54 protein-coding genes (1 of these 54 cut by a window edge) are annotated in these 57,133 nt (G+C 52.9%); 34 read left to right on the plus strand and 20 right to left on the minus strand.

Annotated features, from left to right (window positions below; translation table 11 throughout):
- Window positions 1-128 precede the first annotated feature (128 nt).
- On the minus strand, window positions 129-1,487 hold the full coding sequence (locus tag JUF11_RS00005; RefSeq protein ID WP_204117751.1) for a glycoside hydrolase family 1 protein: 1,359 nt from the start codon (window positions 1,485-1,487) through the stop codon (window positions 129-131).
- 108 nt (window positions 1,488-1,595) lie between these two features.
- Here JUF11_RS00005 and JUF11_RS00010 point away from each other — a divergent pair, with 108 nt between their 5' ends.
- From JUF11_RS00010 to JUF11_RS00020, 3 genes are all read left to right on the plus strand, one after another.
- Window positions 1,596-2,321, plus strand: coding sequence for a GntR family transcriptional regulator (locus tag JUF11_RS00010; RefSeq protein WP_204117752.1), 726 nt, complete (start codon window positions 1,596-1,598; stop codon window positions 2,319-2,321).
- Window positions 2,322-2,495: 174 nt separating this feature from the next.
- Window positions 2,496-3,800 carry a PTS sugar transporter subunit IIC gene (locus JUF11_RS00015; RefSeq protein ID WP_204117753.1) on the plus strand — a complete coding sequence of 435 codons (1,305 nt, stop codon included), beginning with the start codon at window positions 2,496-2,498 and terminating at the stop codon, window positions 3,798-3,800.
- Window positions 3,797-5,191 carry an FAD-dependent oxidoreductase gene (locus JUF11_RS00020; protein WP_236000343.1) on the plus strand — a complete coding sequence of 465 codons (1,395 nt, stop codon included), beginning with the start codon at window positions 3,797-3,799 and terminating at the stop codon, window positions 5,189-5,191. Before JUF11_RS00015 ends, JUF11_RS00020 begins: the two co-directional genes overlap by 4 nt.
- A 70-nt stretch (window positions 5,192-5,261) precedes the next feature.
- On the opposite strand, the gene JUF11_RS00025 is transcribed toward JUF11_RS00020, so the two are convergent.
- The 6 genes from JUF11_RS00025 to JUF11_RS00050 all read right to left on the minus strand — a co-directional run bounded on the left by JUF11_RS00025 (window position 5,262) and on the right by JUF11_RS00050 (window position 9,454).
- Window positions 5,262-5,441, minus strand: coding sequence for a hypothetical protein (locus JUF11_RS00025; RefSeq protein ID WP_204117754.1), 180 nt, complete (start codon window positions 5,439-5,441; stop codon window positions 5,262-5,264).
- A 55-nt stretch (window positions 5,442-5,496) separates the two neighbouring features.
- The gene (locus JUF11_RS00030; RefSeq protein WP_204117755.1) at window positions 5,497-5,649 is read right to left on the minus strand and encodes a hypothetical protein; all 153 of its coding nucleotides are present in this window, start codon (window positions 5,647-5,649) and stop codon (window positions 5,497-5,499) included.
- 302 nt (window positions 5,650-5,951) lie between these two features.
- Complete coding sequence (locus JUF11_RS00035) at window positions 5,952-7,403, minus strand: glycoside hydrolase family 1 protein (protein ID WP_204117756.1); 1,452 nt, start codon at window positions 7,401-7,403, stop codon at window positions 5,952-5,954.
- 15 nt (window positions 7,404-7,418) lie between these two features.
- Window positions 7,419-7,772, minus strand: coding sequence for a PTS sugar transporter subunit IIA (locus JUF11_RS00040; RefSeq protein ID WP_204117757.1), 354 nt, complete (start codon window positions 7,770-7,772; stop codon window positions 7,419-7,421).
- 33 nt (window positions 7,773-7,805) lie between these two features.
- Window positions 7,806-9,119, minus strand: a complete 1,314-nt coding sequence (locus JUF11_RS00045; RefSeq protein WP_204117758.1) for a PTS sugar transporter subunit IIC — start codon at window positions 9,117-9,119, stop codon at window positions 7,806-7,808.
- A 14-nt stretch (window positions 9,120-9,133) separates the two neighbouring features.
- On the minus strand, window positions 9,134-9,454 hold the full coding sequence (locus JUF11_RS00050) for a PTS sugar transporter subunit IIB (RefSeq protein WP_204117759.1): 321 nt from the start codon (window positions 9,452-9,454) through the stop codon (window positions 9,134-9,136).
- Window positions 9,455-9,647: 193 nt separating this feature from the next.
- On the opposite strand from JUF11_RS00050, the gene JUF11_RS00055 reads away from it, so the two are divergent.
- A complete protein-coding gene (locus JUF11_RS00055) occupies window positions 9,648-11,552 on the plus strand; it encodes a BglG family transcription antiterminator (protein WP_204117760.1) in 1,905 nt (634 codons plus the stop codon).
- Window positions 11,553-11,854: 302 nt separating this feature from the next.
- Here the strand turns inward: JUF11_RS00055 and JUF11_RS00060 are convergent, their stop codons facing one another.
- Complete coding sequence (locus JUF11_RS00060; RefSeq protein WP_204117761.1) at window positions 11,855-13,342, minus strand: glycoside hydrolase family 1 protein; 1,488 nt, start codon at window positions 13,340-13,342, stop codon at window positions 11,855-11,857.
- A 309-nt stretch (window positions 13,343-13,651) separates the two neighbouring features.
- Here JUF11_RS00060 and JUF11_RS00065 point away from each other — a divergent pair, with 309 nt between their 5' ends.
- The gene (locus JUF11_RS00065; RefSeq protein WP_204117762.1) at window positions 13,652-15,073 is read left to right on the plus strand and encodes a hypothetical protein; all 1,422 of its coding nucleotides are present in this window, start codon (window positions 13,652-13,654) and stop codon (window positions 15,071-15,073) included.
- 232 nt (window positions 15,074-15,305) lie between these two features.
- Entirely contained in the window at window positions 15,306-16,184 is an 879-nt protein-coding gene (gene pepI / locus JUF11_RS00070) for a proline iminopeptidase (protein ID WP_204117763.1), read from the plus strand.
- 37 nt (window positions 16,185-16,221) lie between these two features.
- Here pepI and JUF11_RS00075 read toward each other — a convergent pair whose 3' ends face one another.
- Window positions 16,222-16,839 carry a histidine phosphatase family protein gene (locus JUF11_RS00075; protein WP_204117764.1) on the minus strand — a complete coding sequence of 206 codons (618 nt, stop codon included), beginning with the start codon at window positions 16,837-16,839 and terminating at the stop codon, window positions 16,222-16,224.
- 77 nt (window positions 16,840-16,916) lie between these two features.
- Here JUF11_RS00075 and JUF11_RS00080 point away from each other — a divergent pair, with 77 nt between their 5' ends.
- The 7 genes from JUF11_RS00080 (at window position 16,917) to JUF11_RS00110 (ending at window position 23,406) form a co-directional block, all read left to right on the plus strand.
- Window positions 16,917-17,618 carry a DNA alkylation repair protein gene (locus JUF11_RS00080; protein WP_204117765.1) on the plus strand — a complete coding sequence of 234 codons (702 nt, stop codon included), beginning with the start codon at window positions 16,917-16,919 and terminating at the stop codon, window positions 17,616-17,618.
- 4 nt (window positions 17,619-17,622) lie between these two features.
- Window positions 17,623-18,009: a hypothetical protein gene (locus JUF11_RS00085; protein WP_204117766.1), complete on the plus strand. Its 387-nt coding sequence runs from the start codon at window positions 17,623-17,625 to the stop codon at window positions 18,007-18,009.
- 10 nt (window positions 18,010-18,019) lie between these two features.
- Entirely contained in the window at window positions 18,020-18,223 is a 204-nt protein-coding gene (locus JUF11_RS00090) for a hypothetical protein (RefSeq protein ID WP_204117767.1), read from the plus strand.
- 13 nt (window positions 18,224-18,236) lie between these two features.
- On the plus strand, window positions 18,237-19,385 hold the full coding sequence (locus JUF11_RS00095) for an ROK family transcriptional regulator (protein WP_204117768.1): 1,149 nt from the start codon (window positions 18,237-18,239) through the stop codon (window positions 19,383-19,385).
- A 103-nt stretch (window positions 19,386-19,488) separates the two neighbouring features.
- Window positions 19,489-20,832: a xylose isomerase gene (gene xylA / locus JUF11_RS00100; protein ID WP_204117769.1), complete on the plus strand. Its 1,344-nt coding sequence runs from the start codon at window positions 19,489-19,491 to the stop codon at window positions 20,830-20,832.
- A gap of 12 nt (window positions 20,833-20,844) precedes the next feature.
- Window positions 20,845-22,341, plus strand: coding sequence for a xylulokinase (gene xylB, locus JUF11_RS00105; RefSeq protein ID WP_204117770.1), 1,497 nt, complete (start codon window positions 20,845-20,847; stop codon window positions 22,339-22,341).
- 63 nt (window positions 22,342-22,404) lie between these two features.
- Entirely contained in the window at window positions 22,405-23,406 is a 1,002-nt protein-coding gene (locus tag JUF11_RS00110) for an aldose epimerase family protein (RefSeq protein ID WP_204117771.1), read from the plus strand.
- A 53-nt stretch (window positions 23,407-23,459) separates the two neighbouring features.
- On the opposite strand, the gene JUF11_RS00115 is transcribed toward JUF11_RS00110, so the two are convergent.
- Together JUF11_RS00115 and JUF11_RS00120 are read right to left on the minus strand one after the other, a co-directional pair.
- Complete coding sequence (locus JUF11_RS00115) at window positions 23,460-24,260, minus strand: putative ABC transporter permease (protein ID WP_204117772.1); 801 nt, start codon at window positions 24,258-24,260, stop codon at window positions 23,460-23,462.
- Window positions 24,261-24,309: 49 nt separating this feature from the next.
- Entirely contained in the window at window positions 24,310-24,987 is a 678-nt protein-coding gene (locus JUF11_RS00120) for a type 1 glutamine amidotransferase domain-containing protein (RefSeq protein WP_204117773.1), read from the minus strand.
- Between the two features lie 293 nt (window positions 24,988-25,280).
- Here JUF11_RS00120 and JUF11_RS00125 point away from each other — a divergent pair, with 293 nt between their 5' ends.
- Both JUF11_RS00125 and JUF11_RS00130 read left to right on the plus strand, forming a co-directional pair.
- Window positions 25,281-26,210, plus strand: a complete 930-nt coding sequence (locus JUF11_RS00125; protein WP_204117774.1) for an L-lactate dehydrogenase — start codon at window positions 25,281-25,283, stop codon at window positions 26,208-26,210.
- Between the two features lie 42 nt (window positions 26,211-26,252).
- Window positions 26,253-26,831: a uracil-DNA glycosylase family protein gene (locus JUF11_RS00130; RefSeq protein ID WP_204117775.1), complete on the plus strand. Its 579-nt coding sequence runs from the start codon at window positions 26,253-26,255 to the stop codon at window positions 26,829-26,831.
- A gap of 61 nt (window positions 26,832-26,892) precedes the next feature.
- Here the strand turns inward: JUF11_RS00130 and JUF11_RS00135 are convergent, their stop codons facing one another.
- Window positions 26,893-28,140, minus strand: coding sequence for an MFS transporter (locus JUF11_RS00135; protein ID WP_204117991.1), 1,248 nt, complete (start codon window positions 28,138-28,140; stop codon window positions 26,893-26,895).
- 196 nt (window positions 28,141-28,336) lie between these two features.
- Here JUF11_RS00135 and JUF11_RS00140 point away from each other — a divergent pair, with 196 nt between their 5' ends.
- The 3 genes from JUF11_RS00140 to JUF11_RS00150 all read left to right on the plus strand — a co-directional run bounded on the left by JUF11_RS00140 (window position 28,337) and on the right by JUF11_RS00150 (window position 29,707).
- Window positions 28,337-28,558: a P8 family protein gene (locus tag JUF11_RS00140; protein ID WP_125579367.1), complete on the plus strand. Its 222-nt coding sequence runs from the start codon at window positions 28,337-28,339 to the stop codon at window positions 28,556-28,558.
- 110 nt (window positions 28,559-28,668) lie between these two features.
- Window positions 28,669-29,286 carry a LysE/ArgO family amino acid transporter gene (locus JUF11_RS00145; RefSeq protein WP_204117776.1) on the plus strand — a complete coding sequence of 206 codons (618 nt, stop codon included), beginning with the start codon at window positions 28,669-28,671 and terminating at the stop codon, window positions 29,284-29,286.
- 10 nt (window positions 29,287-29,296) lie between these two features.
- Window positions 29,297-29,707, plus strand: coding sequence for a peptide deformylase (locus JUF11_RS00150; protein ID WP_204117777.1), 411 nt, complete (start codon window positions 29,297-29,299; stop codon window positions 29,705-29,707).
- 56 nt (window positions 29,708-29,763) lie between these two features.
- Here JUF11_RS00150 and JUF11_RS00155 read toward each other — a convergent pair whose 3' ends face one another.
- Window positions 29,764-30,447: a DUF554 domain-containing protein gene (locus JUF11_RS00155; RefSeq protein ID WP_204117778.1), complete on the minus strand. Its 684-nt coding sequence runs from the start codon at window positions 30,445-30,447 to the stop codon at window positions 29,764-29,766.
- A 191-nt stretch (window positions 30,448-30,638) separates the two neighbouring features.
- Between JUF11_RS00155 and pepF the strand changes: the two genes are divergently transcribed.
- The 6 genes from pepF to JUF11_RS00185 all read left to right on the plus strand — a co-directional run bounded on the left by pepF (window position 30,639) and on the right by JUF11_RS00185 (window position 38,425).
- On the plus strand, window positions 30,639-32,441 hold the full coding sequence (gene pepF, locus JUF11_RS00160; RefSeq protein WP_204117779.1) for an oligoendopeptidase F: 1,803 nt from the start codon (window positions 30,639-30,641) through the stop codon (window positions 32,439-32,441).
- A 238-nt stretch (window positions 32,442-32,679) separates the two neighbouring features.
- A complete protein-coding gene (locus JUF11_RS00165) occupies window positions 32,680-33,513 on the plus strand; it encodes a PRD domain-containing protein (protein WP_204117780.1) in 834 nt (277 codons plus the stop codon).
- Window positions 33,514-33,600: 87 nt separating this feature from the next.
- Window positions 33,601-35,490 carry a beta-glucoside-specific PTS transporter subunit IIABC gene (locus JUF11_RS00170; RefSeq protein WP_204117781.1) on the plus strand — a complete coding sequence of 630 codons (1,890 nt, stop codon included), beginning with the start codon at window positions 33,601-33,603 and terminating at the stop codon, window positions 35,488-35,490.
- Window positions 35,474-36,940, plus strand: coding sequence for a glycoside hydrolase family 1 protein (locus tag JUF11_RS00175; protein WP_204117782.1), 1,467 nt, complete (start codon window positions 35,474-35,476; stop codon window positions 36,938-36,940). Before JUF11_RS00170 ends, JUF11_RS00175 begins: the two co-directional genes overlap by 17 nt.
- A 128-nt stretch (window positions 36,941-37,068) precedes the next feature.
- A complete protein-coding gene (locus JUF11_RS00180; RefSeq protein ID WP_204117783.1) occupies window positions 37,069-37,521 on the plus strand; it encodes an RNA polymerase sigma factor in 453 nt (150 codons plus the stop codon).
- A 1-nt stretch (window position 37,522) separates the two neighbouring features.
- Window positions 37,523-38,425 carry a sigma factor regulator N-terminal domain-containing protein gene (locus JUF11_RS00185; protein ID WP_204117784.1) on the plus strand — a complete coding sequence of 301 codons (903 nt, stop codon included), beginning with the start codon at window positions 37,523-37,525 and terminating at the stop codon, window positions 38,423-38,425.
- A gap of 67 nt (window positions 38,426-38,492) precedes the next feature.
- On the opposite strand, the gene JUF11_RS00190 is transcribed toward JUF11_RS00185, so the two are convergent.
- On the minus strand, window positions 38,493-38,762 hold the full coding sequence (locus JUF11_RS00190) for a hypothetical protein (protein ID WP_204117785.1): 270 nt from the start codon (window positions 38,760-38,762) through the stop codon (window positions 38,493-38,495).
- 212 nt (window positions 38,763-38,974) lie between these two features.
- On the opposite strand from JUF11_RS00190, the gene JUF11_RS00195 reads away from it, so the two are divergent.
- From JUF11_RS00195 to JUF11_RS00220, 6 genes are all read left to right on the plus strand, one after another.
- Complete coding sequence (locus tag JUF11_RS00195; RefSeq protein WP_204117786.1) at window positions 38,975-39,847, plus strand: metal ABC transporter solute-binding protein, Zn/Mn family; 873 nt, start codon at window positions 38,975-38,977, stop codon at window positions 39,845-39,847.
- Between the two features lie 34 nt (window positions 39,848-39,881).
- Window positions 39,882-40,151 carry a 30S ribosomal protein S14 gene (gene rpsN / locus JUF11_RS00200; protein ID WP_204117787.1) on the plus strand — a complete coding sequence of 90 codons (270 nt, stop codon included), beginning with the start codon at window positions 39,882-39,884 and terminating at the stop codon, window positions 40,149-40,151.
- A 13-nt stretch (window positions 40,152-40,164) separates the two neighbouring features.
- Complete coding sequence (locus tag JUF11_RS00205; protein ID WP_204117788.1) at window positions 40,165-40,275, plus strand: putative metal homeostasis protein; 111 nt, start codon at window positions 40,165-40,167, stop codon at window positions 40,273-40,275.
- A gap of 212 nt (window positions 40,276-40,487) precedes the next feature.
- Entirely contained in the window at window positions 40,488-41,141 is a 654-nt protein-coding gene (locus JUF11_RS00210) for an MIP/aquaporin family protein (protein WP_204117789.1), read from the plus strand.
- Between the two features lie 458 nt (window positions 41,142-41,599).
- Window positions 41,600-43,057, plus strand: a complete 1,458-nt coding sequence (locus JUF11_RS00215) for a 6-phospho-beta-glucosidase (protein WP_204117790.1) — start codon at window positions 41,600-41,602, stop codon at window positions 43,055-43,057.
- Between the two features lie 84 nt (window positions 43,058-43,141).
- Window positions 43,142-43,630 carry a GNAT family N-acetyltransferase gene (locus JUF11_RS00220; RefSeq protein WP_204117791.1) on the plus strand — a complete coding sequence of 163 codons (489 nt, stop codon included), beginning with the start codon at window positions 43,142-43,144 and terminating at the stop codon, window positions 43,628-43,630.
- A gap of 66 nt (window positions 43,631-43,696) precedes the next feature.
- Here JUF11_RS00220 and JUF11_RS00225 read toward each other — a convergent pair whose 3' ends face one another.
- The 5 genes from JUF11_RS00225 to JUF11_RS00245 all read right to left on the minus strand — a co-directional run bounded on the left by JUF11_RS00225 (window position 43,697) and on the right by JUF11_RS00245 (window position 51,397).
- Window positions 43,697-44,812 (minus strand): alpha-L-fucosidase, encoded by a 1,116-nt coding sequence (locus JUF11_RS00225; RefSeq protein WP_204117792.1) that lies wholly within the window; start codon window positions 44,810-44,812, stop codon window positions 43,697-43,699.
- Between the two features lie 14 nt (window positions 44,813-44,826).
- The gene (locus JUF11_RS00230; RefSeq protein ID WP_204117793.1) at window positions 44,827-46,221 is read right to left on the minus strand and encodes an MFS transporter; all 1,395 of its coding nucleotides are present in this window, start codon (window positions 46,219-46,221) and stop codon (window positions 44,827-44,829) included.
- Window positions 46,218-48,581, minus strand: a complete 2,364-nt coding sequence (locus JUF11_RS00235; protein WP_204117794.1) for a glycoside hydrolase family 3 C-terminal domain-containing protein — start codon at window positions 48,579-48,581, stop codon at window positions 46,218-46,220. The genes JUF11_RS00230 and JUF11_RS00235 overlap by 4 nt, the downstream gene beginning before the upstream one ends.
- Before the next feature lie 124 nt (window positions 48,582-48,705).
- On the minus strand, window positions 48,706-50,115 hold the full coding sequence (locus JUF11_RS00240) for a C69 family dipeptidase (protein WP_204117795.1): 1,410 nt from the start codon (window positions 50,113-50,115) through the stop codon (window positions 48,706-48,708).
- A 331-nt stretch (window positions 50,116-50,446) separates the two neighbouring features.
- The gene (locus tag JUF11_RS00245; RefSeq protein ID WP_204117796.1) at window positions 50,447-51,397 is read right to left on the minus strand and encodes a DHH family phosphoesterase; all 951 of its coding nucleotides are present in this window, start codon (window positions 51,395-51,397) and stop codon (window positions 50,447-50,449) included.
- Between the two features lie 186 nt (window positions 51,398-51,583).
- On the opposite strand from JUF11_RS00245, the gene JUF11_RS00250 reads away from it, so the two are divergent.
- The gene (locus JUF11_RS00250; protein WP_204117797.1) at window positions 51,584-53,011 is read left to right on the plus strand and encodes a nicotinate phosphoribosyltransferase; all 1,428 of its coding nucleotides are present in this window, start codon (window positions 51,584-51,586) and stop codon (window positions 53,009-53,011) included.
- Window positions 53,012-53,093: 82 nt separating this feature from the next.
- Here the strand turns inward: JUF11_RS00250 and JUF11_RS00255 are convergent, their stop codons facing one another.
- Entirely contained in the window at window positions 53,094-53,582 is a 489-nt protein-coding gene (locus tag JUF11_RS00255; protein WP_204117798.1) for an NUDIX domain-containing protein, read from the minus strand.
- Window positions 53,583-54,246: 664 nt separating this feature from the next.
- Here JUF11_RS00255 and JUF11_RS00260 point away from each other — a divergent pair.
- The 3 genes from JUF11_RS00260 to JUF11_RS00270 all read left to right on the plus strand — a co-directional run.
- On the plus strand, window positions 54,247-55,065 hold the full coding sequence (locus JUF11_RS00260; protein ID WP_204117799.1) for a Cof-type HAD-IIB family hydrolase: 819 nt from the start codon (window positions 54,247-54,249) through the stop codon (window positions 55,063-55,065).
- 345 nt (window positions 55,066-55,410) lie between these two features.
- Window positions 55,411-56,145, plus strand: a complete 735-nt coding sequence (locus tag JUF11_RS00265; protein ID WP_204117800.1) for a GntR family transcriptional regulator — start codon at window positions 55,411-55,413, stop codon at window positions 56,143-56,145.
- Window positions 56,146-56,230: 85 nt separating this feature from the next.
- Window positions 56,231-57,133 carry the 5' portion of an SIS domain-containing protein gene (locus JUF11_RS00270; RefSeq protein WP_373305844.1) on the plus strand. Its footprint extends 243 nt past the window's final position, so 903 of the gene's 1,146 nt are visible here — the first part of the coding sequence; the start codon lies at window positions 56,231-56,233; the stop codon falls past the right edge of the window.

Here is a 57,133-nt window from a genome sequence, read left to right on the forward strand (position 1 = left end):
CGACAAACAACATTCTACGCTGTCTCCTAGTGGGCCAGTCTTTTTATTTGATGTTCCACTTCAATTGTAAATTCAAGCATTAAAAAAAGACCGCAAAGGGCGGCCTTATGTCTGAAGGCGGCAATCCTCTATAGAGTTTCACCGTTACTTTGAATTGTCTGGCGCAACCATGAGTAGCTCTTCTTAGGCACCCGCTTTAGATCGCGCAGGTCATCGTTAGAGCGGTTCACATAGACAAAACCATAGCGTTTTGTCATGTCGCCTTTAGAACTGAGAATATCAATGAGCCCCCAGACAAGGTAGCCCATCACGTCAACGCCGTCATATTCAACGGCATCCTTCAATGCTGAGAGGTGCTCCCGGTGATAAGTGATGCGGTAATCATCCTCGATTGGGTGATTGCCGTCCCAGTCTTCACGCACGCCAATCCCGTTTTCAATTGGGAAGATTGGTAAGCGACACCGGTTGTAGATATCGTTTAACGTCGTACGGAAACCCAGTGGATCAATTTGCCAGGCCCATTCTGTTTCCTGCAAATATGGATTTTGGGCCTTACCGTTCACGAGGTACCAATTTGGAGCGGAGTTGACCGGGATTTTTGTGCTATCAATGGTGGTGGTCGAGTAGTAGCTCAGGCTGATGAAGTCGCTGCGACATTGACTAATAACGGCCATTTCGGTTGAATCCAGAATGGCATCTAAATGCTCACGATGCATAAATGCGAGCACTTCACTGGAGTATTCGCCTTTCGTAAACAGAGAGAGGAGATTGAAGTTGGCAAACTCACCAAATTTTCGTGCGGCGGCGACGTCCTCAGGCAGCGGGCTGTGTGGATAGACAGTCTGATAGGCGAGCATTCCACCAATTTGAAGGCCAGGGTAGTTGGCATGAATCTCATTAGCAATGGCAGCATGCGCCAGCATCACATGTTGCTGAATTTGATAGAGCGCAGCCACGGTCTTAGGACCACGATACCCGCTGATATTGAATACTTCAGGCACACTGTAGTGATTCTGCTCATTAAAAGTCAGCCAGAGTGGGACCCGCGAAGCAAAACGGTTCAACATTTCCTTCCCAAACCGAATAAAGGCCTGAACGACCTCATCAGCGATAAAGCCATTATATTCTTCAGCCAGGTGCTCAGGCATATCAAAATGATAGAGACAAGCGAGTGGGGTAATGCCAGCTTGCAACAGGGCGTCGATTAAATCTGAGTAGAACTGAATACCTGCTTCGTTGAACTCACCATCGCCTTCCGGGCAGACCCGGCTCCAAGAAATCTGAAAGCGGTAACAATTTACGCCTGCGTTCGCCATCAGCGCAATATCTTCTTGATAGCGGTGATACTCATCGATAGCATCGGTCCAAGTTGTCTGACCGCGGACATCATAGACAGAAGGTCCTTTGCCATCAACGCGAGCCGCGCCTTCAGTCTGCATACTTGAAGTGGAATTACCCCAGAAAAAGTTGTCCCTAAGAATTGTCATTGTTTAGCTCCTACTCTGAATTGTTGGTTGCATATTTTGACTTTACATATCACAAAGGTATACTCGTATATGTATAACTTGTAAGTTCATGTGTTGAAGGAGGCCACTATGGCTAAATATATTGATATCGCGAATGATCTAAAACGAAAGATCAAGGATGGCACCTATGCCGCTGGAGAGCCGCTGCCTGGCCAGAAGAATTTGGCAGAAGATTATAAGACCAGCCGGATGACCATTCAAAAATCACTTTCGCTACTGAAGGCTGAGGGTTATCTCTATTCTCAGCAGGGGTCGGCAACGTTTGTGAAGAAAAATATCGACAGCCTCTCTAATCTAGACATTGGCGTTGATCAGTATGTTGGCATTTCTAAGCTGATGGAAGGTAAGCATAAGGTTACCAGTAAAGTCTCAAAGTTCGAGATTCGCTATCCAGTTGAGGCAGAGTGCGACAAACTTTCGCTGGGACCAACAGATGCCGTATACGATATCCTACGACTGCGTCTGGTTGATGAAGAGCCCTACTCGATTGAACACACCATCATGCCTATTAGTATTATCCCTGGACTAGATGAGAACATTTTGAACCATTCAGTCTATGAATATATCCAAGGAGAGCTGGGGCTGGAGATTGGCGGTGCTTATCGGCAATTTAGTGCTAAAAAGTCTTCCGAAGCTGACATTAAGTATCTCGGCAACGAAAGCACAGATCCGGTGTTGGTGATTACCAACGTGGTTTACCTCGAGAGTGGCACTCCGTTTGAGTATTCCATCGTGGATCAAAAATACGATAAGGGTCGTTTCGGCATGTTTATTCCCAGCCAGGCCAAGTACTAACCAAGTCTGCATCTAGTGATAGATGCAGACTTTTTTGCAATGTAGCTATCAACAAGCCCAGTATAACGGCAAATGTGCGTCATGTAAACATTAATTATAAATTTGGCTTTACAAGATTATGCGAAGCGCTTACAATGACCTTGGCTTTAAAAATAATTTATTCAGGAGGTTAACATGGATAAGCCGAATGCATTTGTTGATAAGCTGACGATGTTCGCGTCAAAGTTCGCCAATAATTTATACATGAGAACGCTGCGCGATGCTTTCGTCATGATCATGCCATTGTATACACTTGCCGGCTTTGGGGTGCTGCTAAATAACGTTGTCTTTCCACTTGTGGTTAAAGGTGACGCTTTAGCTAAGATACAAACGTGGGGAACACTGATTACCAACGGGACTTTGAATGCTGGGGGGCTGATTGTAGCACCTGTGATTGCGTTCATGCTCGGCCGTAACAAGAATTTCACCAATCCAATCATGTGCTCGATCGTGGCCATGGCTGCTTTCATCATGACCATGCCCTTGACGCTGGACCTGCTGCCAGTTGGTGGGAAAAAGCCCGTTTCAATCTCAGGGGTTTTGGCCTACAGCAACATCGGGGCAAACGGTATGTTTACAGGCTTGCTGATTGGGTTATTTGGGACTTTGCTATTCCTGAAGGTCTCCAGCATCAAGCGCCTGCATGTCAACCTTGGCGATAACGTACCACCTGCAGTGGGCCAGTCATTTGACTCATTAATCCCAGCAATGGTAACTCTGTCTGTGATTGGAATCATCGGGGCTGTGTTGATTGTCTTCTTGAACAGCAGCATCATGACCTTTATCACCACGATTATTCAGGAACCACTACGCCGAGTTAACACTAGCTTGCCGGGTATGCTATTCATCTATGGGATTGGGAGCTCGTTTTTCTTCTTTGGGATCCACCCATTCGTGAACAGTACGCTGCTTGACCCAGTGCTTCTGATTAACATGAACAAGAACATGCTCGCTTTCTCTCAAGGCAAGCCAGCGCCTTACATTCTGACGAACACTTTCCGTGATATTTTTGGCCAGATTGGTGGGACTGGGAGTACCATTGCGTTGTTGATTGCTGTCTTCATCTTTTCTCGGGTACGGGCAAAGCGTGACATCGCTAAGTTAGCGATTTTACCAAGTATTTTCCAGATTAATGAACCGACTATCTTTGGTTACCCAATTGTCTTTAACCTGCCGTTGTTTATCCCGTTCTTCATCATTCCGGTGTTGAACATCTTGATTGCTTATGGGATTACTGCCATCGGCTGGATGAGCCGCGTTGTTGTCATGGTGCCATGGACCACGCCACCAATTATGAACGCTTATCTCGCAACCGGTGGTGATTGGCGCGCGGCGGTTGTTCATACATTAATCATTGCACTTGATGTCTTGATCTACTTCCCATTCATGAAGATTGCCGATCATATCTTTACACAGAGCGCTAAGGAGGAAACAGTTTGACGCAAAGTACGAAGGACTATGACGTCATCGTCGTTGGCGGCGGGCCTTCGGGCACAATGGCTGCGGTCGCAGCCGGCCGTAACGGAGCCCGGGTGCTCCTAATTGATCAGGCCGGATTTCTCGGTGGATCTTTAACTTCGATGGGTGTAGGGCCGATGATGACCTTTTTCGCAGGCGAAAAACAGGTGATTAAAGGACTTGCGCAAGAACTGATTGACCGCCTCGTTGCGCAAGGTTTTTCGCCAGGTCATGTACCGGATGCAACAAACTACGTGTCTTACAACACACCATTCGACTCAGAAGGACTCAAACTAACGCTGGATGCCATGACGCAAGAGGCAGGGGTGGAAGTGCTTTTTCATACCATGTTGGTTGATGTGGCGGTTGACGATGGAGAGGTTCAGAGTCTGACCGTGGCGAACGAAGATGGCCTGACTACCCTTACGTCGCATATCTTTATCGACGCCACCGGCAATGCCGATTTAGCGCTGAAGGCGAGGGTTCCATTCCAGCTGGGACGCGAAGAGGATAACCTGACGCAGCCGATGACGCTTAACATGAAGCTGTATAACGTGGATACCGATGAGATTCGACGCGATGTTTTAGCTCATCAAGATCGCTTCCCGCGGGCGGAGAGGGACTTAGACGCCTTCAATAACGCGGCTCGCGTTGCGGTGAGTGGCTACGAAGAGGAGTTTCGGCGGGCTAGAGAAAACGGCGAGCTTTCAATTCCCCGGAAAGATTTGCTGTTCTTCGAGACCAATACGCCTGGCGAGTATATCGTGAACGCTACCAGAATCCTCAATCACGGTGTTTTCGATGCGAAGACTTTATCTGACGCTGAGATACAGGGCCGGATTCAATGTCATGAGTTGTTTGTCTGGCTTCGCAAGACAATTCCTGGTTTTGAAGACTGTCGGATTGAGTTTACTGGGCCGAATATTGGGGTTCGTCAGTCGCGACAGATTCGTGGCACATATTACTTAACTGCGGAGGACTTTGCGACGCATAAGCAGTTTGCCTCAACCATTGCCCATACTGGCTACCCTATGGATATTCATAGCCCGCAAGGTAGTGGCTATGGAACACCGAACGATTATCACGAGTCGAAGCCGTCAGAATTTGATCGCAGTAAATTGAATGATTATCATGACATTCCGTTCGAGGTCATGACCACGCCGGCATATAAGAACTTGGCGGTAACTGGGCGTTGTATTTCGGTTGATTTCAACGTGCAAGCCTCGGTTAGAACGACGCCAACGGTGATGGCATTGGGCCAAGCCTGTGGGACGGCGGCTGCACAGGTCGTTAATAACGATACAGATTTAACACAGCTTGATGTTCAAGCACTCAGACAGACGTTAAAAGAACAAGGTGCATATTTAGATTAGTACTTAGATAAACAGAGCCAGTGCTGGCGTGGAGGTCCACGTCACACTGGCTCTGTTTCTGCTTTGTGGTTTATTGTTCCGGGTGGTACCTAGTCGAAAATGCGTGGCCGTGGCTGGCATCAAAAGTAATATCGGTCCCTGGATGCACCAGATGATGCGTATCACGGTACTCGATCGACAGGTTGGTATGCGCCTTGAGATCTTTGAGCACCTGCCCGTACAGCGCCGGATTGTGCTGAATCTCTAACAAGTCATCACAAGGCGCTTGATAGCAAAGAAACAGCACTCAGCATGAAGGCTGGGTGCTAATCTAATTCATCCAATATTTTTTCCAGAGCAGCATTCATCTTATCCTGGGCTTCTTGATTCATCTTAATGGGTTTCGTCAGGCGCATCTTATCTGTGCCTTCGACAAACTTCTCATTAATTCGCTCCTGCTCAGTTTTCTTCTCCTGCATTTTGCATCACCGCTTTCAAGATCAGGTCTAATCATACTGCATTTGGGTATTTCGTGCATCTATCCTGTACCTGGGCAAAATCTTTGGTCGGCCACTATTTTTGTGGATGGTAGCTGGTCGAGAACGCATGTGCATAGAGTATTACAACTTTTTTGACGAAAATCAAAGTGACGAAAATCGATTTTATCAAATCAATCTTCGTCACTGAGGTTTGTCTATTTGTCCTTGCTTGAAAATTGGGTAACTGGAGAATTCTTTCGGACGTAAATTTTTGGCTGTACTTCAACGCGGGGGAAATGAAGCTAGATACTTATTCCATTTGATGCAATAACTTTTTGATACCAGTAAAAAGAATCTTTCGGATAGCGCTTGCCGCTACCAGTACCATCATCGTTAAGGTCGTTATAGATGAAGCCGTAACGTTTTTTCATTTCGCTGGTGCCAGATGAGACCATATCAATTGGGGACCATGCACAGTAGGCAAATACATCAACGCCTTTTTCTACCGCGTTTTTAAGCGCTTGAAGGTGCTGACGAAGATAGTCGATGCGGTAATCATCATGGACGGTATCATTCTCGTCGAGTTCTTCGATTTGCCCAAATCCATTTTCCGCGATCATCAACGGAGAATGATATCTATCCCAGTATTTTAGAAAAGAGTCATATAGGCCTAACGGGTTAATGGTCCAGCCCCATGGGTTTGCCTTGAGGTAAGGATTCAATTCTGAATCGCCAATTGCCATGGAATTCTTGTCCGCAGAAACAACGTTGGAGTTGTAGTAGCTGATTGCAAGAAAGTCTAGGCGGTTATCACGAATAAGCTGGAGGTCACCATCTTGAATGGTGAAGTCTATCTGATGATCTTTGAGATAGCGTAGAGCGTATTTCGGGTATTCTCCGCGAAGTTGCACATCGGCAAAGAAATACATTGTCATCTGGTTCTTTTCGGTTGCGAGTGTGACATCCTCAGGCTTGCATGTTTCGGGGTTAACCAAAAAGTCTGCCAACATGCAACCAAACTTAAATTCGGGATTGATTTTGCGCCCAATTGCTTTAATGCGGGCACACATCACAAATTTATGGTGAACCGTTTCGAACTTTTTTTGGTCAAGCTCAGTTACCTGATCTCGAACGATACCCAGAGCGCTAAGCCCTACGCGAGTGAGATTGATTTGATTAACCGGGATCCAGAATTTCACCCGATTCTGGTAGCGAGTCAGAACGGTGGTTGCATAATTCACGAACCAATCACAGACTTGCTCATCCAGGAATCCATTATATTTTAGCGCCAGGTCGACAGGCATATCATCGTGATACAGAGTGACAATCGGTGTAATACTCAGTGACTGCATCGTGTCAAAAAGCTTGTCGTAGAAGCTTAAGCCCGCTTCTGATGGCACAGTGTAATCGCCATTTGGGTAGATACGAGACCAACTAATCGATAGCCGAAAAGCTTTCAAGCCCATCTGCTTTAAGAGTTCCAGATCGGAGCGGTACTGATGGTAAAAATCGATACCCTTCTTTTTAGGGAAGATGTACTGATTTGGATGCTCAACTCGCTCCAAGATTTCCTCGCGGGTGAAGTCGCCTTTCACCTTTGCATGATTGTTTGGATTGTAATCTTGGATATCGGCGACAGTTAATCCACGATCAGCACTCCCTTCGGCTTGTTTGGCACTAATTGCTGCGCCCCAGAGAAAGTTACTCGAAAAGCCGTTTTGTAGTTCTTGCTGGGCGACGGTACTGATTTTCATGATTACTGATCCCTTCTAGTTCAGATGATTATGTTCGATTGCTTCGAAGCGGCTATTCAGACCGTTAAATAGCTGAATTAGTCGCTCGGTAAGATTGACCTCAGTCATGATGGTCATCAAGGTATCCTGAGCGTGAGTAAAGAGCAGGCATGGCTCATAGACTTCGCCTGCAGCCTCACCCTGGATAATGTCGGTTTGCGCCTGATGGGCCTGGGCAATATTTTCTCGTGCCTCTTTAATCAGCTTGGATGCTTTTTCGTAGTCGTTGACTTCAACCGCATCCAAGGCCTGATTAGCTTTGGTGCGTGCGTCGCCAGCATGTAAGATGATTTGCATTGCAACAGGAATTAACTTATTATCTTCGTCCATTTAAAAGTCTCCAGTATCTAAAATTAAACGTCTTTATGCGTTTTGTGCAGTTGGTTCAGCCGTACGGGTTACTGCCTGTTCTGCTGCGGCTTGTTCTTTTGCCAGTACTTGTTGATCATACTTCATCAAGAATGGGTACCAGATGAGCGTGTAGATGACAAACAGAACGGCGAACCAGAGAAAAGCACGCGTATCATTAGTCGTCAGCCAAGTGCAGATAGGAGCGGGGATACGGGAAATATTGTTGACACCGGCCGGAATATTGAGCCAGCCAAGTTTCATAATGAACCAAACCACTAAAGCACCAACGATAGAGTTCATCCACATTGGAATCATCAGTAGAGGATTAAAGACGACTGGCGCACCATAGACCAGAGGTTCATTGATGTTAAAGATTGACGGTGCGATGCAAATTTTGCCCATCGTCCGTAGCTTCTTTGACTTGCACCGGAAGAGCATCAGAATGTTGAGAGGCAGGGTACCACCCAGACCACCCATGGCAACCAAGGCAGTGGTAAAAATGGTTTCAGTTGTAACAATGTAGATTGGGGCGCTGCCGGCTAATGCTAACTGTGCATTGGCAGCAATACCAGCCATCAGAATTGGTTTAACAATCGCATTGAGCGACCACGCTGATACCCCAACGGTGTACAGCAGAACATAGAGAAAGTTGATAACAAGAAAACCAGGTAAAGATTGTCCCAGATTGACAACTGGCTGGAAGATAAAATTGATGACAGCCACTAGATCAACGTGGAGAGAGAAGGTCGTAATCCCGAACAGAAGGTAGATGACCGTCATGGGAATGATATTGTTAATCCATTCGATGACGAAGTCAGGTACCGCTGCACTGTCTTCCAGAACATGTAGCTTGGCGTAAAGATGGAAAATTAGCATAACGACCAGCGCTGAGATGATTGAAATAAATAATCCGCTACCGCCCAAGTAGTTGATGTCTGAGACAGTAATGCTGGTGAGGGCGGTTTTTGCGTTTTTAACAAGGGCGAGAACATTTGGAGCTAGTGCCATTAAGAAGACAGTAACTGATGTAAGGCCTGAGGTGATGGTGTACTTAGGATGATCAAGCTCAATCATGCCGAAATATGGAACCATGAAGGCAACAATTAAGGACATCATGCCGAAGCTAAATGTATTCACATAGCTCAGGTCAGGCAGTGAAGGAATGTAGCGAACAAAGACATTGTAGATTGAAACAACTGATCCTACCAAGATGAAAGGCAGGATTTTCTGCATGGCGCTTGCAACGGCACTAATCCACGGATTTTTGAAAACCTTTTGCATGCCGGGGGCAAGCTTATCGGTGAACCATGACATAATCGCATTCATTTGTATTTGCCTCCTTAGGCAGTCTTTTCAATTTCGTTAAGCGCGAGTTGGAGCAGACCGTGCCCATCCAACATGGAGTAAATGTCTTCGGGAATGACAATGACTGGTACTTTATAAGGTGCTGCAATCTCGCGAAAAGCATCTAGACGAAATGCGTAATGAGGACCGATGCAGAGAATGTCCATTTTAGGAAGGAATGTAGTGACTTCTGATTCGCTTTTTGCTTCAACGGTGACATCCAATTTTTCTTTTTTTGCGGCGCCACGTGCTTTCTGAGCCAGAAAGCCAGATGAGAGACCGCCGCCGCAGCAGAGGTAAATATGTTTCTGTGCCATAAAGATTATCCCCTTTGAGATTATTTTGGTTTCTGTCATATGACTACGGTTATATTAAAGCGCTTAATTCTGGATGACCTCAACCAGATAGCCGCACCGTGCATGATGCAAAATTGCACCGTGCAAGAATCTACCGATGTGATGTTGTAGACTCGAATATAATGAACTTATAAATAATTATGGAGGGACTTGTATGCGCCAAAAGCAGATAACGATGTTACAGTACTTAGCCACGCAGCGCGAGCGAGTAACTTCAGAGGTGTTGGCCCAGTACGTGGGCGTTTCCGTTCGAACAGTGAAATCGTATATTGCCGAGATTAACCTTGAATTTCCGGAACTAATTTTGTCCTCAAATCGGGGATACAAAGTAAATCCAGAGCAAGCAGCCAGGGCGCTCAAGATGAAGGATCGCATTCCGCAAGACTATGAGAGCCGGTGTGTGTTTTTAGTCAAAAGAGCATTATTAGATCGTCATTCGAGCGTCAATGTTTTCGATTTATGCGAGGAATTGTTTGTCAGTTTTTCGACACTTAAGAGTGACATTGCTAAGATGAATACAACCTTTGCCGGTTTCAACCTGACTTTCACCTGTACCGATAGCAAGTTTCAGATTGTGGGTAGTGAGTCCGATAAGCGCCGGCTAGTGACGCACGTGATGTCAGAAGAAGTCAGTGGGCAATTTCTTGATTTGACGTTCATTCAGGACAGTTTTCCAGAATATCGCGTTGATATCGCATGCGAACAGATTCGCGATATCATCAGACAGAATGACTACTATGTGAATGATTTTTCCTTCATCAATCTGGTGCTCCATATCATGATTATGGTTATTCGGATTCAGAATGGTAATCATACACACAAGAACGAAGCTTCAATCGACCCTCATTCAGAGTCCGCCAAGATTGTCGAACAACTATGTCAGTTTTTAAGCGACTTTTTCTCTATCAACTTTAACAATGAGGATAAGCAGGAGATACAACTACTGCTGAAAGCCAATAATGGTATCCAGATACATGAAGCGACCGATGATACACAAGCCTTGGTCCCTGAAGACATCTGGAATGAGGCCAACGACTTAGTAACCGCAGTAAACAACCATTTTTATGTAGATCTGTCATCTAATGACTTTCTGACACCCTTCACTTTGCACCTCAAAAGCCTACGTAATAGAATTCGGGCTCATTCAGTTGTCAGGAACCCAATGTGGGAGTCGCTCAAGCTCTCTTGTCCTACGATTTATGATATTGCAACGTTCATGGCTTACCAGCTGGGCAATTTCTTCGGTGCAAAGCTTAGTGAAGATGAGATTGGCTTTCTAGCCTTACATGTGGGTACCGAGATTGAGCGTCAGAAGCGCGATGAGGTTCGTGTATCAGCCGCAATATTGTGTCCCCATTACCTAGGCATCAGAGACAGCTTGTATAAGAACATTATCGATGATTTTTCGGGCCATATAACTATTAAAAAATTTGCTGCCTTGGAAAACGAGGTACCCACATCCGGTATTGACATGCTGATTACGACCGTACCGGTGCAGCCAAAGGCAGGAAGGACGGATGTACTGCTACCACCGTTTAGTGCAAATTATGACGCCAGTAAGATTTCCGCAGCCATTCAGGCCATTGAAGAAGGGAAAAAAGTCGATTTTTTGGCCGATAATTTTGATCTGTATTTCAGTAAATCGCTTTTCATGTATGTTCAAGATCCGCTCAGACAGGCAGATATTCTCAAAGAATTGGGGAATAGTATGATTGCGCTTAGGCATGTGGAACCTGATTTTCTGGATGAGATATGGAAGCGTGAGAGAGCAAGCTCGACAGCATTTATGAAGGTGGCAATCCCTCATCCGATGAAGATGAATGCGTTGCGGACAAGCGTGGCCATAGCAATTGTGCCACGAGGCGTAGAGTGGTCTAGCAATCATGTTGTCAACGTAGTATGTATGACGGCTTTTAACCGTATGGATAATCAGAATTTTCATAAGGTGTATGAGATTCTAATCGATTTGTTTAACCGACCGGACTTCATGGCTAATGTGCAACGTTGTAAGACATTTGCCGATTTTAAGACTGCAGTAGTTGACTACTACCGTGGCTAATCAATCTATCGGTAAATGTTTTCGAGGCGATTGCAGAAGGTAGATAGGAAAATTGGTAAACACAAAGAGCCGATGTTGGTCGCGTGGAATTCACAACCAGCATCGGCTCTATCTCTAAAAATATCATGCAGAGGGTGAGAGAGAGCTCCTCCTGCTTTAACAAATACCTGTGAGTGTTATTTCCTTCTTGAAAAGGGAGATTTTTCTTTTTCATCGAAGAATGCTGTTATAACAGCTCACATTCAACATAGAAAAACGCCAGTGCATCGACTGACGTTTCTCCAATCTCAGTCAAGTTGCGTTTAGTTACTCAGATCCTCGCCATTATTGGCAATGACCTTCTTGTACCAGTAGAACGAATCCTTCGGGTACCGGTTCAGGGAGCCTTCGCCTTTATCATCGCGGTCGACATAGACGAAACCGTAACGCTTGCGCATTTCGCCGGTCCCAGCGGAAACGAGGTCGATGCAGCCCCACATGGTGTAGCCCATCAGGTCGACCCCGTCGATGGTGACGGCATCGCGCATCGAGGCCAGGTTTTGCTGCAGGTATTCGATGCGGTAATCATCGTGAATCTTGTGGTCCGCAGTGATTTCATCGGCCCAGCCAATGCCGTTTTCGACAATCCAGAGCGGCTTGTGGTAACGGTCATAGAGGTTGTTCAAGGCGATGCGCAAGATCTGTGGATCGGTGGCCCAGCCCCAGGCGTTGGTCTTCAGGTAGGGGTTCTTGACGCCAGTGACAAAATTGCCGCCGTCTTTGCCGTCAACGTCATGGGTGGTGACGGTGCTGGAGCCATAACATGAAAAGCTCAAGAAATCGGCTGGGTAGTGGGCCAAAAGCTCGTAATCTTCTGGGGTGTCATCCAGCTTGATGCCGTCGCGTTCATACTTTTTGATGCGGTAAGCTGGGTAGTGGCCGCCGGTTTGCACGTCGGCGTAGAAGTAAGTATTTTGCATATCCACTTGGGCCTTAAGCTGGTCGTTCGGATCGGCGGTCAAGGCGTAAAGGGGACCATAGGCCAACATCTGGCCGACTTGCACGCTGGGGTCAATTTTATGCGCGGCCCGCACGGTGAGGGCGCTGGCGACGAACTGATTATGGGCGCCTTGGGCTTTGGTTTGCTCGGTGGCATTGATGATGCCACCGCCCATGTAGCCGCTCATTTCCATCATGTTGATTTCGTTGAAGGTGAGGTAGTAGTGCACCTTGCCTTTGTAGCGCTTGATCACGGTGGTGGCGTACTTCACGAAGAGGTCGATCAGCTTGCGATCGGCCCAGCCGTTGTACTTGATCGCCAGGTGCAGCGGGGTTTCATAGTGGGACAGGGTCACTAGGGGTTCGATGTTGTACTTTTTGCATTCATCGAAGACGTTGTCGTAGAACTGCAGGCCTGCTTCGTTCGGCTGGGCATCGTCCCCATTTGGGAAAATGCGGGCCCAGTTGATGCTCAGGCGGAAGACCTTGAAGCCCATTTCGCCCATCAGCTTGATGTCTTCTTTGTAGTGGTGATAGAAGTCGGTGGCGGTGTGGCTTGGGTAGTATTCACCGTCTAAGACTGCGGGTTCCGCGTCTTCTGGGACTTGGCAGTTGCTGGCACCAAAGCCAAAGGGCGTCGAACCGGTTTCGCCGGTGGTGGGATTCTTCCAGGTGACGCGGCGCGGCTGGTCCACGGCGCCATTGGTCATGACGTCCGCAGTGCTCAGGCCTTTGCCACCTTCAAGGTAGCCACCTTCATATTGGTTGGCGGCGGTGGCGCCGCCCCAGAGAAAATTATCGTCAAATGCCATGGAAAAACTCCTTTCATTGTGCCGTTTTATAGTCAAGTATTGTCGCTCGCTTCAGGCTGATCACTAGGAAAAAAGGCCTAAGTAGGCGGCTGACTTTTTCATTATAGCGCAAAGCAGGTGCTTCTAGTAAGCGGATACAATTCGAATAGTCTTATAGCATAATCTGGTCAGCACTTATTATTGCAACCCACCAAGAGCAAAATCGTGATTAGCATTATTTTGTTGCCGGTTTTATACACAAAAGCCCACTCTTTTTCGCTCAACGGTATGGTTTAATAAAACCTGAACCTAAGTTGGGAGGAAGCAAACATGAAATTGAACAAGGTCAAAACCTGGTGGGTAGCAGGTGGCAGCTTTTTGGTCGTGATTTTGATCATCATCGGGGTGTTCTGGTTCCGCGGCCATCAAAGGCAGGCCGACGCCGATGCGCAAGTGACCAAGGCGCTGAAGCAAGGCCAACAGCTGGACACGAAAATTACCAAGCACTGGGCGCAAAAGAACGTTTATGTGACCGCCAGTACGACTAACCAAGCGGTGACGGCGCTGAACAAAAATGCCACGAAGCTGACCCAAACCGTCGCTACGTACAGAGATAAGGCCCCGCAAGCGGTGGCGAAAAAAATCACGTCATTCGATGCTACTGCCACCAAGCGGCAACAGGCGTTGAAGCGCTTGACGCGTGCCACTAAAGCGACGGTTGCCGTCAATGCGTTGACGAAGCCCCAAGCCTTGAAAGGGAAAAAGGTGAACGATGAGGCCGTGATCAAAGCTAGTGCCACCGCGGCCAAAATCAAAAAGGCCACGAAACTGGTGAAGGCCAGCAACAAGACTTTGAAGCAGACATTAACGTCCATCTTGGCGACCTGCACGGCCCAGCTGAAAGAACGAGAGGCACTCGTTGCCGCTACCGCTAAAGTGGCGACGGATGGCAAGCTCAAGGTTGGCGTTGGTCTGGAGGCGTTGACCGCTTATCAAGCCTTCATCAAAGGGATGACCTATCCCAAGCTGGCTGCAGGCCAGGCTGAATTAACCGCTGCAGTGGCGAAGGCGATTGCGGCTACCAACATCAAGGGCATCTCATTGACGGAGTTGCAGCGGCGCATTTTCTACATCTACTCGGATGGCAAGGCGGCGGATGCGGCCTACATTGAAACCAATGATGGCCTCAGCGCGTTTAAAGGCGACCACTATCAGGCTTCAGTCTGGGGCATTTACCTTTCCGGTTATGGCCTGTCGACGCGGGAGCTGGCTGACTTTGACGTGGCGGCCAATGGTGATTACACCATGAAGCATGGCTTTGATACGATTAAACAAGGCAATGTGCTGAAGGATGTCTCTGCCGCGCAGCTCAAAACGGTGCGGGCTGATGTCACCAAAGGCATTGAGCCGAAAAAGCGCGCCTTGACGGCAATTTTTCCCAGCGACAAAGCCTTCTACGACTGGGCGCTGACTCAGGTGACCGCGCCAGATGCGGCGCCAGATGAACTTAAGAGCAATGTGTCTGCTGAGTTTAGTTCAGTGGACTCGGATGACTTGGTCACTGTGGATGCCCAGTATGATGTCTCCTTTAACTACAGCAATGGCCCAGACGGTGATCCGTCGATTGGCCACTTTGGCCGCATTATTTTGGCCAAGGATGGGACGGTTTATAGCGGCTTACCCGGCGGTGTGCTGGGGCAGGATACGAGCTTGACCATGGCCGTGATGCAGAAACAGTATGGCGATCAATAAGCTTCGCTGAAGCGCCTAATCGGCCGATTGGGGGGATGGTTGTAGTCGCGCTGCGCTGGGCAACGCCCGAGCAGATAGCTACGCCCAATGCCTCGCCGCCAAAGCCCAGCGGCAATGCCTTGGGCTAGGCTACCTATCGGGTTAAGTGCGCCCAGCTCCGCAGCCTGCGCTTTTTGCGCGGCCGTGGCGCCAGGCCTATAATGAAAACATCAACCAAAAAGAAGGCCATTGCATGAAAATTGAAGAAGGCTACATGCCGTTTCACGGCTATCAGACTTATTACCGCATTGTCGGCGAACGCACGCCAGGTAAGGCGCCACTGCTGCTGATTCACGGCGGGCCGGGGTCATCGCATAACTATTTTGAATTGATGGACGATTATGCCAAAACCGGCCGTCAGTTGATTATGTATGATCAGGTCGGCTGCGGGAAGTCGTCGCTGCCGGAAGACGAAAGCGTCTATGTCCGTGAAACCTGGCGCGAAGAGCTGGTAGCGCTACGAGAATATTTGCACTTAGATGAAGTCCACATGCTGGGCCAGTCTTGGGGCGGGATGCTGGAGATGTACTATCTCACTACGCTGGATCCTCAGGGCATCAAGTCGGTGATGATCGATGGTTCGCCGTCGTCCATTAAGTTGTGGATTGCCGAGCAGCATCGCCTGATCAGCTATCTCAGCTATGAGGACCGGACGGCGATTGCCGAAGCCGAGCGTACCGGCGATTTCACCAACCCTAAGTACCTGGCGGCCAACGACCGCTACATGGAGCGCTACTGCTGGGATGATCCGGATGAAAACTCCCCAGAACCACTGCGCCGGCCAACGAATGGCAAACGCGCCAGCTTGATTGCTGAAGGCCCGAATGAGTTCACCGAAAATGGCACGATTTCTGACTTTGAAGTCACCGCTGACCTGCACAAGATCCATGTGCCAGTGTTAGTGACCAACGGCACGGATGATCTGTGCACGCCGTTGATTGCCAAAACTGTTTACGACCATATCCCTGGCGCCAAGTGGCATTTGTTCGCCAACAGTCGGCATTTGGCCTTGCTTGATCAGCATGATGAGTTTATCTCGGTGCTTGATCAGTGGCTCAATGCCAACGACTAAACCAAAACGCGACCAGCTGATGAGCTGGCCGCGCTTTTTAGAAGCCGGTGCGATTGTAATACCACAAGTACCGCTGTCCGGTAGGCGTCTGCGTGATTTTGGTGACGCTGGTGTTCTCGGGTTCGGGCAGCGTCATCGGGTCATTGGGCTGCAGCACCGCCAGCGCCGCGGCTTTAACCGTGAAGCCGTGGGTGACCACGATGACTTGCTGGTCAGGCCGTCCGGCAGTCAAGGCGGTCATGAATTGCGCCATGCGAGCCACCACCGCGGCAAAAGGCTCGCTGCCTTGAGCAACTTCGCTGTAGGCAGGGAGCACATCATGCAGCGTGTGATCGTACAAGGCGGGGTATCGCCGCTCCAGCGCATGATTGTTTTGGCCGTCCCAGGCGCCATACGAAATCTCCAGCAGCCGTCGATCTTCAAGCACCGGCAGCTGGGCCTCAGCATTCAAAATGGTCGCCGTTTCCCGGGTGCGCTGAAGCGGACTAACGTAAAGCACATCCGCAAAGCCGATGGGAAACGCTGCGGCTAACCGGATTGCTTGCTGCCGGCCGGCTTGCGTCAGGTGGGTGCGGGCATCATCGATGAGGCCTTGTTTGATGAATTGCGTGTTCGCCCAGGTTTGGCCGTGGCGAATCAAATAAAAAGTGGTCATAGTTGCCTCCACAAAAATCGTCTGCTTGTATTATCGCACACCGGTATACTAAGGTTAACGGAGAAAGCAGGTGCAAGATGACGTTAGCTTTTACTTTGGCAGGGGAGTCGCAAAACGCCGCGCCCATGGCTGCCTACATGAAAAATCGCTTTGTGTTTCTCGGCGTCAAAATGCCGGCGCGGACGGCGCAAGCAGCGCCACTGTTGAAGCAAAGCTTAACGACGCCTTGGCCTGAGGTACTGGCCTGGATCCATGAGCTCTATGCGCGGCCAGAGCGCGAATATCAGTACGTGGCGATTGCTTTGGCTCAGCGTAATGTCAAGCGGCTGACCCTGACCGAGCTACAGGCGCTGAAGCCATTGGTGACGCAAAAGGCCTGGTGGGACAGCGTCGATGCCTGGCGTAAGGTGAACGGTACGTTTGTTGATCGCCAGCCTAGCACTAAGCAAACGGTCTTTGACTGGTTCGAATCCAGTGCTGATTTCTGGGACCGGCGGGTGGCCATCACCTTGCAGCTGATGAGCAAAAGCGCCACCGACCGCAGGCTGTTGACTGCCGCCATTGCCCGTGACCGCGAAACCGACGAGTTTTTTATTCAAAAAGCGATCGGTTGGGCTTTGCGGCAGTACAGTAAAACGGACTCGGCCTGGGTGGCGGCCTTTATTGAACAAAATCAGTTGAGCGCCTTGGCAACGCGGGAAGCCGCCAAGTATTTAACCACCGCCGGCTTGCCTTCCACCAGAAAATTACCGATACTAAAGACAATCGATAGGGAGTGATGATGTGAGTCTGAAAAAGTGGAATACTATTTTTGTGATTGCGGTGCCGGTGGGGGCATTTGCGATTTTCTGGCTGATTCGTCTGCTGTTTGGCGCCCATGTGCGGCTGGTGGCTTGGGTGGCCTTGTTCGCTTGGCTGATTGGGTCGCAGTGGTGGCAAAGTCGGACCTTAGGCGTTCGCACGCAGGCCCTCAAGGATATGTGGGGCTTGGCCGACCAGCGGCAGTTGACCGCTGAAGATTTGCATCAGCTGGCGCCGCAGTATTCGACCGCCCAACTGCAGCAGACGGCTGGCCAGCGGCCGCAGTTCTTGCCGCGGCCGCAAGTGGTGGCGCAAATCACTGCCGCTTTGAAGCAAAAGCCGATCACGAAGAAGCACCATCGTAAGTAGGAGGCAGCGCATGAAACCTGACCGGAAAGAAAAACGGATCATGGCCACGAAACTCAAATGGGCCCACTGGTTGGGCCTGGCAGCAGCGGCCTTGTTTGTGGTGGCGGCGGTGGTGGCATGGTACCGGCACCATGGTTTTTATGCCATCCTGTTTGCCTGTTTTGCCGTGGCAGAATTATTGATTCAGTATCGCTTCATGCGGGCTGAACGTTGAATGGAGTTAGCAGATGGCGAGAATGAGTAAGCATAGCGTGCGCCAAAATAATGAGAAAAATGTGCTCCAGGCGGTCATCAATGACGGTCCGATTGCCCGTAGCCAAGTGGCCAAGGCCTTAAAGCTCAACAAAGTCACGGTTTCAGATATTTTTAGCCAGCTGCTGGATGAAGGCTATCTTGAAGTGGTGGGTAGCGGGGAAGGTTCGCAGGCTGGGGGTCGCAAACCCACGCTGCATCGGTTCAATCCCCACTATGGCTATGTGGTCAGCTTTGATTTAGGCTTTCACGCCACCGATATGATGGTGACGACCTTAACTGGGCAAGTGCTCCATAGTGCGAATTTCTGGGGCGAAGGGGCGCCCATCGCTGAGCGGTTAGCCTTCATGGTGCAGCAGGTGCAGGCCTTTCAGGAGGCCATTGCTGGGCAGACTTTGCACGGCTTATTAGGCGTGGCTATTGGCGTACATGGCATTGTGAATCACAACCAGGTGGTGGATTCGCCGTTTATGGCCCTTGATGGCATTGAGCTGGCGCCATATTTTGAGCAAGCCCTGGCGGTGCCTGTCGTGCTTGAAAACGAAGCCAACTTGGCCGCGCTGTATGCCCGAGATTTCACCGAACTTGCGGCGGCCCAGCAGGATCTGGTGGCGCTGAGTATTCACAAAGGCATCGGGGCCGGGGTCGTCATTGATGGCCAGCTGTTCCGCGGCGCTAATGGTGGCGCCGGCGAAGTAGGCCGGGCCTTGGCACCAGACGACCAGGGCCAGCTGGTGAAAATTGAAACGCTCTGTTCCGAAGATGCGGTGCTGGCGCAGCTGGCTACGGTCTGCGGTCATGCGCTCAAGGCCGAGGAAATCGCGAGCTTAACCAAGACGGCCACCCCAGCAGTGCAGCCGGTGCTCGCCCAGTTCGTCATGCGCCTGACGCTGGTCATTCACAATTTGGTGGCCAGTTACGATCCTAAAATCGTCGTCATTAATTCTGGGCTCATTGCGGCTAATCCTGACTTGCTCACTGACCTCACCCGCGCGCTGACGGCGGCCGGGCATGCGGTGCCGCTGACTTTGGGCGAGGCCGGTGAGCACGCGATTACGCTCGGCGGCACGACGTTGATTGTGCATCAGGTCCTGGGGTTAGGCAGCCGCCAGTTGCACTTTTAGCTTGCAAGCACTTTCAAAAAGGGGGTTGACCTTGCTCCCGGCCGGTGGTACCTTTGTCCCGTAGTTAGTAAGTTATATAAACAAACTAAACGGAGGCTTTTTGATGTATAAGCAAAGTTATTTTCCGAATGTGGACAGTATCAAGTACCTCGGCCCAACCAGTCTGAAATCGACCCTGGGTTTTCAGTACTACAACCCGGATGAACTCGTTGGCGGCAAGAAGATGCGTGATCAGTTGAAGTTTGCGGTGGCCTTTTGGCACACCTTTGACCAGCAGCTGGTGGATCCTTTTGGGGACGGCACGGCGCAGCGGCCGTACTCCGAATTCACCGGTATGGACCTGGCCAAAGCGCGGGTTGAAGCGGCGTTTGAATTCTTCGATAAGCTCGGCGTGGACTATTTCTGCTTCCATGACCGTGACATTGCGCCAGAAGGGGACACGCTGCGGGAAACCAACAAGAACCTCGACGAAATTCTGGATATGATTACTGATTACCAGAAGACTTCGGGCAAAAAAGTGCTGTGGAACACGGCGAATATGTTCACCAACCCACGGTTCGTGGCTGGGGCTGCTTCTTCACCATTTGCGGATGTTTTTGCCTATGCAGCGGCGCAGGTCAAGAAAGGCCTGGAAACGGCTAAGCGCGTCGGCGCTTCAAACTATGTGTTCTGGGGCGGGCGTGAGGGTTACGAATCCCTGCTGAACACCGATATGAAGCGGGAACAGGATCACCTGGGGCAGTTCTTCAACCTGGCGGCGGATTACGCCAAGGAAATCGGCTTTGATGGTCAACTCCTGCTGGAACCCAAGCCGAAGGAACCAATGACGCATCAGTATGACTTTGACGCCGCCACCACCATTAACTTCATGAAGACCTATGGCTTGGCTGGTACTTACAAGCTGAACTTGGAAGGTAACCATGCCAATTTGGCGGGCCATTCCTACCAGCACGAAATCCGCACTGCCCGCGAAGCCGGTTTGTTGGGTTCACTGGATGCCAACCAAGGCGATGAGCTGATTGGCTGGGATATCGACGAATTCCCATCTAATTTGTACGAAACCACCTTGGCGATGTACGAAGTCTTGAAGAACGGCGGTCCACACAAAGGCGGCCTGAACTTCGATGCCAAGCCGCGGCGCTCCTCATTTGAAGCCGAAGATATGTTCTACTCGCATATTGTCGGCATGGATAGCTTTGCCGCTGGCCTGCGGGTGGCGCAAAAGCTGATCGATGATCATGTCTTCGAAGATGTGATTGCGGACCGTTATGCCAGCTATGAATCTGGCGTTGGCGCCACCATTGAAAATGGCACGGCGACCTTCCAGAGCTTGGAAGCTGAGGTCATCGACAAGCCGCAAAGTGACTTGATCGCGGCAACGCATTCCGGTCACTTGGAACAGCTCAAGGACACGCTCAATCATTACATTATTCAGACGTTAAAGTAACGGAGGACCAACATGGCAACAGTGATTGGGGTGGATTTAGGCACCAGTGCCGTCAAGGTGCTGTTAGTGGCGCAAAGCGGCGAAACGCTCGCCACCGCCAGTGCCGATTATCCCTTGGCGCAGCCGCAACCTGGGTACAGTGAACAGAATCCAGAGGACTGGATTCGCGGGGTCAAAACGGCCTTGCAGAAGCTGCACCAGCAACCTGACGTCGATTTCAGCCAGGTAGCAGGGTTAAGCTTTTCGGGCCAAATGCACGGGCTGGTGCTACTCTCGGCCGCCATGCGGCCGCTGCGGCCAGCGATTTTGTGGAATGATACCCGCACCACCGCAGAAGTCGAGCAGATCAAGCAAAAGATGGGCGATGACTTCATCGCCATCACCCGCAACCGGGCGCTGGAAGGCTTCACCTTACCGAAGTTGCTGTGGGTCCAAAAGCACGAACCTGAGAACTTCGCTGCGGCAAAAGTTTTCCTGCTACCCAAGGATTATGTGCGCTACCGCATGACCGGACAGCTTGGACTGGATTATTCCGATGCCGCGGGCACGGTGATGCTCGACGAAAGCACCCGACAGTGGTCCACGACGATTTTGCAGACCTTTGGCATTCCTGCAAGCATGTGTCCGCCATTGGTAGAAGCCACCGCTTGTGTCGGCACCTTAATTGCCGACTTTGCGGCGGCGGTGGGCTTGCCCCAAACCGTGAAGGTCTTTGCCGGCGGCGCCGATAATGCCTGCGGGGCGGTAGGGGCTGGGGTGCTCAACGCTGACCAATTGATGGTCAGCATTGGCACCTCTGGTGTGGTTTCGACTTTTGAGCCGGACCCCACCACGACTTATCATGGGCAGTTGCACTACTTTGACCATGTGGTGCCAGGCCAGCACTACTCCATGGGTGTCACCTTGGCGGCTGGACACAGCTTGAATTGGTTCAAGCACACCTTTGCCGCAGATGAGGATTTCACCAGCTTGGTGGCCAGCGCCGCAACCTCCAAGCCTGGCGCCAACGGCTTGCTGTTCACGCCGTATCTGGTGGGGGAGCGCACGCCTTATGCGGATGCCAAAATCCGCGGTAGTTTCATCGGGATTGATAGTCGCCAGACCCGGGCGGATTTTGTGCGTGCGGTGCTGGAAGGCATCACCTTCTCCTTCCGCGATTTGCTGGGGCTATACCAAGCCAGTGGGCGGCAGTTTGCCTCGGCCATTACGATTGGCGGCGGGGCGCAAAGTCCGCTGTGGCTGCAGATCCAAGCCGATATTCTCAATTTAAAGATTGTCAGTTTGGCCACTAATCAAGGGCCAGGCCTAGGCGCGGCGATGATTGCGGCAGTGGGGCTGGGTTGGTTCGCCGACTTTAAGGCTTGCGCGGCAAATTTCGTGCAGGTGGCAGCGACTTATGAACCAGACCCAACGGCTGTACGCAACTATGACCAGTACTATCAGCTGTATCATCAGGTCTATGGGGCAACAGCCAGTTTGACAGCTGGCTTGTTGGCAGCTGAGGAATAAGGGAAAAAGCCGTCCTACGCTGGACGGCTTTTGCTTAGCCATAGGCAAAGTGAGGAGAAAATAATGACGGTTACCATGAAACGTTATGGCACACTGAAAGGTGAGCCGCTGTATGAAATCACATTAGTCAACCACCAGGGGATGACAGTCGACCTCCTGAATTACGGTGCGACGCTGGAACGCGTGCGGGTGCCAGCCGGCAATCGACTCGTTGATGTCATTTTGCATCTTGCGCAGCCAAGTGATTACAGTGAGGCGCGCAACTTACTCGGTGGCACCGTGGGGCGCATCATCGCGCGCGTGCCAGGCCACACTTGGCACCGGGGCGAGGCAGCATTGACCCTGCCGGCCAATGAAGGGGCCAACACGATTCACGGCGGCCCCGATGGTCTGGATATGCAGGCCTGGAACTTGGCTTACCGCGAAGGTCCGGCTGCTGATCGGGTGACCTTCACTTTAGTGGATTTCGCCGGTCACAACGGCTTCCCGGGCAATGTGAAAACCACCGTGAGTTACCTGCTGGATGATCATAACCGGCTAACGTATGCCTTAACTGCGGAGTCGGATCAAATGACCTTGTTTAACGCGACCAATCACGTGTACTTTGCTTTGGATGGCCCAGATTCGACGGTGGCTCAGACCACTTTGCAACTGGCCAGCGATTACTACGGACCGCTAGCAGCTAATCATCTCCCTAGCGGTTGGGCGGCGGTGGCAGGGACGCCATTTGACTTCCGGCAGCCGCGGCGGCTGGGTGAGGTGATGCCGCAGGTGCTTGGCGGGGCCGGGCTGGATCATCCATTCTTACTCAAACACGACCAGGCTGCCACCTTAACCGGGGCGTCAGGGCGGGCCGTCACCATGACCACTAGCGCGCCGGCCGTGGTGGTCTACACGGGCAATCATTGGGATGAGGTGCAAGGCGTGGCGGCGCACTTAAGGCGCCACAGCGGCGTCACCTTGGAAGCCCAAGTCGCCCCGCCGAGCGGTCAGGATTGGTCGGCGATCACCTTGATGCCAGGTGATCCGTATCAGTTGCAAACGACCTGGCAATTTAAATTCTAACCACAGTAAAATGCCAAGTGCGGTCTGCGCCGCACTTGGCATTTTGATTCGAGCTATTTTCGAGCTTTTTTCAGCAGTTCGGCTAAGGCGGAAATATCCTTGGCTGAGGTCTGGGTATCATTCAAATGCAGATGTGGGAAGCTCTTCAGCCACCGCCGCTGACTCCAACTGAGTTTTGGCAAAGTGGCCTGCGCGCCTTGATTGCGGCGATAGTCAGCTAACCAGCGCGGCTCGTCTTGGCTCAGCTTGGCGGTGGCCGTGTCGACCTGCGTAATCAGTTCCTGCTTCTTGGTGTCGATGGCATCGCCGATGCGCTTGGTCGCGGCGCCGAAAGCCAACACGTTGGCGAGGCTGAAGCCGAAGTCAAACATGAAGATTGCCAGCATGACGATTGCAGCAAAAATGCCATAGCGTACATCGAGGCGGGTGACAAAATTGGCGACCATTGGATGGACGAACTTGATGACCAGCACCACCCCGACGCCCCAAAAAGCCGAGATGGGCAGGGCCACTCGGCCGTTTAGGTTGAGCGGTATTTTGGAATAATCCCACCACCGAGCGTGGAAAAGTTTTTCCATCAGCCAGGAAGTCACATATTCAATCACCGTGATCACGAGCGCCGAAAGCAAGTACAGCAGCACCAAATTATGGGCGAAAGGCTGCACCAAAGCCAGCACAGCAGTGATGCTGAAGCCGTAAACCGGAATGACGGGGCCGGCGAGAAAACCGGAATTGGTCCATTGCCGCTTTTTGACGCTGACATAGCCACTTTCCCAGAGCCAGCCGACGAAGGCATAGGCAAAAAAGTAGAGCACCCACAAGGTGAAGGTTTGTTCAAATTCAGTCGCGGTCATCGGCCTCGCCTCCTTGCCTTATACTCTAGCACAACCCTAAATGGCAAGGCTAGGCGTCTAGGGCCTGGAGCAAGGTGCTGGCCACTGCTTTCGGGCTCCAAGGATTTTGCCCAGTGATGAGCTGGCCATCCTTGACGGCAAACGGCTTGAACGCCCGCCGTTTTTCAAATAACGCCCCGCGGCTGGCGGCCACTTGCTCATTCAAAAACGGCACCAGGTTGCGCTTGCCAGAGAGAATCTCTTCCTGGGTCGTGAAACCAGTGATGTGCTTGCCTTCAATTAGATAATGGCCGGTTTCATCGCGTAAGTTAAGCAGCCCCGCAATCCCGTGGCAAACCGAGGTGACATAGCCGCCGTGCTGGTAGATTTGCTGGGCAATCGTTTGTAAGGCGGCGTTTTCGGGAAAATCAAACATCACCCCATGGCCGCCGGTATAGTAAATCGCGGCGTAATCGAGGGGATTAATGACTCCTGGCGCCAAGCTGTTGGCCAAGGCGCGCTGCTGAAAGTCAGGCTGGCGATACAGCCCAAAAGCGGCCTCATCGGCATACTTCATGCCGCGGGGATCGAGTGGGACATAACCGCCGCGCGGGCTCACATAATCGACCTCATATTGTGGGGTCACGGCGTCAACAAACTCCGTCGCTTCGCCGAGCCACAGCCCGGTGGCTTCCGGCTTTTTAACGAAGCGCGTGGTATTGGTTAAGACAACAAGGATTTTTTTCAAGATCTTGCCTCCCAAAAGTGGTTATCTGGGAATAGTTTAACACAAAACGTGAAAGCGGTTTATCAGGCTGCGGAGGGTGGCCGTATTTAGCTCGACGATTAGTCTAGCAACAGGCATTGCTGCTGGGTTTGCAGCGAGGCCTGTTGCGTAGCTAAGCGTTCGAGCGTTGGCCACCCGTAGCGCGACTACAGGCTGTGAGGCCAGCCCACGATGCCTCGTATTTCCCTTTTAATAACAACCCCGGTATACTGAAAGCGGTTAATTAATTGTGCAATACGAAAGGAAGAATCCTAATGAAATCAGCAAATATTGTCCTGATCGGCGACGGCGCGATTGGCTCCAGCTACGCCTTCAACTGTTTGATCACTGGGGTCGGCAAAAGCATTGGCATCATCGACGTCAATATGACGCGGGTGCAAGGGGATGTGGAAGATTTGAGCGACGCCTTGCCTTATGTCGCTCAGAAAAATATTTATGCCGCGAATTATGCCGACTGCGAATACGCCGACATCGTGGTGATCACCGCTGGCGTGGCGCAGAAGCCAGGCGAAACGCGGCTTCAGCTACTGGCTAAAAACGCCAAAATCATCACTGAAATCACCAACAACATTATGGCCAACCATTTTGACGGCATCATTTTGGTTGCCAGCAACCCAGTCGATGTGTTGACCGAGCTGGTGCTGCGGCTGTCCGGCCTGCCGCGCAATCGGGTGCTCGGTTCAGGCACGGCGCTGGACAGTGCCCGGCTGCGGTCTGAAATCGGTCGCCGGTACAACATCGATGTCCGCACGGTGCACGCCTATATCATGGGCGAACACGGCGATTCGGAATTTCCAGTGTGGGATTATGCCACGGTTGGCGGTCAGCCGTTGTGCGATTTTGTGCCCAAAGCCCAGCAAGACCAGGACTTCGCCACCATTAGCGAGCGCGTCAAGACGGCGGCGTATTCCATCATTGAAAAGAAAGGTGCCACCTTCTACGGCATTGCGGCCAGCCTGACGCGGCTGACGGCAGCGGTGCTGAACGATGACCATGCCGCCTTTGCGATGTCGGTGCACCTCGAGGGTGAATATGGCCTGCATGATGTTTCGATTGGGGTACCGGTGCTGCTGGGCGGCAACGGGCTGGATCGCATCTTGCAACTGGACTTGAACCCGGCCGACCTCAAGCGACTGCAAGACTCTGCCCAAGTGCTGAAGGACAATTTGCAGACCGTGCTTTAATGCAGTAGGCTAGGCGGTATCACGTACTGGAAAGGATACCGGATGCAAACTGCCGAGGAAATCTTCAACGCCATTCAAGCCGATGAGCAAAACGCTGACTACACTGCCGCCGGCGTGAAGCCACTGTACAAAGCGCCGGCCACTGCCGAGCTCCTGATTATCAGCCAGGCGCCAAGTCGTAAGGCGCAGGAAACCGAATCGTTTTGGAACGACCCTAGCGGCGATCGTTTGCGGGCGTGGATGGGCGTCACGCCAGCAGAGTTTTATCAATCAGGTAAAATTGGCATTCTGCCGCTTGATTTCTATTACCCCGGCAAGGCCAAGTCTGGCGATTTGCCGCCACGCAAAGGCTTTGCTGAAAAATGGCACGAACCGATTTTGGCGCTCATGCCGCATGTGCAATTGACGCTGCTGATTGGTATGTATGCCCAGCGCTATTACTTGGGCAAGCGGCGGCAGAAGACATTGACCGCCACGGTTGAGCACTATCAGGACTATTTGCCGCAATACCTGCCGTTGGTGCATCCCTCGCCGCTGAATTACGGCTGGTTCCGGCGTAATCCTTGGTTTGATGAACAAGTGGTACCAGATTTGCAAAAGCGGGTACGGGCGCTGTTGTGAACCGGCGCTGACGACGAAGATAAAAGAAGACCCAGTCGACTTTTTCGACTGGGTCTTTGCGTTACAACTGGGCCTGATGACTCCCTTGATGGAACCATTTGCTGACGAGCGGCCGGTTCAGTAGCATCAGCGGCACCAGCAAAACCAACGCCAAAATCCCGCAAGCAGGGAAGCCCCACAGCCCGCCGGCAATGTCCATTACCGTGCCGACATAAAGCGAGCCAATCGGCGTGCTCCCTTGGTTGAGCAGCACGTAAACGCTCATGATGCGGCCCCGCAATTCATTGGGAATGTTGAATTGGAAAGAAGCGTTGGACTGGTTAAGGAATATCATGTTGCAAAAGCCAATCAGCACCATCACCACCATGGCCAGCGCGTAGTTGCGCACGAACAGCATCCCGGCTTGCAGCGTGGCGGTGCCGATGCCGACCCATAAGTAGATGTTGCGCTGAAGGCCAAAGCGCGAAAGATAGCTCATCAAAAAGGCGGCGATTAACGAGCCCACCCCAGTTGCCGACAGCAGGTTAGCGTAAGTTTGAGCGCCGCCGTGAAACACGGTTTTGGCCATGATGGGGATGATGACATTGTTGTTGAAATTCAGCGTGCAAACAATCAGCATCAGCTCGGCGGACAGGCGCACGGCTTGATGCGACCAGACATAAGCCAGGCCTTCCTTGAGATCGGTCCAGACTTTGCGATGGGAGTGGGAAGCCACCACATGGTCTTGATGAATCAGGAACAGCCCCAGCAAAACTGCTAAGTAGGAAATCGCATCGACCAAAAAGCAAAAGCCAACGGAATACTGCGCCATCAGCAGGCCGGCCAGCGAAGGCCCGGCGATTTTGGCCAAGTTGAAAATGGTGGAATTCAGGGAAATGCCATTCATCAAATTCTTTTGCCCGACAAGTTCGACCACAAAGGATTGGCGGGTGGGGGTGTCAAACGCCTGAAAGCAGCCGTACAGAAAGGCAATCAGGAGAATATGCCAGTACTGGACTGTGCCGGTGTAGACGAGCACGGTCATCAGCGCGCCTAGCACTAAGAATGCGGCTTGCGTGACAATCAAAATCGTCCGCTTGGAAAAGCGGTCAATTAAAGTCCCGGCGACCAGCGTCAAGCCCAAAATCGGGATAAATTGGAAGGCTGACAGCAGGCCGACCTTGAACGCCGACCGGGTCATTTCATACACGAGCCAGGTTTGCGCCGTGCGCTGGACCCAAGTTCCCATGGTGGAGACACACTGGCCGAGCCAAAAATAACGAAAGTTACGTTCACTAAGCGAGGAAAACATACTACGCAGGACGTTCATGGGGGTCACGGCTTTCATCAAAATCAATCTGGCTTCATTTTTGAGCAACCCGGAACCGATGTCAATCACGCAGAGCGCAGTGTCATTTGTCAAGCAATTAGCACTCACTGAAATAAAGTGCTAATTTTTTGACGCGGTGGGGCAGTTTTGGACTATAATGGCTTTGTACTCAAGTAAGAAAACAATGGAGGTAATGATCATGGCAGCAGATCCTGAAAAGACTTTGGTGCTTGATGAACCAATGAACGCGGTGTTTGATTGGAGCGATGATGAAACCCCAGTTCGTGATGCATTGTGGGATTACTATATGGAGAACAACAACCACAATACCATTGAGACCGAAGAGACGATGAAGCCACTGCTTGACCAAAGCGATGACGAAATCAAGGCCTTGGCTGAGAAGTTGCTGAAGAAGTAATTTAACATCAAGTACTGCAAAAAGAGGCCGCGTGGCTTCTTTTTTTTGCAGAAAACCCGCCTGCTGAATGCTATGATAGAAAAAGCACGTTTTCAGGAGGCGAAGCGGCAATGTTGGCCGTCTATTTTCGCGCCATGGTGATTTCCTTGGCGTTGGTGAGTTCCATCGGGATGCAAAATATCTATGCGTTTAACAACGCCATGAGCAATACCTTGCGCCGGGCGCTACTGGTGGCTGGCTTCATCTGGATTGCCGACACGCTGCTGACGTCGATTGCCTTTCTGGGCATGGGCGCCTTGATTGCCGCCAATCAGGTGATCAAAATCATTGTGATGGGCCTAGGCGGCTTGGTGGTGATTTGGATGGGCTATGGCATTGTGCGCGGCGCCAACGCCGCGTCTTTTGGCAACGACCATCAGGAACAATCACTGAAGCAATGGTTCACTGGGGCCTTTGTGGTGTCTTTTGCCAACCCGCAGGCCTTAATTGATACTAGCGTGACGTTAGGCGCTTTGCGGAGCCCTTTGACCATGACTGAGGCCTGGGTATTTCTTGGCGGCATTATCACCTCCACGGCACTGTGGTTTCTCGTGGTGACAACGGTGATTAACTTACTCCGCAATCGCCTGCCGCGGCGGGTGCTGATGTGGATCAACATCGCTTCTGGGATTGTCGTGATCTTTTATGGGGTGTGGCTGGTAGTGAACGCCGTGCTGGCCGTGATTTAAGGAGACAAGCATGAAACAACCAATTAATCGCGATCAACTCTTTTTGCAGCAGCCAAGCCAGCCGGCCACGCCGCTGGATGCACCGGTGATCCAGAATTTGCAGGACACCTTAGCCGCCAATGCCGACCGCTGTGTTGGCATGGCAGCGAACATGATTGGGGTGGCCAAGCGCATCATCATTGTGCAGCGCGGGCCGCTCGCTCAGATTATGGTCAATCCAGTGCTTAAGGCCAAGCAAGGCGCTTACCAAGCGCAAGAAGGCTGCCTGTCGCTATCCGGCGAACGACCAGCCACGCGTTATCAGCAAATTACCGTGGCGTATCAAGATGCAAACTTTAAGCCCCATATGGAAACCGTCAGTGGGTTTGTGGCCCAGATTATTCAGCACGAAATGGATCACCTTGAAGGCATCCTCATTTAATTCAACACGCCAAAAGCCGCCGCTCAGCCCATCAGGTTGAACGGCGGCTTTTGGCGTTAATGGAACCAGCTCATGCCCAAGAAAAACAGCGGGGGAATCAGGAGCGCGGGCAGGAGATTGAGGGTTTTGATTTTGGCGAGGCCGAGAATGTTGACCCCGGACGCAAAAATCAGCACGCCGCCGACAATGGAAATCTCAGTCAACAGCGGGGTAGAAATGGCGCCTTGGAGCAACTTGGCCAGCAGATACAAGCTCCCTTGCCAGCACAGCAGTACCGGGGCGGTCAGGATAATCCCAATGTCGAAAGTCGAGGCGAGCACCATCGAGGTGATCAAATCCAGCGTGCCATTGGTAAACAGGAACGTGTAATCCTGGTGCAAGGCCGCTTCCATCGGGCCCACAATCGACAAGGTGCCGATGCAAAATAGCAAAATTGCTGTCGACAACCCCTGTCCCAGCTGACTGCCTCCTTTGCCGCGGGCCAGTAGGCGATTGAAGCGGTCATCCAAATCCAGCAAACTACCGATTAAGGCGCCTAGCGCCATACTGGCGATGAAGAGTACCGGATATTGGCTATGGGGCATTTTTTGCACCGAAGTATTGATGCCTAGCATCATCACCGCCAGCCCCATGGCCGTCATCAAGGCGTGATTAGCCTTATCGGGGATGCCTTTTTTGAAGACACTGCCCACGGTGCTACCAATCATAATCATCAGAACGTTGAAAAATGTGCCTAGCATATAAAATCCTCCAGCTTGAATGGTCTTATTATACGCTAAGACATCATTGATTTATGGTTGAATTACTAACTGCGGTGATGGCTAGCAAGCGGGGCGGGCTCATCACCTGCTGCTGAGGCCTTTCTTCCCGCCGGCTTCAATGCTACAGTGAACACACAGAGTTTTGCCAAATGGGCGAGAGGGGTAATAAGATGACAGAACAAATCAAACGCAGTGAGGCGCCAGTGGCCATGACCTGGGATTTGACCGCATTATTTGCCGATGAGGCGGCCTTCACCGCAGCGGTGACCGCAGCACAGGCCAAGACGAAGGCGTTGGCCAAGCAGGAGCAAACGTTTACCGCTGATGCTCAGCAGTTTGCCAAGACGCTGGCCAGCTATTACGAAGCCAGCGAGGCGCTGGATCGCATCGGCATGTACAGTATGCTGGCGGTGGCGCAAGACACCACCGATCCTCAGGCTCAGCAGCTGGAAGCAACCGCTGAGCAAGCCTCGACGGCCTTTGCGCAAGCCGTGGCCTGGTTGGAACCGGCGATTGTGGCCTTGCCGGAATCGCGGCTGACAGCGTTCGAGGCGGCTGAACCCACGTTGAAACAGTACCGCCATGCCTTGGCGGCGATTCGCACGCAGGTGGGCCATGTGCTGGCGCCAGGCGAAGAGCGGGTGCTGGCGGCACTGGGCACCACCATCGATGCGCCAGAGTCGATTCAATCCACGCTGGATGATGCCGATTTGACCTTTGGCACGATTGAATATGATGGCCAAACGCAGCCAATGACCAAGGGCCTGCGCCGCGTCATTGCCGAAAATGGCGCCCGGCCAGTGCGTAAGCAAGCGGCCGAACAGTTCGATACCGCGTATTATGACCATCGTTTCACCTTTGCCCAGAGCTTGCAGGCCCATGTCCATGCCCAAAACACCCTGGCGCAGATTCGCCATTATTCGTCGGCCCGGGCGATGGATCTGAGTCAAAATCAGATCCCGGAAGCGGTGTATGACACGCTGCTCACCGAAACTCATGCGCACTTGGATCTGGCTCATCGCTACTATGCCCTGCGTAAACAAACGCTGGGCTTAGATGTGATGCATCCCTACGACCTATCGCTGCCGCTGACCGGTGGCAAGACGCCATTTGCCCCAACCTATGATGAAGCCACCGCCACAACTTTGGCGGCGCTGGCGCCACTGGGCAGCGATTACCAGGCACACCTGGAGGACGAATTTGCTCATCGCTGGGTCGATGTGCTGGAAACCAAAGGCAAGACCTCTGGCGGCTTTGAAGATGCGGCGTATGGCGTGCATCCGTATATTTTGCTCAACTGGGCCGATAACTATGATGCCATGAGTACCTTGGCTCATGAATCCGGTCACGCGATGCAAAGCGTTTACGCCAATGCCAATCAGCCATATTGGGATTCGCAGTACCCGATTTTTACTGCGGAAGTGGCCTCAACCACGAATGAAAGTCTGCTTAATGCTTATCTGCTGAATACCACCCAAGACGATCGGGCCAAGCAGATTTATCTGTTAAGCGATGAAGTCGAGAACTTTTTAGGCACCTTCTACACCCAGGCGCGGTTTGCCGAGTTTGAGCTGTTCATGTATCAAACCGAAGCCAGCGGCCAGCCCTTAACGGCCGAAGCGTTAACGGCGAAGTGGGATGAGCTGGAAGCTGCTTACTACGGTCCCAGCGTCACGCCAACGCCTTGGCCAAAGGCGCAGTGGGCGCGGATTCCGCATTTCTTTTACAATTACTACATGTATCAGTATGCTACGTCCAAAGCGATTGCGACGACCTTCGCCAAGCGCATCTTGACGGAAGGCGAACCGGCTGTGGCGGCGTATAAGGCCTTCTTGAAGGCCGGTAATTCCGACACCCCAGTCAACTTGCTCAAGCGGGCCGGGATTGATGTCACCAAGCCAGATTACCTCGATGCAGCGTTTGCGCATGTGAAAGGCCGCTTGGATCAACTGGCGAAACTGTTGAATGCTTAACCGGTCAAACTGAAAAGCAAAATGAGCGCCATCAGTCAGCATCATTGTCTGGTGGCGTTTTTTGCTGGCCAAAAATCAATTAATATCAGATATTCGTTATAAAAATAATTAACCTAAGCTACTGTTTTTGCTTGCACAAGGCAGAGTCAGTTTGCTACGCTTAAATTATTCCATGGAACCGTTTTCTTCGACTGACTTTGGCGCGCAAGGTCAGTTCATCTCAGCAAGGGGGCGCCGCATGAAAATCCACAAAGTCCTGAACAACAATGTGGCCATTGTCCGCACCGGGAATGGCCAAGACCAAATTGTCTCTGGCCGCGGCTTGGCGTTCGGCAAGCGCCCCGGCGATGAGCTCGATGTGGCCGCGATTGCGCAGACCTTCACCTTACAAACCAAAAGTACGGTGGCGTACGCGCAATTGTTGGCTGAAATTCCGTATGTCTATTTGCAACTGACAGGTCAGATTTTGACCCAAGCCAAACAAGCGGGCTTGAGTCTTCATTCTGGCGTCGCGCTGACCTTGGCCGATCACTTGGCCACCGCGGTGCAACGCACACAAGCGGGGGACGTGTTGCCGAATGTGATGTTTTGGGACACCCAGCGCTTTTATCCGCGGGAGTTCGCCGTCGCAGAAGGCGCCTTGGCATTGGTGCAAGCCAAGCTGAATGTGAGTCTGCCTGCCGATGAGGCTGGATTTATCGCTTTTCATTTGGTGAACGCCGCCACTGACAGTACCGGCTCTGATGCGGCAGTGGTGACGCGGCTGATGCAAGAAATTTTGAGCATTGTCCGCCACCATTTTCACTTCGAACCGGATCCAACCACGCCGGATTACGGCCGGTTCATTACCCATCTCAAATTCTTCGCCCAGCGGCTGTATCGCAACGAAGCGATGGCCACCGTCGATGAGGAATTGCTGGCGCTCATCAACCAGCGGTACCAAACGCCGGCGAGCTGTGCCCAGAAAATCAGTCACTTTTTAAATGTGCGTTATGGCTTTACGGTGACGCCAGCTGAGTGCGGGTATTTAACCTTGCATATCGAACGGCTGGTGTACCGCAAAGCGCAGTAGGCTGCCTCGCAGCCAGTCAGATCGTTGGATGGTGACATTAAGTTGGCCAAACCTTCGGAAAGAAAACTTCTTTCAGGAGGAACTATCATGACAAAATATGAACAGTTAGCAACCGATATTATTGCCAAAGTCGGTGGCCGGGAAAATATTCTGGGCCTGACGCACTGCGTCACTCGGCTGCGGTTTCAACTCAAAGATGAGGGCAAGGCAGATACCGAAGCCCTCAAGGCCATGGACGGGGTGGTGACCGTGCTGCAATCAGCTGGTCAGTACCAAGTCGTCATCGGTAACCATGTGCCTGATGTGTACGATGAAGTGGTGCGCGTCGGCGGCATTGACACCGGCGACACGAGCACGGCGCCGAAGAAAATGAAATTCGGCGACCGGGTGATCGACTTAATTTCTGGCATCATGATGCCCGCTTTGGCCGTGATGTGTGCCGGCGGGATGATCAAAGGCCTAGCGGTGATTTTGATGGTAACCGGCGCTGTTTCTGATAAAGCCGGCGCTTATATTCTGCTTAATGCGATTGGGGATGCCTGCTTCTACTTCTTCCCGATCATCATTGGCTTCAATGCCGCCAAGAAATTCAACATGACGCCGTTTTTGGGCCTGATTATTGGGGCGGCGTTGGTGCATCCCACCATTAACGGCGTGGATTTGAACTTCTGGGGCATGAACTTCAATGCCAGCTACAGCTCCACGATTTTGCCGGTGATTCTGATGGTGGCGTTAGCGGCACCGCTTGAACGCTGGTTGAATCAGGTCATTCCAGATGTGGTTAAAACGTTCCTGGTCCCAATGCTAACCCTGCTGGTGATCGTGCCGATCGGCTTCATGCTGATTGGCCCAGCCGCCAACGCGGTGTCTATGGTCATCATGCAAGGCGTCGAAGCCCTGACCAACTTCAGCCCGATTTTGGCTGGGCTGGTGCTCGGCGCCACCTGGCAACTGCTGGTGATGTTCGGCGTCCACATGATGATTGTGGTGATGGCCATGATTCCACTGGCCGCGGGGCAACCCACTGCCATTATGGCTGCCATCACCTGGGTGTCCTTCGCGCAAACCGCGGTTGTCGTAGCGATTTGGCTGAAGACGCATGATAAAAAGCTCAAAGGCATTGCTTTACCGGCCTGGATTTCTGGGATTTTCGGCGTGACGGAACCGGCGATTTATGGGGTGACCTTGCCCCGGGTGAAAATGTTTGTGCTGTCCTGTATCGGTGGCGGCTTGGCCGGCGCAGTTAGTGGGGCTTTGGGCATGATGGCTTACCGCATGGGCGGCATGGGCCTGTTCGCCTTACCGAGCTTGCTGAGTGTTGAAAATCCGAGTCGTGATCTGATGTATGCCGGGATTTGCTTAGCGGTCGCGATGATTCCAACCTTCATTGCGGCTTATGTGATGTATCAAGATGATCCAGTGGTGAATGCGATTGAAGATGAAGGCATTCCAGGCGCTCCAACGTTGGAACGCGATACTGTGTTGGCCAGCCCGATGAATGGGCAGCTGATGCCGCTGCGCGATGTGCCAGATGGCGCTTTTGCCGACGGCGCGCTGGGCGCAGGGATTGCGATTGATCCAAGCGATGGCAATGTGGTGGCGCCGGCTGACGCGACCGTGATGACGGTGTTCCCGACCAAACATGCGATTGGGCTGATTACCGACACTGGCGCTGAAGTCCTGCTACACCTGGGCATGGACACCGTGCAATTAGGCGGGGACCATTTTGACGTGAAAGTGGCGCCGGAGCAACATGTCAAAGCTGGCGACTTGCTGGCCACGATTGATATTGACGCGATTCGCGCCGCCGGGTACTCCATGGTGAGCCCGATGGTGGTGACCAATACCAATGACTACCTCGATGTGATTGCGGAACTGACGCCAGATGCCCAAATCGAAGCAGGCACGCCGCTGTTGACTGTCGTTGCCGATACCCAAGAAGCGATGGGAGGGGCTGTCCATGCCGTTTCCAACTGATTTTCTCTGGGGCGCCGCTTTGGCTGCCAACCAATGTGAAGGAGCCTGGAACGAAGGCGGCAAGGGGCCAAGCGTGGCGGATCATTTAACCGCCGGTAGTCGCACCCAGCCGCGCCGCTTCGTGGAGGATTTGGACCTCGATGACTATTTTCCTTCGCACACCGGCGTGGATTTCTACCACCGCTTCGAAGAAGACATCGCCCTGTTTGGCCAAATTGGCTTGAAATGTCTGCGCCTGTCGATTGCCTGGAGCCGCATTTTTCCCAACGGTGATGATGCCCAGCCCAATGAAGAAGGACTCGCGTTTTACGACCGGGTGTTCACCTTATGCCGGGAAAACAACATCACGCCGCTGGTGACCTTGAGTCACTTCGAAATGCCATACCATCTGGTGACGGCTTATAACGGCTTCGCGGACCGGCGGGTGATTGACCTGTTCGTGCGCTACGCCGAGACTTGCTTTACCCGCTACCGCGGCCTGGTGACGCACTGGCTAACGTTCAACGAAATCAACTTCGGTACCCTCAGCGCTGGCCGGTTGATTGGTCTGGGCTTACGCTCGGCCGCCCAGGCGGATTACTTCTTTGGCACAGGCGATGAAACCGAGCAGTACCAGGCGCTGCATCATGTGTTCTTGGCTTCGGCTAAAGCTGTGATCGCCGGGCATCGCATTGATTCAGCTAACCAAATTGGCTGTATGATTGCTAATGGCCTGTCTTATCCGCTGACGCCCCAGCCGGAAGATGTGCTGGCGACGCAGCAGCGCACCGATTGGTTCAATCACTTCTGCGGGGATGTCCATGTCCGCGGCGCGTACCCAAGTTTCGCCAAAGCCAAGCTGGCTAAAATGGGCGTCACCTTGGATCTGGCCTCAGAGGATGAAGCAACGTTGCTGGCAGGGAAAGTGGATTTCTACTCGTTTTCCTACTACTCCAGCTCATGTTTGGCCGCCGAAGCTGGTGAAACCAGTGAGGCTAACCTGCTCGCCGGCCAGAAGAATCCGTATCTGGAAACTTCAGCCTGGGGCTGGCAAATTGACCCAATTGGCTTGCGCGTGACGCTGAACCGGCTGTATCAGCGCTACCAAGTGCCACTGTTGGTCGTGGAAAATGGCCTCGGCGCCGTCGATGAACTCAAAAATGGTGTCGTCGATGACCTGTATCGGATTGATTATCTGCGGGTGCACATCAAAGCCATGCACGATGCCATCGTGGAAGATGGGGTGGATCTGATGGGTTACACCATGTGGACGGCGCTAGATCTGATTTCCGCCGGCACTGGTGAAATGGCCAAGCGCTACGGCCTGATTTATGTCGACCGCGATGACAGCGGCCACGGCAGCCTGGCGCGGACGCCGAAAGCCTCGGCTGCGTGGTACTCAGATGTGATTGCCACGAATGGCGCTTCAGCCTTGGCCGAACTGGCCCACCAGAAGGCGGCAGTGGATTAAGCCGATAATGTTAGGCACCAGCGTGATCGCCAATTTGGCGGTGGCGCTGGTTTTTGTTTTGCTCCTCAAAAATTACCTGTATACTTTAAGGCTGGTTCAAACGTCTTATTAAGGGAAGGAGGGGTGAGATGGTAAAGTCAGACTTTGATGCTCACTTGCTGACATTAGGCCAGCAAGTGGTGCAGCGCCTGCAAGCGCGGGGCATTCAACGGGCCGATGCCGAGGATGCCGTGGCCACGGCTTATGAAAAAATCATTATCCTGCTGCCCAACTTGTCAGTGCGCAATTTTGATGGCTGGTTTTACCGGATTGCCCTGAACGCCTGCCTCGATGAACTGCGCAAACACCGCCGCGAAACCTTGACGCAGCAGCTGCCGGAAGCCAGTACGCTGACGCCGCAAAGCTTTGCGACATTAATTGCGCCGCTCCCGGCCAACCAGCAGGAGCTCGTGGCGCGGAAGTATTACTACGGCTTTTCATATGAAGAAATCGGGGCGCTGCTGGCCATCAAACCGGCCAGTGTCAAAACGATGTTAGCCCGCGCACGGAAGCAGTTGCGCGGTCAATGGGAGGAAACATAAGATGTTAGATCAAGCCTTACGCAAAGCCAAATGGCGCCAGCGCCTGATGATGGTGCTGATTGCCGTGGTTGTCTTAATCATTGGAGGACCGCTCGCCTATAGTGGACTCAACCAATTATGTGGGCGTCAAACCGATGCCTTGTACACCGCGCTCACGAATTATCATTTGGTGGCGGAGCCGAATGTGACGGTGGCCAGTGAAATGCTTGCTAATAATTCCAGCTTTGGCGGGAATGTTGTCACCAAGGAATATAAGGAAATTGATGGTTATGTGGTGCCTTGGGGAACATACACGTCGCATTACAGTTTCCACGACTGGGAAATGGACGAGAGTTTTACCCAGACGGTTTCCAATCGCCTTGATGAAAACACAGATCGCCAGCAGTTTCAAAACACGACCCTGCAGAAAGTGGCTCGCTTTTACACGCACACCCATGACCTACCGAATGAAGCTCGAAGCTTGAGTCGGCTACCCAACCATGTGGGCGAAATTGCAGTGACTTTTTCCCGCGCCGTGACGTATGCGGAACTGAAGCAATGGGTGCCAAAAAATGTCAATTTGACCTGGGGGTATGTCTTTAACGACACCAAGCGTGTGGCCCTGGAAGGCGATAATAGTGGCTTAGTCGAAAACCCGATTGGGATGGATCTCAGTTATGATCAAGGTCCCAGTCGTCAGCTTAAGGATTGGCAAACGGCTTTGCGTGGGTACTGGGGAAACCAGACACGGAGCGCTGGGATGAAGCTGGCCCTCAAGGCTTCCGCCAAAACTTTGCAGTTTCGTGGGGTGATTCTCACTGGCACGACCGAGCAGTTGGTGAAGGTGGCGGGCGCCGCTAACGTGGCCGGCACCAGCGTTGGCGTCACCGTCGCTCGGGTGCCGTATATTAAGCCAGTTAAATAAGTGCGCACAGAAAAATAGTCCAGACCCAGCGTAAGCTGATGCGCCGAGTCTGGGCTATTTGAATGCTTTAGTTGGTCGTCAGTTGGTACAGCGTGAAGGTGTTTTTCCGGCGAATGATCACGCAAAGCTCACCCTTGGGATTGCTAAAGCTGTAAGTACCGCCTGAGCGATCAGCGTATTTGACTGTCTTGTGGCGCGTCGGGCCGACGACAATGGTGTAGCCTTCAGATGTCGGCGGCGTCGCTGGCTGCGTGAGCCTGGCCCCCGCAAAACCCAAGCCGCCTCCGATGAGTAGCACGATGACAAAAGCAAGCACCCAACGCGATGTCTTTTTCATTCTAGTTTCCTCCCATTCTCCTGGTGGTAGTGGGGAAATTATATCACAATTAGAAAACGCTTTCATCATAGCGAACCGGTTCAGGCGGGGGCCAAACGTGAAGTCACGTACTTCAAGTAAGTGTTGACAGCCGCCCTTGAAGTCGGTATTATCGATAGATGTTAATCGTATTGGTTACGATTTTCATTTAATCAGCAGGGGGAAGACTGTTTATGAAACGCCATTTTTGGCTCTTGGGCCTGATCATGCTTTTGGGCTTGACCGCCTGTTCACCCAAACCTAGCGCGCACAAGCAGCTGACCGTGGTCGCTAGCGTGAATTTTTACGGCGAAGTTGCCAAGGCCGTGGCCGGCAATTACGGCCACGTGACGGCGATTATCGACGACCCGGCGGTGGACCCGCATGACTATGAGCCCACCACCGAAGCCGCGAAAACCGTGGCGAATGCGAATGTGGTGGTGGTTAACGGCGCCGGTTATGATAGCTGGATGAGTCGGCTCACCGCGGCGGATAATGATCTGGTCAAAACCATTTCGGCGGCCAAAGTGGTCGGGGTGAAGGCCGGTGAAAACGAGCACATCTGGTATAAACTCAAGATGATGGTCAAAATGGCCAACGCCTTGGCGAAAACCTATGGTGAAGTCGATCCGGCGCATCAAGCTGCGTACCGCAAAAACGCTCAGCGCTACATCAAATCGCTGCAGCCCATGTTTGACCTCGAAGCCAAACTGAAGGCCAGCGCCAAAAACCAAACCGTCGCGGTGTCGGAACCGGTTTTTGATAATACCCTCACGGCGCTGGGCTATCACATCATGAACGGGCATTTTGCGCGCGCGATTGAGGACAGTAGTGACCCCAGTCCCCAGGATGTACGCAAACTTGAGCGCGCCCTTGAGGCTAAGCAAGTCGCTTTTTTCGTGCAAAATACGCAAGTCGAGAGCAAAATCGTGACCAATATGGTGGCGAAAGCCAAGGCCGCTGGGGTGCCGATTGTCAAAGTCACCGAAACCATGCCTAAAGGCCAAACGTACCGTAGTTGGATGATGGCTCAATACAAACAAATTCAAAAAATTCAGGCGCGTTAGGCGTCGAACAAACATGACTGAGGAGGTCAACTTTATGGCAAAAAAAGCAAAAATTGAAAAGGCGAAGCGGCAGGCCCAATTGGTTGCCAAGTATGCTGTTCGCCGCAAGGAACTCAAGGCACAAGGCGATTATGCCGGCTTGGCTAAGTTGCCTCGCAACTCTAGCGCTGTGCGCCTGCACCATCGTGATGAACTGGACGGCCGTCCGCATGCCTACATGCGCAAGTTCGGCCTGTCTCGCTTGAACTTCCGGCAGCTTGCGCACAAAGGTCAGATTCCTGGCGTGCGTAAGGCGAGCTGGTAGAAAGGAGCCGCTCATGGCTAAAACTGATGCCGCCACCGCGCGGCGCCAAATGCAAAGTCCCAATATCAAGACCCGCAAGCGCGCCTTGCGGACCATCAAAACCCTGAAGAAACAGGGCAAATAAGCAGTTTGACCAGCCAGTCTCGCCTGCGCGCGAGGCTGGCTTTTTTGGCCCGAAATTACCGATATTGTACACACAAAATTAAATCGATAACAATTTATCAGCCGCATAATGCCGGTTTAGCGGCATTGCTATGCTATACTAGATTGGCGCAATCATCTACTTGCTCGTCTGTGTGAGGCGAAAATCAGCAAGTGCATAACGGAGGAAAAGACATGAAAGCAATCTGTGCAGAATTTATGGGCACATTCCTGTTGGTATTTTTAGGTAGTGGTGCGGTGTTGTTCGCTAAGGGCGACGCCTTGACCATTGCCATTGGTTTTGGGTTAGCGATTACGATTTCGGCTTATGCCTTTGGTGGCATTACCGGCGGTCACTTCAACCCAGCGGTCACCACTGCGTTTATGATCAACGGCCGCACCGGCATTGGTGAAGGTCTTGTTTACATCGTGTCCCAAATCGTTGGCGCCATTGCTGCCAGTGGTGCCGTGCGGGTCATCGTTGGCGCTTTGAACCTGCCAGCCACCCAAATGGCCCAAACCGACTTTCCAAAGCTGTCGGTGGGCGCGGCGTTTTTCGTTGAAGCCTTGGCCACCTTCCTGTTTTTGGTCGTGATTTTGAACGTTACCTCCGATGATCATGGCAATGGCGACTTTGCTGGCTTAGCGATTGGGGTCACCTTGATGCTGCTGATCATCTTCAGCGTCAACTTGACCGGTGCTTCCTTGAACCCAGCGCGTTCCATTGGCCCCGCTATTTTTGCTGGTGGCAGCGCCTTGAGTCACCTGTGGCTGTACATTGTGGCCCCAGAAGTCGGCGCGATTTTGGCGGCATTCTGCTCCCGGCTCTTGATGGCGACAGAGGACTAGCATTAAACCGTAAAGCAATCAGCTCGGGCCATGGCTCGAGCTTTTTTGATGCGATGAAAAATACGCCGCCCTCTGCAGCCTGTATAGTCGCGCTGCGCATGGGCAACGCCAGAGTGGATAGCTACGCCTAAGTCCTCGCCGTCAGGACCGGACGGCAAGGACTTAGGCTAGGCTACCCATCTGGCTAAAAGCGCCCATGCTCCGCAGCCTGTATAGTCGCGCTGCGGGCGGCAACGGATGAGTGTCCAGCTACGCTTGAGGCCTCGCCGCCAAAGAGCGGCGGCAATGCCTCAAGCTAGGCTGGCCATCATCCTAAGAGCGCCGCCCTCCGCAGCCTCGAAAATAACACGTTCCGGAAAAGTAACGAGAAAGCGGTTTACCGAGGTAGTGAATTACGTTAAGGTAATCACGAAACAGAAATTGGTCTATGTGACGAATGGGAAAGGAAAGGTGTCTTTATGACGAAATTACCTGATGGTTTTCTGTGGGGCGGCGCGGTAGCGGCGCATCAACTCGAAGGTGGCTGGCAAGAAGGCGGCAAGGGGATGTCCATTGCCGATGTGATGACCGCTGGGGCCAATGGCGTTGAACGCCAGATTACTGATGGCGTAATTCCTGGGAAAAACTATCCTAACCACGAGGCGATTGATTTTTATCACCACTACAAAGAAGACATCAAGTTGATGGCCGAAATGGGCTTTAAGGCGTTCCGGACTTCGATTGCCTGGACCCGGATTTTCCCGAATGGCGATGAAACGGAACCTAATGAGGCGGGCCTCGCTTTTTATGACGATGTGTTTGCTGAATGTCATAAGTATGGCATCGAGCCGGTCATTACCTTGTCTCACTTTGAAATGCCTTGGCATCTGGTCAAAGCTTATGGCGGTTGGCGCGACCGGCGGCTGATCGATTTCTTCGTCCGTTTCGCGACGGTGTGCTTTAAGCGCTACAAGGGTAGTGTGAAGTACTGGATGACCTTCAACGAAATCGACAATCAGTGCGATTACAACCGCGAATTTTCCATGGCCACCAACTCCGGCTTGATTTTCCCGGCAGGGGCCACGGATGATGACCGAGCGCGGGCAATGTATCAGGCTTCGCACTACGAATTGGTCGCCAGTGCGCTAGCGGTGAAAGCTGGCCACGAAATTGACCCGAACAACCAAATCGGCTGCATGATCAACTTTACGCCGCAATTCCCGGCCACCTGCAAGCCAGAGGACTTGTTCATGGCCGAAAAGGCGATGCAGAAGCGCTCATTCTGGAGTGATGTGCATGTCCGCGGCCACTATCCAGATTACATGGAAGCTTACTTCAAGCGGACTGGCTATCGTGCTGACATTACCGATGAAGACCGCGCCGCGCTCGCTGCTGGCACGGTGGATTACGTTGGCTTCTCCTACTACGCCTCCAACACGGTGGCGCGCCAAGCCGACAACCAGTATTACGATTTTGTGGGCGACAAGGAAGGCGTCGAGAACCCTTATTTGAAGAAGACCGAATGGGGCTGGACCATCGATCCCCTGGGCCTGCGCTGGAGTTTGAACTGGTTGGCGGAACGGTATGACAAGCCGCTGATGATTGTGGAAAATGGCCTCGGTGCCATTGATCATGTGGAAGCGGATGGCAAGATTCACGATCCGTATCGTGTCGCTTACCTGCGCGCCCACATCAAGGAAATGGAAGCCGCAGTCGAAGAAGACGGTGTCAACTTGCTGGGTTACATGCCTTGGGGCTGCATCGATTTGGTTTCTGCCGGGACCGGTCAGATGGACAAGCGTTATGGCTTTATCTATGTCGATAAAAATGACGCCGGCGAAGGCACCTTGACCCGCAGCCGGAAAGACTCGTTCTACTGGTATCAGCAGGTTATCCAATCCAATGGCGAAAACTTGGCCGATATTGATCCTGAATAGTGATGACAAGCGTCGGTTAACCCCGGCGCTTTTTTGGCGCCTGTGGTAGACTGGGAACATTCAATTCAGCAAGGAGGCCTTGCGATGCCTGTCATTCGTCCCATTCAGCCCAAAGATGATGCCCAGATGAAAGCTATTTTGCAAGCCTGCTTGGAGAAAGCCGATTTGGCGCAGCCGGGTACCGCCTATTATGATCCGCAAATTGGCGCGTTGGCCGAATATTACGCAGGCTTGCCACACGCGGGATATTTCGTCGCCGTTGCCGCTGATCATGACGACCTCGTGCTGGGAGGTTGTGGTTTCGGACCCGTGGGACCTGAAGCCGGGATTTGCGAGCTGCAAAAGCTTTATCTGACGCCGGCCGCACGCGGGCAAGGACTCTCTAAGCGGTTGTTAGCGGGCACGATTGCCGCGGCTAGGGCTTCGGGCTACCAGCAGATGTATGTCGTGACCGATACCAAGCTGCCGATTGCCAACTTGCTGTATCAGGCCCAGGGCTTCACCCGCTTGGCTCAGCCGCTCGCGGGGGATGAGCACAACGGCTGTGATACCTGGTACCTCAAGGCGATTTAATTGGCTTCAGCCAGTTGAGAAAAATGCCCCAACTTTCACGGCGAAAGTTGGGGCATTTTGGTTACTTTATAGAGGTTTGGTGGCCAGTTCAGCCAGCACCTGCGCTTGGGGCGCCGGCAACGTGCCATCGGCTTTGGGCCCGACATTAAGCAGCAGGCGGCCGTTGCGCGGCCGGGCTTCGGCCACAATTCGGCGAATTTGCTTGGCCGTCAGAAAGTCGCTAGGCCGCGCCGCCTGGTTGTAGCCAAAGGATAGATCCATGCCGCGGGTGATTTCGTAATAAGGCGCCTGGCCTTGCCAGTCGGTGGTGTATTCCAGCGTCCGGTAGTCGTAATACGGCGGCTCGCTGGTGTGGCCTTTTTTGGCCAATACGCCTTGGACCGCGCCGCCAAGATTGACCAGCGGATACAAAGCTTTATGGCGCATCCAGTTCCGGTAATCGCCCCAGCGGTCATCGACCATGCCCTCTGGCACCGCAGCGTAATAGTCTTTGAACAACTGCGGCAGGCGCGGGTCATTGGGATAGCCGATATCACTCCACAAAATATCCGGGTGGTAGCGGTCAATCAGCTCATGCCACTGGGCCCACACGTAATCGCGGTACTGCTGGCTGGTGGGGTTGCCAAGGGCAAAGCTGGCGGCGCTTTGAATGCGTTCGTGCTTGAACGACCAGTCGAACAAACTGGAATAATACACCCCAAACCGCATGCCGCGGGCCCGTACGGCCTTGGCCAACGCCCCGACAAAATCAAAATCCAGATGATAATCAAGCTGTTTGGGGTTTTGAACGGCAGTGTCATACATCACGAAGCCATCATGATGTTTGGTCACCACCACGACATACTTGGCATGGGCCTGGGAAAATTGATCCGCCCACGCCTCGACGTCCACCTTTGCGGCGTCTTTTTTGAACGCCGTCGCAAAATCGCGATAAGGGGCCGCGCCATAATGGGCTTGATGATAGCGGCCGGTGGGGCCGGTGGGAAAGAGCATGCTGTTAGCGTACCATTCGGCATAAGGCTGGTGCTTAAATTGTTCGTACAAGGTTGGATGCTTGCCCGGACCCGTCACTGGTGCTGGCGCGTAGGCCGGGACACTGTAAAGCCCCCAATGAATGAAAATGCCAAAGTCGGCTGCTTGAAACCATTGTGGGGCTTGATGGCGATGAATATTGACTGGCATAGGTGCCGCCTCCTTTAAAGTCGTGCGAGCTGCTTTTGTGCGGTGTCGCGGCTGATCTTACCGGCATTGGCTTCGGCCATCAGCTGCACATCGCGGTCGTGAAGATGATACCCCAACAGTGGGATTAACGCGATGCCAGCACCGATGGCCGGTACGAGTTGGGCGACGATCCACAGGCCATTTAACGCCTGGCCACTTTGGTGCACGGCCAAGTGCTGAAGCGCGGCGAAGCTGTTGGCCTGCAAAGGTTCCCAGGCGAACAAGCCGAGAATGAACAGCCCCAGCGGCTGGGCCAGTGAGATCAATTTGCCGGCGAAGGATTGAATGGCAAAAGCAATCCCACGGGCATCGATTCCAGTGGTGAAGCGGCCGTATTCCACAATGTCAGGCGTGAAGGTCAAATTAAGCGTCAGTACAATGCCTTGCGGAATGGCGCGAATGGCCACCAAAGTGAGGTACCGTGGTAAGCTGCTGGTGCCGCCAAGATAAACCAGCAAGGCGGTAGCGGCAAAGGCCACCGCACTCCAGAAAAACAGACGGAACTTGTCCACCCGTTTCAGAATCACGCCCATCAGCGGCGATAAAATGGCAATCGGAATCGAAGTGGCGAGTAAGGTAAGGGTGGACACCAGCGCGCTGCCAAAGAAGTAATATGACACGAATAGATCCACCGCCGCATTGGTCGCGGTGATGCCGGCGATGATGTAGTAGAGATAATAACGTTGCAAATATTTATTGGCTTTGACATACTGCCACATTTGGCGCAGCGAGTAACTGGTGGTGGCGTCTTGATTAGGGACGCGCTCTTTGACCACAAAACTTACCGGCAGCATCAGCAGCAGCATCACCACCGCTAGCAAGGTCGCGGTGGTGCCAAACGAGAAGCCCACCTGCTCGGAAACCATGAAGGTGGCGCCCATGCTGGTCAAAAAGGTACCCACCATCGCTGCCATCCGTGCTACGGCCAAAATCCCATTGCGCTCTGTGGTGGCGGTGGTCATGAGGGTGACCAAGTTGTAGATTGGGACATCGCTAATGGTGTATGCCGTATCCCACAGAATATAGCTGAGCGCGAACCACACCAGCTTACCAGCAGGGTTCAAACTTTGCGGAATGTGAAACACCACCACGGTGAGTAGTGGCACCAGCACCATCGCCAGCCGCAGCCAAGGCAGACTTTGCCCGCCTTTGAAATGCACCCGGTCAAAAATAATCCCGAATAACGTGTCACTGAAAGCATCCCACAGCTTCACCGCCACCATAGCAAAAGCGATTTGCGTGGCGGCAATGCCGCTGAGCAGCAGGTAGGTCGTTAGCATGCCGGTTAAGAAGCTCATCGCCATGCCTTGGCCAGTGAAGTAGCTCCAGTAGCTCGCTTTTTCAGGAAAAGTGGTTTGCTTGTCGGTCATGATGGTCGCCTCCTACTATGATTGGCGCGCCGCACCAGCCAGTCAACTTGCCAGAGCTTCAAGCTGCCGCCGCTTTGTTGGGCGAGCCTGATCAGTGGGGTATCCCAGACAATGGTGGCTAAAAATTCGCCGGCTGGGGAGTGCGGATCCGCGTCTTCTTTGCGTTGCATGTTGCCGATGATCACTTTGGCCAGTGCGTTAATGGTGCGTGAATATTGGGCTAATGCGCGCGGCGTGCTCAGCCGGGTGAAGGTGCCAGGCTGCGCCACCGAGTCATGCGGGGTCAAGCCGCTCAACGCCGTAAAATCAGCGGCGCTAGGTTGGCCTTGCGGCTGCTGATACCAGCTTGGCACGCTGGTTTTAGCGGCAGGGGCCGCCACCGTCATCGGGACGGGTGGCTGCAAGTCGCGGCTGGAGGTCCCAACGCTGAGGCTCCAGGCCCCGCCTGCGAGCTGAAAGGCTTGTTTGGAGTCCTGCCAGCGTTCAAAGGCGTGACGCGGCACCTGCAGGGTCACTGTGGTTTGCTCGCCTGGCGCGAGCCACACTTTTTGAAACGCGGCTAAGGCCCGTAGTGGCGTGAGTTGCGCCTGATCCAGCTGGCCAGTGTAAACTTGCAACACTTCGGCGCCGCGGCAGCTGCCGGTATTGGTCAATGTTACTTGCACGCTAATGTGCTTGGTGCCCACCGTCACAGTGCGTTCAGGGACGGTAATGTTATCGAGGCGAAATTGGGTGTAGCTCAAGCCATAGCCAAAGGGGAAGGCCACTGCCAGCGCCGCTTTGTCATAATAACGGTAACCCACATACAGACTTTCGCGGTATGGCACATCCAGCGGCTGGCCAAATTGCTGGGATGGCACATCGCTGTAGCGCAGGGGATAGCTTTCGGCCAGCTTACCGGAAGGGCTGATGGCACCAAATAATAGCCGCTCGGTGGCCGCGCCGACGCGTTCGCCGCCAAGAAAAACATTGAGAATGGCCGTGGCATGGGTGACCCAAGGCATGGTCACCACCGAACCGGCCACCAGCACGACGGCCACTTGTGGGTTAGCGGCGGTGACGGCGGCAATGACTGCCTCTTGGTTAGCCGGCAGGGCGAGGGTTTGGCGGTCGCTACCTTCCGCTTCAGCCGTGTCCGGTAACCCCACAACCAGGACCACCGGCTGCTCGAGTTTGGCGGCAGTGGTAGCTGCTTCAAGGAGGGCGACGTCAGGCTGGCCATCCAGCTGATAACCGGCGGCATACGTCACTTCGCGGCCCGCGGCTTGAAGCCCAGCGAGAATTGAAGTGGTTTCTGGGGTCGTGATGTGCGACGAGCCAGCGCCTTGAATTCGCGTGTTCGCTGCCAACGCACCAATCACGGTGAGCGGTTGCTCAGCGGCGAAAGGTAGCAAACCATCATTTTTCATCAGCACGGCTGACTGCTCGGCAATCGCCTGTGCTAGGTCAGCATTGGCGGCGAGTAAAGTCTGCTGGTCGCCGCCAGCTGGGCGCGGTTGATTGGCCAAGTGGGCAATGTTGCTGACAGCCCGGGCCAAGGCCGTGCGTTCCAATTGGCCGCTAGCAAGGGCAGTTTCAGCCTGGCGGTCGAATAAATGGCCAGAACTTGGCATTTCCAAGTCAGTGCCAGCGTTCAGCGCCGCCACTTTATCATTCAAACCGCCCCAGTCGGTGACCACGAGCCCCTTGAAGCCCCATTGACCGCGGAGCACGTCATTGAGCAGATACTGGTGGTCGCTCATATAGGTGCCATTGACTTGGTTGTAGGCGGTCATCACTGTGTCCGGCTGGGCCAAGGTCACCGCCAGGCGAAAGGCTTCAAGGTAGAGCTCGTGCAGCGCCACCGGGTCAATCAACGAATTCGAGCGCAAGCGGTCGGTTTCCTGGCTGTTACCGGCAAAATGCTTCAGCGAGGCCGAGACGCCAGCGCTTTGTAGACCATTGATCCAAGCCGCGGCGAGGTGACCAGCCAGCAGCGGATCTTCGGCGAAATATTCAAAATTGCGCCCGCCCAGCGGATTGCGTTTGATATTGACGCCTGGCCCCAGCACCACATCGACTTGGTAGTGGCGCGCCTCTTGGGCAATGGCGCGGCCCATGGCTTTGAGCAAACTCGGGTCCCAGCTGCTGGCACTGGCGCTAGCGGTGGGAAAGGCCGTGGCCACCGCCGCCTCATTGAGGCCGAGATGGTCGCCGGCCTTGGCCTGAAAGCGCAAGCCATGAGGGCCATCGCTCAGCCGGATGCTGGGAATGCCGGCGCGACTTTCGGTGGTCCAAAACTCGTGGCCTGAGGTGAGCGCAATTGCATCTTGATCGGTCAAACTGCGCTGGTTGCTACCAGCACCAATGTTGATTGTCATGGAACCACCCTTTTCCTGATTGTACTCGTAGAATAACACGTGTTCCCTTAAGTTGCCACGAGTTTGCGCCGGCCTCAGGGCATCAAAAAACGCCATCAGCTTGGGCTGGTGACGTTAGCGCTGCTTAGTCGTGAAGCGTGAATTGGAGCTGCATCCGTGGGGCAGCCAGTTCGATCATTTGGCCGAGCAGTTTGTTGGAATTGTTGAAGTTGATGTCTGCCAACTGGGCATTGACCTTGGTCAGGTAAGCCGGGATGTCGGCCTCATTTTGGTAAGCCGCATCGGTTTCCAGTTGGAGATGACGGCATGCGCCAACGGTGTTTTGCTCGAAGATGTTTTCGAAGTCTTCAAACAAGTGGAAGTCGTAATCGCCGAAGGTTGCCAGCAGGTAGGACAGCCAGTACTGGCTGCGCTGATCGTAATGCGCGCCGGTGTTCTTGTACTGCTCTGGGGTGTCGGTGACGTTGGCGTAAAATGGCACAACGGCATTGAAGGTGTTTGGGCCAAAGGCTAACCAGTGAATGCCAGCGATGGCCTTAGGCACGTCATTGCGAATCTGCAAAATGTGTAGTTCCTGGTTACGGTTAATGCCGATTGGGCGGAAGAGTTTCTTTTCGCCTTCGGTATTAGTGGTGCCGTAAACGTCATAAGGCGTGTTTTCGTAATGGGAGCTGAGGACAAACTTGACGTCTTCAATCGAAATCTTTTTGTCGGTGTGGCAAATAAATGGCAGATCTTGGTCGATCGGATCCTGTTCAATTTCGGGGTTGAAGTACTTCTGGCCGTACCACGCCCGCGGGTTGTTGTAGCGGGTGTCCTTGACGGTGCTGGAGCCGAAAATGTGACGCAGGTTGTAGCCGTTTTGGTCAGGATTGAGATGGTACTTTTCGATGATGGTCTGCAAATCTGGGGCGGACATGGTGTCATCGGAATCGAAGTCAAAATGATCGATGTTAAAGCGGTTTGGCGCAATCACATAGGCGTCATCGGGAATGCGAATCGCAGCCCAGTGGTGGCCGGCGATGCTTTCAAAGTACCAGCATTCGTCCTGGTCAGAGAAGCAAATACCGTTGGTTTCATAGGTGCCGTATGTTTCCAGCAACTTGCCCAGGCGTGCGACGCCTTCGCGGGCAGAGTGGATGTAAGGCAGGGTAATGGCGGTGATGTCCTCTTCACCAAGGCCATCTTCGGCCATCGGGTCAACGCCTAAGATGCGGGAGTTGGTGGTGATGGTTTCAGTGGCGGTCATGGCGACGTTATCGCTGTTGATGCCGGCAGCGGCCCAGATGCCGTGGCCATCCACAGCGTCTGGTGTGGAGGTGTAGCCCATGGGGTCGTCAGGCAAGTCGAGGTGGAAACTGCTCAACACGGCTTGGTAGTGACGTGGCTGGTCTGCGGGCTTCACATAGATGAATTTTTCCGGGTTGAGGGCTTCGGCGCCGTCTTCGTTGCGGGCGATGATGGTGGAGCCGTCAATGCTGGCCTTTTTGCCGACCAGAATAGTGGTACAGGAACCTTTAATGCGTTTTGTCAAAAGAATCATCTCTTTCAAGGAATTTCTTCTCTATTGTAGGCGTTTCGGCGGCGAAATGCGAAAGTTGCGCTGGGGCCGCGGGGTGCGGCGGCGGTGGGCTCCGCTTGGCAGGGGTGCTGGCGGTGCGGCCGGTTCGAGCCGAAGACCGGTCTCGAACCTAAAGTTGAAGCCACCTTCGCTGCGCTCATTGGTGTCTTCAACTTTGCCGCGATTAGCTTTGGGCAGCCCTGCGCAAAAAGCGCGCCGGGCTGCCGGTCGCTAATCGATTCACGGCCAGACCCCTGCCAAGCTCCGCCCACCACCACCGCGCCCCGCTCAATAACAGTAACGGTTAGTGCAATTGTTCGCCGTTGAGTTGATCGAGTTCTTCGATGATTTGGTTGCATTCGTCTAAGTTCTTGGCAATGGCGCCGCTGGCCAGGGGATGGCCGCCGCCACCGTGAGCGACAGCAATTGGGTTGATGGGCCATTGTTTGCCGCGTAATTCAACGCGGAACTGGCCATCTGGGCGTTCAGTGAAGACCACCCAGCTGCGGACGGTGGTGAGTTGGCCGACGGTGCTGACGGCGGCTTGGGCCTCGTCTTGGGCCAGGCCAAATTCACCGATCACTTTTTGGGTGATGATTAGGCTGCCGGCGCCGTTGGCGGAAACTTGCAGGTTGCCCAGCGCGTAGGCTTGTAGCTTGGCGATTTGCGGGGTGATTTCTTCCTCGGCGCGGCCAATTGCCGGCGCGTCGATGCCGGTACGCATCAGGTCGGCGACGACTTCATGGGTGTGGGCTTTGGTCAAGTCGTACAAAAAGCGGCCAGTGTCACCGATAATTCCGGCGTAAAGGCGGGCAGCGACGGTTTGGTCCAGTTGCAACTTGGCTGAAGCTTTAATCATATCGGCCACGATTTCGGAGCTGCTGGAAGCCTCCGTGTTCACGAAACTGAGGTCACCGAAGGGCTCGCGGTCAGGGTGATGATCGATTTTAATGACTTGCTGACCGGCTTGCCAGTTGGCCCCGGCGACCCGCGGGGCATTGGCGGTGTCGATCACGACGACCACCGCATGTTGATACTCGGCCGGTTCAATGGTGTCCTGCGGCGCAATCCAAGCCAGGCGTGGTGCGGCTTCACCCACGGCATAGATGTGCTTGTCGGGATAGGCGGCCTTGAGCGCTGCGGCCAAGCCAGTTTGGGAGCCGATGGCGTCGGGGTCGGGGTTCACATGACGGTGAATAATAATGGTTTCTGCCGCAGCGAGGGCGGCAAGAATGGCGGGAATGGTTGCTTGCATGTTTTTCCTCCTTGGTTGCTACGTCTGTTAGTGTAGTAGATTTCGCAAGGAAAAAACACTGCCGGTTGCGCTGATGATGAATAAAGTAATGTGGCGCACCAAATCCGTTTTAGCAGATTTTTCATGACGGCCCTGTGAGTGTGCTAGAATGAAACTCAATTAGGTGTCAAGACAGGGAGAAGAAAAATGCGCAATTTATCGATGCTAACGGATCTGTACGAGTTTTCCATGGCGAATGGTTTTCAGCGAAACCTGCCGCACACGCGGGGAATTTTTGATATTTTTTACCGGGATGTGCCTGATCATGGCAGCTTTGTCATTGCCGCAGGGTTAGCCCAGGTGGTGCAAGTGCTACGGGACTTTCATTTTGACGCGGCAGATGTGGCGTATTTACGCAGCCTCAACTTGTATGATGACGCCTTTTTGACCATGTTGGCTGATTTTCAGCTCGATTGCACCATCAGCGCGGTACCAGAAGGGCTACCAGTCTTTCCGCGCGAGCCGCTGGTTACCATTGAAGGACCACTGGCGCAGGCCCAGCTGCTGGAAACGGTGCTGCTGAATATTCTCAACCACCAGTCGCTGATTGCCACCAAGGCCCGGCGCATCACTTTTGCCGCACAAGGCCGGCCGATTATGGAGTTCGGCGCCCGGCGAGCCCAGGGGCCGGACAGTGCCCTCTATGGCACGCGAGCGGCAGTGATTGGCGGCGCCGTCAGCACCTCCAATGTCTTGGCCGCTCAGCAATTTGGCATTCCAGCAGCCGGCACCATGGCGCATAGCTGGATTGAGGCGTTTCCCAGTGAGCTGGCGGCGTTTCAGGCGTGGGCCCAGCAGTATCCCGATAACAGTGCGCTGTTAGTCGACACTTACGACGTGTTGCGGTCCGGCGTGCCGAATGCCATTACGGTGTTCAAAGCCTTGAAAGCGGCTGGACATCAGCCGGTGGGTATTCGCATTGACTCCGGGGACATTGCTTATTTGAGCAAACAGGCCCGCAAGCAGTTAGACGCCGCCGGTTTGCCGGAAGTGAAAATTACTGCTTCCAATGCGCTCGATGAAACCGTCATCCCGGCACTCTTGGCTGAAGGCGCGCCGCTGGATAACTTTGGCATCGGGGAAAAAATGATTACCAGTGCCAGCGCCCCAGTGCTCAGCGGGGTGTATAAACTCGCTGCGACCCGCACGAACGGCCAATTAAAACCGAAAATCAAGGTCTCTGCAAGCGTTGAAAAAACGACCTTGCCGGGCATCAAACAAATCTACCGGCTGTATCGCCCTGGGACGCATGAAGCCTTCGCCGATGTGATGGCGCTGGCTGATGAAACCCTTCAAACGCCGCTGGCGGTGGTGGATAGTAATCCGCTCCAGACCCATAAGTATTTGGCTCTGACCGCTTTTACCGCGGTGCCGCTACAGCAATCCATCAACTTAGCACAAGCACCGCTGGAAGATGTGTTTGCCATTCAAAAGTTTGCTCAAACCAAATTGGCCGAGCTACCGGCGGAAACGAAGCGCCTGGTCAACCCAGCTAGTTATCCGGTCTACGTGACGCAGCAACTTGATGCCTTGCAACACCAGTTGATCGACGCGTTCAAGCAGCAGGTCAATTAAACGCAAAAAGGCGCCTACGCGCCTTTTTTGAGGGCCATCAGGGGTTTGACTTGATGCGAGCGCAATGCGGGGTAGGCAATGGTTAGTGATGGCTGACACCATATTGATAAGGCGCGGCCATGTCCAACATGGAATCGATGCCCGGCGGTAGCAGGTGGCCTCGCACTTGGCTCACTGGTACCCAGCGGAGTTTGGTATCAGGGGCAAGATCAACTGTTGTCGGGTCAAGTTGGGCCACAGCTTTTGCTTGGGTAGCCGTGACCTGGCAACGATTAACAAGAATGATCTGGTGATAGTGGGTCCCGGCCAACGTGAAGAAGGCTTCAAGGGTGCCTGCCGGCGCAAACGTCAAAGTGGTCAGCTTCAGTTCCTCTTTCATTTCCCGTGCTGCTGCGACAACGCCTGATTCGCCGAACTTGACCGCCCCGCCAGGCAACTTGAATTTACCAGGCTGATCTTCATCCGGGGTGACTAGGATGTCTGGACCGTGCCGCAAAATCACCGCCGCCCGCACATTGAAGCGGGCATCAGCTTGCACCCAGTACCGAATATCATTGATTTCTTGAACCATTCGCTTGGCCTCCTGAATCGCTATGATTAGCTAGTATAGTGCTCAGCGGTGCATCGAGCTAGGGGGCAGACAAAAAAGCAGCTGCCGGCGGGGACCAGCAGCTGCATGAGGTTTGGGGTAATCAATGTTCTCTTGGGGGGAAAAACATCAATTAGGAGGAGTAATAATGAAAAAGTTGTTTGGGGTAGAAATAAGGGGGTAACTCATTTCTATGTTTCCTATACTAACGGCCGGTTGTGAAGAAACTGTGATGGAAGCGTAGCGTTTCAGTTGCGTTTTTGCGGCAGAAAGGCAAAAAAATACCGTCGCGAGGCGACGGCGAATCGGTTTTTAGAGGAAACCGACGTGATGTTCTAGGTTGGAGGACCTAGGGCCGCCCGTGCGTCCACGGTCAGCTTCGTTAGAGGCGGAAATAAGTTGGAGGCTTATTTCGTTATGGATAATACTACAGGGTAGATGTGACCAGGTTGTGAACTTTCCCGTGTGATTTGGCGACCAATTTACAGGGAAAACTGAGAAATCGCCGTTTCAGTCACCCGCTCCGGCTTGAAAGAGCATGCTAAGTATCATGCCTTAAGATAACCTATCATCCTGCTACAAGCGGCCGTCCTTCGCTGCCTATTGTGTTACAGTAAAGAAAACGATGCGAAATGAGGCCTTGCGAATGTATAAGATGATCGTGAGCGATTTGGACGAGAGTTTATTGCAAGATGATGGACGGGTTTCGAAGCGTGATATTGAAACCATCCACAAGTTGCGCGATGAAGGGGTAAAGTTTGTGCCCAACACTGGGCGCGGCTTTGCTTCGGTGCAAGCCTTGTTAGCAGAAATCGGCACCAAGGATTTAGCGGGCCAATATGTGATTTCCTATAATGGGGGCGCCATTGTCGAAAATGCCGGCAATCGCATCATGGTTGAACATGCACTGCCTTTTGCCGTGGCGGATGAGCTGTTTCGGCTGGCGATGGCGGAAGGCGACTTGTGTGCGCATGTTTATACCTTCCACCATGTCTATGTGGCGAACATCAACGAACCAGAAAAAGAATATCTGATGAATCGTGGTGTGGAATACGAAATGATCGACGCTCAGGACCTGTCAGCGTTCCAAAATCGCCCAATTGCCAAAGTGATTTTCCAGCACCTTGATTATGGCGTGCGCGAACGCTTCTACGAAAAAGCCAAGGCGGCGATTGCCACCCCGATGACCATCACCTATTCTTCTAACCGCTACGTTGAGTTCAATCCAGCTGGCATCGACAAGGGGATTGCGGCGTTGACCCTCGGCGAGCAGATTGGCGTGGCCAAAGACGAGATTATCGCGCTTGGCGATAACTCCAATGATTTAAGCATGCTGCAGCAAGTTGGCCTCGGCGTGGCGGTGGCCAATGCCATTCCGGCGGTCAAACGCGCCGCCGGGTTGGTTCTGCCAGTAACGAACAACGATGATCCCATCACCGCGTTGTATGACGCCGTTTTCAAATAGAAATCTCATCCACTTTTCAGAATAAAACCACCGTTAATCGGGCCGGTATTTAAGGGAAATTAAGCATTCTAACCCTTAGCTACGTAGGCGCGATTTTATTTTTATTTGGCCCGATTGGTTTATAAGGTTGGTACCAATTTTGTGATGGCTTTCGCAAGCGAGACGAAAAACAAAAGCTGGCGCATGTTTCACGGGGTGCACCGTTATGAAAATGAGGGTACCAAAGCGGGTATACCAACGGCAAAAGGCTGTTGTATAGGCATTTAAACAGGGTACAATTCCTTGACACCATGAAAGAATGCGGTTACACTTCACCATGGTTGGTACCAATTGGGAGGCGAGACGATGGCCAGCGAAGTTCAACCACTGCATGATCGGTTGGTGGATTTATTACGAAATCAAATTCGCACGGATATGGCACCGCACAGTAAGTTGCCTTCTGAGCGCGCGTTGGCCGAATCCTACGGCGTGAGTCGTAACACTGTCCGCGCGGCGCTGGCTAAGCTAGAAATGACCGGTGTGATTTACCGCAGTCGGGGGCGCGGCACGTTTGTCGCTAATCCGGCGGCCGAGCCGACAGATTTAGCCGAGACCTACAGCTTTTCGGAGCAAATGGCTGATCAAGGCCGGCGCGCGAACTCGCGCGTGTTGTATCTGCAGCAATTTCCGGCTAACGATTATATTGTTGAGCATCTTCAAGTACCTTTGGGGACACCAACGTATAAACTAAAGCGCATCAGGATGGCTGATGGGGTGCCACTGATGGTTGAGCGGACTTTTCTGCCAGCCGATCGGTTCCCGAAGCTGAAGGCGAGCGACGTTGAGCACGAAGGCCTGTATAACCTGATGAAGGATCATTACGACAGCCCGGTCTCCGATGCGGCGGAAGCGTTTTTTGCCAGTCTGATGTCAGCCAAAGATGCGGCGATGCTGAATGTCCCGAAAGGCTCACCGAGTTTGTCGATGCAGCGCACGACCACCAATGTCAAAGGTGAAATCGTGGAATTCACACTCAGCATCACCCGCGCCGACCAGTTCGTTTATCGTTATCACCACACCCAAAAAGGGACCACGACTTGATTGGCTTACCAGTCGGTCGCAACATAGTGAACAAGCTTGAGGAGGAATAGTTTTGTACGAGAAATCAGTAGATGAACTGACCAAGATGGGTGCGCAAATCACAACGCACGAAATTAAGCAGCAGCCAGAATTGTGGCAAGAAGCTTTGAGCAATTACCAAGGTAAAAAGGCTGAAATCACGGACTTTTTAGCTAAGGTCGTTGCTGAAGCCAACGGTCAAGTGGTCCGGGTTATCTTCACCGGCGCCGGCACCAGTGCTTACACTGGCGACACGGTGACCCCATATCTGAACCGGCACGGTGATCGGAGCCACTTCCGCTTCGAATCCATCGCCACCACGGATATCGTGTCAGCACCTTATGATTTCCTTGAAGCAGACACCCCAACGATTTTGGTTTCCTTCTCCCGCAGTGGGAACTCACCAGAATCCGTTAAAACCGTTGAACTGGCCGAACAGCTGGTTCACAACTTGCACCAGATCACCATTACCTGCGCCCCAGAAGGTCACTTGGCCGCTAAGGTTGAAGGCGACGCCAACAACCTGCTGCTGATGCAACCAGCCGGCGCTAACGACAAAGGCTTTGCCATGACTGGGAGCTTCTCTTGCATGGCTTTGACGGCCCTGCTCGTCTTCGATCAGGCCGCTGAAGCCGACAAGGCTAGCTACGTGCAAGCCGCGGTGAACATGGGTCATGAAGTGATCAAGCGCGAAGCCGAAATCCAAAACCTGGTGGACGAAGACTTCGATCGCATTACCTACCTGGGCTCTGGCAGCTTGGGTGGCTTGACTCGTGAAGCTCAGCTCAAGGTGTTGGAATTAACCGCCGGCAAGTTAGCCACGATTTTTGACACTTCCATGGGTTTCCGTCACGGTCCTAAGTCTTTTGTTAACAGCAAGACCTTGGTTTTCGACTTCCTGAGCAACAATGCTTACACCCGTCAGTACGACGTGGATGTCATGGAAGAAATCAACGGCGACAAGATTGCC

Origin of the sequence: Lacticaseibacillus suilingensis, from assembly GCF_016861845.1 — a bacterium.
GTDB classification, from domain to species: domain Bacteria; phylum Bacillota; class Bacilli; order Lactobacillales; family Lactobacillaceae; genus Lacticaseibacillus; species Lacticaseibacillus suilingensis.

What these genes read in the sequence shown, in the direction of transcription:
- JUF11_RS00095 (WP_204117768.1), top strand. Translation starts at nt 18,237, where the DNA reads ATGGCGAGAATGAGTAAGCATAGCGTGCGCCAAAATAATGAGAAAAAT.
- JUF11_RS00050 (WP_204117759.1), bottom strand. Translation starts at nt 9,454, where the DNA reads ATGGCACAGAAACATATTTACCTCTGCTGCGGCGGCGGTCTCTCATCT.
- JUF11_RS00015 (WP_204117753.1), top strand. Translation starts at nt 2,496, where the DNA reads ATGGATAAGCCGAATGCATTTGTTGATAAGCTGACGATGTTCGCGTCA.
- JUF11_RS00175 (WP_204117782.1), top strand. Translation starts at nt 35,474, where the DNA reads ATGCCGTTTCCAACTGATTTTCTCTGGGGCGCCGCTTTGGCTGCCAAC.
- JUF11_RS00245 (WP_204117796.1), bottom strand. Translation starts at nt 51,397, where the DNA reads ATGCAAGCAACCATTCCCGCCATTCTTGCCGCCCTCGCTGCGGCAGAA.
- JUF11_RS00150 (WP_204117777.1), top strand. Translation starts at nt 29,297, where the DNA reads ATGAAACAACCAATTAATCGCGATCAACTCTTTTTGCAGCAGCCAAGC.
- JUF11_RS00055 (WP_204117760.1), top strand. Translation starts at nt 9,648, where the DNA reads ATGCGCCAAAAGCAGATAACGATGTTACAGTACTTAGCCACGCAGCGC.
- JUF11_RS00230 (WP_204117793.1), bottom strand. Translation starts at nt 46,221, where the DNA reads ATGACCGACAAGCAAACCACTTTTCCTGAAAAAGCGAGCTACTGGAGC.
- JUF11_RS00110 (WP_204117771.1), top strand. Translation starts at nt 22,405, where the DNA reads ATGACGGTTACCATGAAACGTTATGGCACACTGAAAGGTGAGCCGCTG.
- JUF11_RS00060 (WP_204117761.1), bottom strand. Translation starts at nt 13,342, where the DNA reads ATGGCATTTGACGATAATTTTCTCTGGGGCGGCGCCACCGCCGCCAAC.
- rpsN (WP_204117787.1), top strand. Translation starts at nt 39,882, where the DNA reads ATGGCAAAAAAAGCAAAAATTGAAAAGGCGAAGCGGCAGGCCCAATTG.
- xylB (WP_204117770.1), top strand. Translation starts at nt 20,845, where the DNA reads ATGGCAACAGTGATTGGGGTGGATTTAGGCACCAGTGCCGTCAAGGTG.
- JUF11_RS00145 (WP_204117776.1), top strand. Translation starts at nt 28,669, where the DNA reads ATGTTGGCCGTCTATTTTCGCGCCATGGTGATTTCCTTGGCGTTGGTG.
- JUF11_RS00075 (WP_204117764.1), bottom strand. Translation starts at nt 16,839, where the DNA reads ATGACCACTTTTTATTTGATTCGCCACGGCCAAACCTGGGCGAACACG.
- JUF11_RS00250 (WP_204117797.1), top strand. Translation starts at nt 51,584, where the DNA reads ATGCGCAATTTATCGATGCTAACGGATCTGTACGAGTTTTCCATGGCG.
- JUF11_RS00215 (WP_204117790.1), top strand. Translation starts at nt 41,600, where the DNA reads ATGACGAAATTACCTGATGGTTTTCTGTGGGGCGGCGCGGTAGCGGCG.
- JUF11_RS00045 (WP_204117758.1), bottom strand. Translation starts at nt 9,119, where the DNA reads ATGAATGCGATTATGTCATGGTTCACCGATAAGCTTGCCCCCGGCATG.
- JUF11_RS00155 (WP_204117778.1), bottom strand. Translation starts at nt 30,447, where the DNA reads ATGCTAGGCACATTTTTCAACGTTCTGATGATTATGATTGGTAGCACC.
- JUF11_RS00195 (WP_204117786.1), top strand. Translation starts at nt 38,975, where the DNA reads ATGAAACGCCATTTTTGGCTCTTGGGCCTGATCATGCTTTTGGGCTTG.
- JUF11_RS00130 (WP_204117775.1), top strand. Translation starts at nt 26,253, where the DNA reads ATGCAAACTGCCGAGGAAATCTTCAACGCCATTCAAGCCGATGAGCAA.
- JUF11_RS00225 (WP_204117792.1), bottom strand. Translation starts at nt 44,812, where the DNA reads ATGCCAGTCAATATTCATCGCCATCAAGCCCCACAATGGTTTCAAGCA.
- JUF11_RS00190 (WP_204117785.1), bottom strand. Translation starts at nt 38,762, where the DNA reads ATGAAAAAGACATCGCGTTGGGTGCTTGCTTTTGTCATCGTGCTACTC.
- JUF11_RS00040 (WP_204117757.1), bottom strand. Translation starts at nt 7,772, where the DNA reads ATGGACGAAGATAATAAGTTAATTCCTGTTGCAATGCAAATCATCTTA.
- JUF11_RS00135 (WP_204117991.1), bottom strand. Translation starts at nt 28,140, where the DNA reads ATGAACGTCCTGCGTAGTATGTTTTCCTCGCTTAGTGAACGTAACTTT.
- JUF11_RS00035 (WP_204117756.1), bottom strand. Translation starts at nt 7,403, where the DNA reads ATGAAAATCAGTACCGTCGCCCAGCAAGAACTACAAAACGGCTTTTCG.
- JUF11_RS00010 (WP_204117752.1), top strand. Translation starts at nt 1,596, where the DNA reads ATGGCTAAATATATTGATATCGCGAATGATCTAAAACGAAAGATCAAG.
- JUF11_RS00255 (WP_204117798.1), bottom strand. Translation starts at nt 53,582, where the DNA reads ATGGTTCAAGAAATCAATGATATTCGGTACTGGGTGCAAGCTGATGCC.
- JUF11_RS00205 (WP_204117788.1), top strand. Translation starts at nt 40,165, where the DNA reads ATGGCTAAAACTGATGCCGCCACCGCGCGGCGCCAAATGCAAAGTCCC.
- JUF11_RS00090 (WP_204117767.1), top strand. Translation starts at nt 18,020, where the DNA reads ATGAAACCTGACCGGAAAGAAAAACGGATCATGGCCACGAAACTCAAA.
- xylA (WP_204117769.1), top strand. Translation starts at nt 19,489, where the DNA reads ATGTATAAGCAAAGTTATTTTCCGAATGTGGACAGTATCAAGTACCTC.
- JUF11_RS00125 (WP_204117774.1), top strand. Translation starts at nt 25,281, where the DNA reads ATGAAATCAGCAAATATTGTCCTGATCGGCGACGGCGCGATTGGCTCC.
- pepI (WP_204117763.1), top strand. Translation starts at nt 15,306, where the DNA reads ATGAAAATTGAAGAAGGCTACATGCCGTTTCACGGCTATCAGACTTAT.
- JUF11_RS00065 (WP_204117762.1), top strand. Translation starts at nt 13,652, where the DNA reads ATGAAATTGAACAAGGTCAAAACCTGGTGGGTAGCAGGTGGCAGCTTT.
- JUF11_RS00005 (WP_204117751.1), bottom strand. Translation starts at nt 1,487, where the DNA reads ATGACAATTCTTAGGGACAACTTTTTCTGGGGTAATTCCACTTCAAGT.
- JUF11_RS00165 (WP_204117780.1), top strand. Translation starts at nt 32,680, where the DNA reads ATGAAAATCCACAAAGTCCTGAACAACAATGTGGCCATTGTCCGCACC.
- JUF11_RS00265 (WP_204117800.1), top strand. Translation starts at nt 55,411, where the DNA reads ATGGCCAGCGAAGTTCAACCACTGCATGATCGGTTGGTGGATTTATTA.
- JUF11_RS00080 (WP_204117765.1), top strand. Translation starts at nt 16,917, where the DNA reads ATGACGTTAGCTTTTACTTTGGCAGGGGAGTCGCAAAACGCCGCGCCC.
- JUF11_RS00210 (WP_204117789.1), top strand. Translation starts at nt 40,488, where the DNA reads ATGAAAGCAATCTGTGCAGAATTTATGGGCACATTCCTGTTGGTATTT.
- JUF11_RS00220 (WP_204117791.1), top strand. Translation starts at nt 43,142, where the DNA reads ATGCCTGTCATTCGTCCCATTCAGCCCAAAGATGATGCCCAGATGAAA.
- JUF11_RS00235 (WP_204117794.1), bottom strand. Translation starts at nt 48,581, where the DNA reads ATGACAATCAACATTGGTGCTGGTAGCAACCAGCGCAGTTTGACCGAT.
- JUF11_RS00180 (WP_204117783.1), top strand. Translation starts at nt 37,069, where the DNA reads ATGGTAAAGTCAGACTTTGATGCTCACTTGCTGACATTAGGCCAGCAA.
- pepF (WP_204117779.1), top strand. Translation starts at nt 30,639, where the DNA reads ATGACAGAACAAATCAAACGCAGTGAGGCGCCAGTGGCCATGACCTGG.
- JUF11_RS00260 (WP_204117799.1), top strand. Translation starts at nt 54,247, where the DNA reads ATGTATAAGATGATCGTGAGCGATTTGGACGAGAGTTTATTGCAAGAT.
- JUF11_RS00115 (WP_204117772.1), bottom strand. Translation starts at nt 24,260, where the DNA reads ATGACCGCGACTGAATTTGAACAAACCTTCACCTTGTGGGTGCTCTAC.
- JUF11_RS00170 (WP_204117781.1), top strand. Translation starts at nt 33,601, where the DNA reads ATGACAAAATATGAACAGTTAGCAACCGATATTATTGCCAAAGTCGGT.
- JUF11_RS00030 (WP_204117755.1), bottom strand. Translation starts at nt 5,649, where the DNA reads ATGCAGGAGAAGAAAACTGAGCAGGAGCGAATTAATGAGAAGTTTGTC.
- JUF11_RS00185 (WP_204117784.1), top strand. Translation starts at nt 37,523, where the DNA reads ATGTTAGATCAAGCCTTACGCAAAGCCAAATGGCGCCAGCGCCTGATG.